We start from the raw sequence: 55,735 nt of genomic DNA, 5'->3' as shown, positions 1-55,735 counted from the left end.
TTGCCACTTGGGAGTGAGCGTAAGCGGAGAAGCCTTTGCCGCCGTATTCCTTGGGAATGATCAGGGCGAAAAAGCCATGTTCCTTGATGTGCGTCCAGGCCTCGGGCGGCAGGTCCATGGACTGGCCGATCTGCCAGTCGCTGACCATCGCGCAGAGTTCTTCGGTCGGGCCATCGATGAAAGCCTGTTCTTCTTCAGTCAGTTGCACCTTGGGATAGGACAGCAGTTTGTCCCAGTCCGGACGGCCGCTGAACAGCTCGCCGTCCCACCACACGGTGCCGGCATCAATCGCGTCGCGTTCGGTCTGCGACATCGGCGGCAGGGTTTTCTGGAACCAGTTGAACAGCGGCGCGGTGAAGTGTTTACGGCGCAGGTCGGGCAGCAACAACGGCGCTGCGACCACCGCCAACAGGACCCAGAAGACAAACAGCAGCCAGCCCGGCGCGTGACTGAAAATCCCCATGGCGACCAGATAGGCCGCAACGATGCCCAACGCGGGCAGCGGGGCGATGCGTCGATGGGCGAGATACGCCACGCCGACGATCAAAACCAGTATCCACAACAACAGCATATTCAGTCCTCCGTGAACCAAGGCAAATCGACCCTCCAGAGCTTAGACGGCATCTGCAAATAAGGGTGGTCAGAGCATAGTGATTGAAATCGTGGGAAACCCCGGATGGTTTTCGTAGGTTCGGTGGGCAACACGTGTGGGAAATCGTTCGTTGCTGCGCAGCTTTGCTTTCAGGTTTGGCCGAAACGTCGTTATCTCTGTGCTCAGGCTGTCGCTAGACTCGTGACTCATCCAGGAGATTGCCGTCATGCACGAGTATCTGAGCCCCGGCCGCTTCATCGATAGTGACCACCCGGCGGTGGTGGAGTTCGCCGAGCAGCATCGCGGTGCCAGTAATGATCCGCGTGAGCAGGCGATCAGTCTGTATTACGCCGTGCGCGAGGCGGTGCGCTACAACCCGTACACCTTCAGCCGTGATCCGCAAACCCTGCGCGGCAGTTACGCACTCGCAGCAGGGGAGAGTTACTGCGTGCCGAAAGCCACGTTGCTCGCCGGTTGTGCGCGGCATTGCGGGATCCCGGCGCGCATCGGTCTGGCCGATGTGCGCAATCACCTGTCGACGCCACGTCTGCTCGAGTTGCTGAAAAGCGATGTGTTTGCCATGCATGGCTACACCGAGCTGTTTCTCGACGGCCGCTGGGTCAAGGCGACGCCAGCGTTCAACCAGCAACTGTGCGAGTTGTTCAACGTCGCAGCGCTGGAGTTCGATGGCATCAATGACAGCGTTTTCCACCCGTTCAACCGTGACGGCGCGCAGTTGATGGAGTATCTGCTCGATCACGGCCAGTTCACCGATGTGCCGGAAACGTTCTTCTTCGAGCACCTGCAAAAGTGCTATCCGCATCTGTTCAGTGAGCAACTGCCGATGCTGTTGGGCGACATGCAGACTGATTTGAGTCGCACCTGATCCGGCGTATGCTGGCCGTCCACTCACTTGCAAAGAGGCGGTCATGCTGAAGATCTGGGGACGGAAAAATTCATCGAACGTCAGAAAGCCCTTGTGGGCTGCCGAAGAGCTGGGCCTGGCGTACGAGGCCATCGATGCCGGCGGCGCGTTCGGTGTGGTCGACACGCCCGAGTACCGCGCGATGAACCCCAATGGCCGGGTGCCGGTGATCGAGGATGACGGTTTCGTGCTGTGGGAATCCAACGCCATCGTGCGCTATCTGCTGGCCAAATATGCCCCGGACAGCGCCTGGTATCCGGCGGATGCGCAAGCCCGCGCCGCAGCGGACAAATGGATGGACTGGACCACGTCGAATTTCGCCGGGCCGTTTCGCACGGTGTTCTGGGGTGTGCTGCGTACGCCTGCGGAGAAGCAGGACTGGAAGGCGATCAACGCCGCGATCAAGGAATGCGATGAATTGCTGAACATGGCCGACCATGCCTTGATCAGCCAGCCTTATCTGTCCGGAAACGAGATTGGCATGGGCGACATCCCGCTGGGCAGCTTCATTTATGCCTGGTTCGAAATGCCCATCGAGCGCGCGCCGCAACCGCATCTGCAAGCTTGGTATGAACGTTTGAAGCAGCGTGCGGCCTATCAGAAAGCGGTCATGACCGCGTTGACTTGATAATTACTATCGACACACTTGACTGTACTTGTGCGGCGGCGGCAAGCACCATTGCGAACTTGCGCCGCGGTTGTTTCCCTCGCCGTCCGCCCTTATTTACTTCTTTCCTTCCTTCTTGGTGCGTAAATCCGATATGAGTTCCGCTCTGTCCATCCGGCAGCTAACCAAAACCTACGGCAACGGGTTCCAGGCCTTGAGTGGTATCGATCTGGACGTCGCCGAAGGTGACTTTTTCGCCTTGCTCGGCCCCAACGGCGCCGGCAAATCCACCACCATCGGCATCCTCTCGACCCTGGTCAACAAGACCAGCGGCACCGTGAATATTTTCGGCCATGACCTGGACAAGAACCCGGCGTCGCTCAAACGCTCGATCGGCGTGGTGCCGCAGGAATTCAACTTCAACCAGTTCGAAAAGACCTTCGACATCGTCGTGACCCAGGCCGGCTACTACGGCATTCCGGCGAAAGTCGCCAAGGAACGCGCCGAGCAGTACCTGACCCAGCTGGGGCTGTGGGACAAGCGTGATGTGCCGTCGCGTTCGCTGTCCGGCGGCATGAAACGGCGTCTGATGATTGCCCGTGCGCTGGTGCATGAACCGCGTCTGCTGATCCTCGATGAGCCGACTGCGGGCGTCGATATCGAACTGCGCCGTTCGATGTGGACCTTCCTCACCGAGCTGAACCAGAAAGGCATCACCATCATCCTGACCACGCATTACCTGGAAGAGGCCGAGCAGCTGTGCCGCAACATCGGCATCATCGACCACGGCACCATCGTCGAAAACACCAGCATGAAACAGTTGCTGGGCCAGTTGCACGTGGAGACCTTTTTGCTTGACCTGAAGAACGACTTGAGCGCGGCGCCGCAATTGCTCGGCTACCCGGCCCGATTGCTCGACGGCCATACCCTGGAAGTGCAGGTCGACAAATCCATGGGCATCACGGCGTTGTTCACCCAGCTGGCGCAGCAGAACATCGAAGTGCTGAGCCTGCGTAACAAAACCAATCGCCTCGAGGAGTTGTTCGTGTCCCTGGTGGAGAAAAATCTGTCGAAGGTGGCGGTATGAGTTCCGAGTTCGGTCCCAACCTCGTCGCCCTGCAAACCATCGTCTACCGCGAGGTCAAACGCTTCATGCGGATCTGGCCGCAGACGTTACTGCCGCCGGCGATCACCATGGTTCTGTACTTCGTGATCTTCGGCAACCTGATCGGCCGGCAGATCGGCGACATGGGTGGCTTCACTTACATGGAGTACATCGTGCCGGGGCTGATCATGATGTCGGTGATCACCAACTCCTACGGCAACGTGGTCTCGAGCTTTTTCGGCAGCAAGTTCCAGCGCTCGATCGAAGAGTTGATGGTCTCGCCGGTGTCACCGCACACGATCCTGATCGGCTTCACCATTGGTGGCGTATTGCGCGGTCTGGCGGTGGGTCTGATCGTGACGATCCTGTCGCTGTTCTTCACAGATTTGCAGGTGCATCACCTCGGCGTGACCATTCTGGTGGTAGTGCTGACCGCGACAATCTTCTCGCTGCTGGGCTTCATCAACGCGGTGTTTGCGCGCAACTTCGATGATATTTCGATTATTCCGACCTTTGTGCTGACTCCGCTGACTTACCTGGGCGGCGTGTTCTACTCGATCACTTTGCTGCCACCGTTCTGGCAGACCGTGTCGCTGGCCAACCCGGTGCTGCACATGGTCAACGCCTTCCGCTACGGCATCCTTGGTGTCTCGGATATCCGTATCGGCATCGCCATCACCTTCATGCTGGTGGCGACCGTGGTGCTGTATCTCGGCTGTGCGCGGTTGCTGGTGAGCGGGCGCGGGATGCGTACCTGATCCCGACCGCGTCGCTTTCTTCGCTAGCAGGCTCGCCCACATTGGAATGATGTTCTCTGTGGGAGCGAGCCTGCTCGCGAAGGGGCCAGCCCAGACACAACAAAAAACGGCCTCCCATAGCGGAGGCCGTTTTGCATTCACTTCTGCCGACTTTTCTTGCGCCGCCGCCATTGCCGCGCTACCCACCAGCGCCAGTACAGCATCACCAGAAAGTACGCGAGGACGCCCAGCACCAGACCGACGACCACCGAGCCCAATAAAAACGGCTGCCACAATGTCGACAGCTCACCGCTGATCCATTCCCAGGTCAGCTCGTCCGGCAGATGCCGCGCCGGCACATCCATCAGGAACGCCCCGGCCTGGTAGGTGCAGAAAAACACCGCCGGCATGGTGATCGGATTGGTCAGCCAGACCAGACTCACCGCGATCGGCATATTGCCGCGCACCATCACTGCCAATGCCGCCGCGACCAGCATCTGCGCGGGTATCGGCAGGAATGCCGCAAACAGGCCGACCGCCATCGCCCGGGCGACCGAGTGGCGGTTGAGATGCCAGAGGTTCGGGTCATGCAGCAACTTGCCGAGAAAGCGTAAGGATTTGTGTTCCCTGATGCTCGTCGGGTCGGGCATGTAACGTTTGAATAAGCGCCGGGGCATAAGGCTTCTCGGTCGGTTAAGGCGGCAAGTATGTCTGGATTCTACGAACCGCCCATTCAGACTTTGTGACAATTGTTGACGACGGTGGTGCCGCACACCCGCTATGCCTAAGGAGGGGACTCTCAAGGACGGGCATATGCGCACAGGGATGATGGCGCTGGCAGTCGGTCTGCTGGCCCCGGTTTTTTTGCCGGCCTTGCCGCCGGTCGGCTTGCTGGTAGTGCTGCCAGTGGTGGCGCTGATGCTGCTGCCGTTTCGCAGCTATCCATTGGCTTTTTTGCTGTTTGGTTTCACGTGGGCTTGTTTCAGTGCGCAGTGGGCGCTGACTGACCGCTTGCCACCGGGCCTGGACGGCGAGACCCGTTGGCTTGAAGGGCGAGTGGTCGGCTTGCCGCAACACAACGATGGCGTGGTCCGTTTCGAGCTGGCTGATGCGCGTTCACGCCACGAAAAATTGCCATCGCTGCTGCGCCTGGCCTGGTACGCCGGGCCGGCGGTGAATAGTGGTGAGCGTTGGCGTCTGGCGGTGAAATTGAAGCGCCCGGGTGGCTTGCTCAACCCGGACGCTTTCGATTACGAGGCCTGGCTGCTGGCGCAACGGATCGGGGCGACCGGCACGATCAAGGATGGCCAGCGCCTGGCTGAGGCCCGGTATGCATGGCGCGACGGCGTTCGCCAGCGCCTGCTGGCGGCCGATGCGCAAGGACGAGAGGGCGCGCTGGCGGCGCTGGTGCTTGGTGACGGTTCAGGCCTCAGTCGCGAGGATTGGCAGGTGCTGCAAGACACCGGCACCGTGCATTTGCTGGTGATCTCCGGCCAGCACATCGGCTTGCTCGCCGCAGTGATGTATCTGCTGGTCGCCGGGCTGGCGCGTTTCGGAATCTGGCCGTTGCGCTGGCCATGGCTGCCGTGGGCGTGCGGCCTGGCCTTCGCGGCGGCGCTGGGTTACGGCTTGCTCGCCGGTTTCGATGTGCCGGTGCAGCGCGCCTGCGTGATGGTGGCGCTGGTGCTGCTGTGGCGCCTGCGTTTTCGTCATCTCGGCGCGTGGTGGCCGTTGCTGCTGGCATTCAATGGCGTGCTGCTGCTTGATCCGCTGGCCAGTTTGCGTCCGGGTTTCTGGCTGTCCTTCGCGGCGGTGGCAGTGTTGATCTTCACCTTCGGCGGGCGGCTGGGGGCCTGGCGGTGGTGGCAGACCTGGACCCGCGCGCAGTGGCTGATCGCGATAGGCTTGTGCCCGGTGTTGCTGGCGCTGAGCTTGCCCATCAGCGTCAGCGGGCCGGTAGCCAATCTGCTGGCGGTACCGTGGGTCAGCCTCGTGGTGTTGCCGCCGGCATTGCTCGGCACGCTATTGCTGCCCGTGCCTTATGTTGGCGAAGGACTGTTGTGGCTGGCCGGTGGTTTGATCGACTGGCTGTTTATCGGGCTGGCGCTGATTGCCGGGCAATGGCCGGCGTGGATACCGGCCGCCATTCCATGGTGGGCGTTGGTCCTGGGCAGCCTTGGCGCGATTTTAGTGCTGTTGCCCCGTGGCGTGCCGATGCGTCCGTTGGGCTGGCCGCTGCTGTTGCTCCTGGCATTGCCGCCTCAAGAGCGAATAGAAGAAGGGCGGGCCGATGTCTGGCAACTTGACGTCGGGCAAGGCCTGGCCATCCTCATCCGCACCCGCCATCACGCGCTTCTCTATGACGCCGGCCCGCGTTTCGGCGAGTTCGATCTCGGCGAGCGGGTGGTGCTGCCAGCGTTACGTAAACTCAATGTGCAAGCGCTCGACCTGATGCTGCTCAGCCACGCTGACGCCGATCACGCTGGCGGCGCTCGGGCGGTAATGCAGGGATTGAAGGTGCACCGCGTGGTCAGCGGCGATGTGCCAAACCTGCCGCCGGAGCTGAACGCCGAAGCCTGCGCAAGTGGCGAACAGTGGCAGTGGGATGGCGTGCAGTTCCAGCTTTGGCAATGGTCGGCGGCCGATGACAGCAACCAGCGCTCCTGTGTATTGCAGATCGTGGCCAACGGTGAACGCCTGCTGCTCACCGGCGATATCGACATTCGCGCCGAGCGCGTTCTGCTCGACAGCCCGCTGGCCGTGCCGACGCAGTGGCTGCAATCGCCACATCACGGCAGCCGCAGTTCATCATCGATGGCCCTGCTCAAAGCCTTGCAGCCCGAAGCGGTGCTGATCTCCCGTGGCCACGGCAACTCCTTCGGTCATCCGCATCCGACCGTGCTGGCGCGCTATCGCAAACAGGGCCTGCGCATCTACGACAGCGCCGAACAAGGTGCCATTCATCTGCAACTGGGCAGCTTCAAACCGCCGTGGACGATGCGTCAACAGCGGCGTTTCTGGCGCGATCCACCGGTGGCTGGCCGTTGATCGGTGCCAGCATGAGTGCCACCTCACGGTCGTCGGGGCGGCGACTCTTAATCGCGGATCGGTATGGTAAAGTGGCGCACTTTTTCGAGGGGACTGTCACTGTGTGGGAATTGGTCAAATCCGGCGGCTGGATGATGTTGCCGATCATTCTGAGTTCCATCGCGGCCATGGCGATCGTCGCCGAGCGCCTGTGGACACTGCGCGCCAGTCGCGTCACCCCCGAGCATCTGCTGGGTCAGGTCTGGGTCTGGATCAAGGACAAGCAGCTCAACAAGGAAAAACTCAAGGAATTGCGCGCCAACTCGCCGCTGGGGGAAATCCTCGCCGCAGGCCTGGCCAATTCCAAGCATGGTCGCGAGATCATGAAAGAGTGCATCGAAGAGGCCGCCGCGCGGGTCATTCATGAACTCGAACGCTACATCAACGCACTCGGCACCATAGCCGCCATGGCGCCGCTGCTCGGCCTGCTCGGCACCGTGTTGGGCATGATCGACATTTTCAGTGCCTTCACCGGTTCCGGCATGACCACCAATGCTTCGGTACTGGCCGGCGGTATTTCCAAAGCGCTGATCACGACCGCAGCAGGCCTGATGGTCGGGATTCCAGCGGTGTTCTTCCACCGGTTTTTGCAGCGCCGCATCGACGAGCTGGTGGTCGGTATGGAGCAGGAAGCGATCAAACTGGTGGAAGTGGTGCAGGGCGACCGTGATGTCGATCTGGCCGAGGGCAAAGCGTGAAATTCCGTCGCAAGCCCCGGGAAACCGTAGACATCAACCTCGCGTCGCTGATCGACGTGGTGTTCATTCTGCTGCTGTTTTTCGTGGTCACTACCACTTTCACTCGGGAAACCCAGTTGCGCGTGGATCTGCCGGAAGCGGTCAGCGGTTCGCCTGCCGAAGATCAGCAGGTCAAACAGCTGGACGTCGCGATCAGTGCCGAAGGCGTGTTCTCGGTGAACAACAAGATTCTGCCGAAGAATGATCTGGCGACGCTGATGGAAGCCATGCAGAAAGAATCCAACGGCGACACCAACATGCCGCTGTCGATCAGTGCCGATGGCAAGGCCCAGCATCAATCGGTGATCACCGCCATGGACGCGGCCGGCAAGCTCGGTTTCAGCCATCTGCGCATGACCACGGTCGAGGCGGCGCCGAAATCCTGATGAGCCTGTCCGATCGCCTGCTCGCCGCGTGGTATCAGGGGCATCCGGCCCTGACGCTGCTGCGGCCACTGGAAATGCTGTATCGCCGTGTGGTGATCAACAAGCGTCAGCGCTTTCTCGACGGTCAAGGCGAGATCTACCAGTCGCCCGTGCCGTTGATCGTGGTCGGCAATATCACCGTTGGCGGTACCGGCAAGACGCCGATGATTCTCTGGCTGATCGAACATTGCCGACGCCGTGGACTGCGCGTTGGTGTGGTCAGTCGCGGTTACGGCGCCAAACCGCCGCAACTGCCGTGGCGGGTTGAGGCCGAGCACAGCGCCGAGATTGCCGGTGACGAGCCGTTGCTGATCGTCCAGCGCACCGGCGTGCCGCTGATGATCGACCCTGATCGCAGCGCCGCCGTCAAAGCCTTGATCGCCAGTGAACCGCTGGATCTGATTCTGTCCGACGATGGCATGCAGCATTATCGTCTGGCGCGGGATCTGGAGCTGGTGCTGATCGATGCCGCACGGGGCCTGGGCAACCAGCGCTGTCTGCCGGCCGGGCCGTTGCGGGAGCCGGTCGAGCGCCTGCAAAGCGTCGATGGCGTGCTGTTCAACGGTGCCCTTGATGATCGCGACGATGGTTTCGCCTTTCGCCTGCAACCCACCGCGCTGGTCAACCTGCGCAGCGGCGAACGTCGGTCACTGGATCATTTTCCGCCCGGGCAAGCGCTGCATGCGGTGGCCGGGATCGGCAACCCGCAACGTTTCTTCAATACCCTCGAAGCGCTAGACTGGCGGCCGATCGCCCATGCATTCGCCGACCACGCCGAGTACAGCGTGCAGGCGTTGAATTTCATCCCGTCATTGCCGTTGGTGATGACCGAAAAGGACGCGGTGAAGTGCCGTGCCTTTGCTGCTGCCGACTGGTGGTACCTGGCGGTCGATGCCGTGCCGTCGCCAGCCTTCGTGGCCTGGTTCGACACTCAAATGATGCGCCTGTTGCCGGATCGTCTGCTGCCTTAACTCTTTTATTTCTGGGAATGTTCATGGACACCAAACTGCTCGACATCCTCGCTTGCCCCGTGTGCAAAGGCCCACTCAAGCTCAGCGCCGACAAGACCGAACTGATCAGCAAGGGCGCCGGCCTGGCCTATCCGATCCGCGACGGCATCCCGGTGATGCTGGAAAGCGAAGCGCGCACCCTGACCACCGACGAGCGTCTGGATAAATGACCACAGCCTTCACCGTTGTCATCCCGTCGCGGTTCGCCTCGACCCGTCTGCCGGGCAAGCCGTTGCTGGATATTGCTGGCAAACCGATGATCCAGCATGTCTGGGAACAGGCGAGCAAAAGCAGCGCGACCCGCGTCGTTGTTGCAACTGACGATGCACGCATCGTCGAGGCATGCAAAAGCTTTGGCGCCGAAGTGGTGCTGACCCGTGAAGATCACAACTCCGGCACTGATCGTCTGGCCGAGGTCGCAGCGAAACTCGGTCTTGCGCCTGATGCGATCGTGGTCAACGTCCAGGGCGATGAGCCGCTGATTCCGCCAAGCGTGATCGACCAGGTCGCCGCCAACCTTGCTGCCCACACCGAAGCGCGCATGGCCACGCTGGCTGAGCCGATCGAAGACGTGGAGACCCTGTTCAACCCCAACGTTGTGAAGGTTTCCAGCGATATCAACGGTCTGGCCCTGACGTTCAGTCGTGCAACTTTGCCGTGGGCTCGCGATGCATTTGCCAAGAGCCGCGAGCACCTGCCGGAAGGCGTGCCCTATCGCCGCCACATCGGTATTTATGCCTATCGCGCCGGGTTCCTCCACGACTTCGTGAGCTGGGGGCCGTGCTGGCTGGAAAATACCGAATCCCTTGAGCAACTGCGTGCCTTGTGGCACGGCGTGCGTATCCATGTTGCCGACGCGCTGATCGCGCCGCCGACCGGTGTCGACACCGTCGAAGACCTTGAGCGGGTTCGTCGCCTGCTGGGGGCCTGATGCGCGTTCTGTTTGTGTGCCTGGGCAACATCTGCCGTTCGCCCACCGCCGAAGGCGTGTTGCGCCACAAGTTGCGTGAAGCCGGGCTGGCCGATGTGGTCGAAGTGGCCTCCGCGGGCACCGGTGACTGGCACGTCGGCAACCCGCCGGACAAGCGCAGCCAGGCCGCGGCGAAAGTGCGCGGTTATGACCTGTCGACGCAACGCGCGCAGCAGGTCAGCCGGGCCGATTTCGCCAGCTACGACCTGATTCTCGCCATGGACAACAGCAATCTGCGCAACCTCAAGGCCTTGCAGCCGTCCACCGGCAGGGCCGAGCTGGATCTGTTTTTGCGTCGTTATGCCGGGCTGCTCGATGAAGTGCCGGATCCGTATTACGACGGTGATCAGGGTTTCGAGCAGGTGCTGGATCTGATCGAAGCGGCCTGCGACCAGTTGCTGATCGAAGTGAAGGGCCGTTTATGAGTTTGCAGGTGCAACCGCAAGTATCTTTGCAGGCCTTCAATACGTTTGGCGTCGATGTGCGCGCGCAGCTGTTTGCCGAAGCCCGCAGTGATGACGATGTCCGCGAAGCGCTGGCCTATGCCGCTTCCCATGACGTGCCGTTGCTGGTGATCGGCGGCGGCAGCAACTTGCTGCTCACGGCGGATATTGCGGCGTTGGTATTGCGCATGGCCACGCGCGGCATCCGCGTGCTCAGCGACGATGGCAGTCGCGTGGTGGTCGAGGCGGAAGCGGGCGAACCGTGGCATCCGTTCGTGCAGCACACGCTGGCCGCGGGTTTTGCCGGGCTGGAAAACCTCAGCCTGATTCCCGGCACCGTCGGCGCCGCGCCGATGCAGAACATCGGCGCCTATGGTGTCGAGATCAAGGACGTGTTTGCCGGCCTGACTGCGCTGGACCGCGAGAGCGGCGAGCTGCGGGATTTCAGCCTGGAGCAGTGCAATTTCGGCTACCGCGACAGTGTGTTCAAGCAGCAGCCGGGACGTTGGCTGATCCTGCGGGTGCGCTTCAAGCTTGATCGCGCCGCGCACCTGCATCTGGAATACGGCCCGGTCCGTCAGCGCCTGAGCGAGCAGGGCATCGAGCAGCCGACGCCCAGCGATGTCAGCCGCGCCATCTGCAGCATCCGCAGTGAAAAACTGCCGGACCCGGCGGTGCTCGGCAATGCCGGCAGCTTTTTCAAGAATCCGCTGGTGCCTGCCGCTGTGGTCACGCAGATCAAAGCGCAGCACCCGGATCTGGTGGCTTACCCGCAAGCGGACGGGCAGATGAAACTGGCCGCTGGCTGGCTGATCGAACGCGCCGGCTGGAAGGGTTTTCGCGATGGCGATGCCGGCGTGCACAAGTTGCAGGCGCTGGTGCTGGTCAACTACGGCACGGCCACCGGCCTGCAACTGCTCGACCTGGCGCAACGTATCCAGAAAGACATCGCCGAACGGTTTCATGTCGAACTGGAAATGGAGCCCAACCGCTATTGAGGCTACGCTTGCCTGACGCCATCAAAAGCCCTGCACTGATGAAAAAGTGCAGGGCTTTTTTGTTAATGCTGGGTTAACTTAGCGAGCTAACGATACCAACCATTTGCTCCACCCAAAGGCCCGGTGCAGACGTTCCCGTCGGCGCGAGAGAGCCTGATTAGCCTGAGTCGATCTGCGCGAACCCACCGCTGATTTTCCGGCGGCAGATTGCTCGACCCCATAACCACTAAAAAATATGCGGGCGTGCCCATGATTACCCTGAAACTCAACGGTCAAGACCACTCCCTCGATGTCACCGAAGACATGCCGCTGTTGTGGGCGATTCGTGACGTCGCCGGATACAACGGCACCAAATTCGGTTGCGGCATGGGCCTGTGCGGCGCCTGCACCATCCATATCGACGGTTTGCCGGCACGCAGTTGCATCACGCCGATCGGCTCGGTAATCGGCCAGAACGTCACCACCATCGACAATCTCCACGCCGACCCGGTAGGCAAGGTCGTGCAGCAAGCCTGGCTCGACAGCGCCGTGGCTCAATGCGGTTATTGCCAAGGCGGGCAGATCATGTCGGCCACCGCTCTGCTGAAAACCAACCCCAACCCGAGCGACGAGCAGATCGAAGAAGCCATGGTCGGCAACATCTGCCGCTGCGGCACCTACAACCGGATCAAAACCGCGATCCGCCAGGCCTCCACCCACCTGAAGGAGGTGAAGGCATGAGCCGCGTCCCGAATGATTTCGCCCTGAGCAACCTCAGCCGCCGTGGTTTTCTCAAAGGCGTCGGCGCCACCAGCGCGCTGGTCCTCGCCGCGAGCTGGGGCTGGCAGGATGCGTTGGCCGATGACGCAGCGAAGAAATTTGGCGCCGACGGCATGCCCAATGGCTGGATCGACGATCCCAAGGTCTACGTGAGCATTGCTGCCGATGGCAGCGTCACCGTGGTGTGCAACCGTTCGGAAATGGGCCAGGGCGTGCGCACCAGCCTGAGCATGGTAGTGGCCGATGAACTCGAGGCCGATTGGGCGCAGGTCAAAGTGCAGCAGGCGCCGGGCGACGAAGTGAGCTTCGGCAACCAGGACACCGATGGTTCGCGCAGCATGCGTCACTGGTACGAGCCGATGCGGCGTTGTGGCGCCGCCGCGCGGACCATGCTCGAACAGGCCGCCGCTGCGCAGTGGAAAGTGCCGGCTGGCGAATGCCATGCGCAACTGCACAAAGTCATTCACAAACCGTCCGGACGTGAACTGGGCTACGGCGAACTCGCCGCTGCCGCCAGTGCGCTGGCAGTACCGGCACGTGACAGCCTGCGACTCAAGCAGCCGTCGGAATTTCGCTACATCGGTAAGGAAGGCACCAAGGCCATCGACGGTGCCGACATCGTCAATGGCCGCGCAGTGTACGGCGCCGACGTGCATTTCGACGGCATGCTCTACGCCACTATCGCTCGCCCGGCAGTGTACGGCGGCAAGGTCAAAAGCCTCGATGACAGCGCCGCGCTGAAAGTCCCTGGCGTGCTAAAAGTCATGCAGATCGAAGGTCGGCCGTTGCCGTCAGAGTTCCAGCCACTGGGCGGCGTTGCGGTTGTGGCCAGCAACACCTGGGCGGCGATCAAGGGCCGCGAGGCGCTGAAGATCGAGTGGGACGACGGCCCGAATGCCAGTTATGACTCGATTGCCTATCGCAAAGAGCTTGAAGCCGCGTCGCTGAAGGCCGGCAAAGTGGTGCGCAATACCGGTGATATCGACAAGGCCTTGAGCGGCGCTGCCAGCACTCTTGAAGCGTCGTATTACCTGCCGCATCTGGCGCAGGCACCGATGGAACCGATGGTTGCCATCGCCCGTTACAAGGACGGCGTCTGCGAAGCCTGGGCGCCGAGTCAGGCACCGCAGGTCACCCGTGAGCGCATCGCCGAACGCCTGGGCGTGCCGTTCGAAAAGGTCACCTTCAATGTGACATTGCTGGGCGGTGGTTTCGGGCGCAAGTCGAAACCGGACTTCGTCGTTGAAGCCGCGATCCTCGCCAAGGAGTTTCCGGGCAAGGCTGTACGGGTGCAGTGGACGCGCGAAGACGACATCCACAATTCGTATTTCCACACCGTGTCGGCGGAATATCTCAAGGCCGGCATCGACAAGAACGGCATGCCGTCCGGGTGGCTGCATCGCACCGTAGCGCCGAGCATCACCGCCTTGTTTGCGCCGGACATGAACCACGAAGCGGCGTTCGAGCTGGGCATGGGCTTTACCAACATGGCCTATGCGATTCCCAACGTGCGCCTGGAAAACCCCGAAGCCAAGGTACACACCCGCGTCGGCTGGTATCGCTCGGTGTCGAACATTCCCCACGGCTTCGCGATTCAGAGCTTCGTCGACGAACTGGCGCACAAGGCCGGGGAAGATCCGCTCAAGTACCAGATCAAACTGCTCGGCCCGGACCGGCAGATCGATCCTCGCACCTTGAGCGAAGAGTGGAACTACGGCGAATCGCCCGAGCGTTACCCGATCGACACCGGGCGCATGCGCACGGTGCTGGAAACTGCCGCCAAGGCCGCCGGTTGGGGGCGCAAACTGCTCAAGGGTCGTGGTCTCGGTCTGGCGGTGCATTACAGCTTCGTCACCTATGTGGCGGCGGTGATTGAAGTCGAGGTCAAGGACGACGGTTCGCTGATCGTGCACAAGGCCGACATCGCCGTGGACTGCGGCCCGCAGATCAACCCTGAGCGCATTCGTTCGCAGTTCGAAGGTGCGTGCGTCATGGGCCTGGGCAACGCCGTGCTCGGTGAGATCAGCTTCAAGGACGGCAAGGTCCAGCAGGACAACTTCCATATGTACGAGGTCGCGCGCATGTCGCTGGCGCCCAAGGAAGTCGCGGTGCATCTGGTCACGCCGCCGGGTGACGTGCCGTTGGGTGGTGTTGGTGAGCCGGGTGTGCCGCCGATTGCCCCGGCGCTGTGCAATGCGATCTTCGCCGCCACCGGCAAGCGCATCCGCAATCTGCCGGTGCGGTATCAGTTGCAAGGCTGGCAGAAGGCGCAAGCGTAATGGACAGCGTCGATCTCAACGTCCTGCGCAACGTCCTCGAGTGGCGCCGCGCCGGACAGCGGGTGGTGCTGTTCAGCGTGGTGCAGACGTGGGGCACCGCGCCGCGCTCGCCCGGCGCCATGCTCGCCTTGCGCGAGGACGGCGTGGTGATCGGTTCGGTGTCAGGTGGCTGTGTCGAAGATGACCTGATCGCGCGGCTGCACGACGGCCGCATTGCCACCGATGGTCCGCCAGTGCAGATGATTACCTACGGCGTGACCCGCGAGGAGGCCGCGCGTTTCGGCCTGCCTTGCGGCGGTACTCTGCGCCTGACCGAAGAGCGCGTCGGTGACCCGGCGTGGGTCGCCGAGCTGCTGCAGCGTTGCGAAAACCATGAAATCGTTGCCCGGGAACTGAACATCGAAACCGGCGAGGTGCGGCTGGCTCCGGCGAGCAAGTCCGATTCGCTGGTGTTCGACGGCAAGACTCTGCGAGCGATTTATGGTCCGCGCTGGCGCTTGTTGCTGATCGGTGCCGGGCAGTTGTCGCGCTACGTCGCCGACATGGCGCGGCTGCTGGATTTCGAAGTGCTGATCTGCGATCCACGCGCCGAGTTCGTTTACGGCTGGGAAGAGCAGCATGGCCGTTTCGTCCCCGGCATGCCGGATGAGGCTGTGCTGAACATCCAGACCGACGAGCGCACGGCGATTGTCGCCTTGACTCACGATCCTCGCCTGGATGACATGGCTTTGCTCACTGCGCTCGACTCGCCGGCGTTCTACGTCGGCGCGCTCGGTTCCCGGGTCAACAGCCAGAAGCGCCGGGAAAATCTGGCTCAGCTAGGCTTGTCGCAAGCGTCGATTGATCGCCTGCACGGACCGATCGGCCTGCACATCGGCAGTCATTCGCCTGCAGAGATCGCCTTGTCCTTGCTGGCGGAAATTGTCGCGATCAAGAACGGTGTGGAGCTGAAACAGAAAAAACCGCTGGAGGGTGCATGAGCCAATCCATCGCGGTGATTGTGCTGGCGGCGGGCGAGGGCAAACGCTTTCGCCAGATCGCCGGCCCCGACAAAGACAAATTGCTCGCTGACTGCACCGGGCGCGACGGCGCGGTTCGTTCGGTAATCGAGCAGGTGCTGGTGAACCTGCCGGCCAGTCTCGCCAAGCGCGTTCTGGTCACCACTGAAGCGCGACCGCAGGCGATGCGCATGGCTCAGGCTTACGGCTGGGACGTGGTGTCGATCGAATCGACCGGCATGGGCGACAGCATTGCCGCAGGTGTTGCTGCTTGCCCGGACGCTGATGGCTGGTTGATTGTGCTCGGCGATATGCCGTTTATCTCGCCTTCGAGTATCGAGAGAGTGGTCGCGGCGATGGCTGATGATGCGGTGAGCGTGCCGGTGCTGGGTGGCGAGTTTGGCCATCCTGTGGGGTTTGGTCGCTCGTTTGGCGCGCAGTTGCAGGCGCTGACCGGCGATCGTGGCGCACGGCCGTTGTTTGCGCAGGGTAGGGTGGTTGAGGTGGCGGTAGATGATCCGGGGGTGTTGTGGGATATCGATGTGCCTGAATCTCTGGTATTTCCTCAGCCCTGAGCCGTGTTGAAATCCCTTGTGGGAGTGAGCCTGCTCGCGAATGCGATGGTTCAGTTACATGAATATTGTCTGACCCAGCGCTTTCGCGAGCAGGCTTGCTCCCACAAAGGTTGTGGATGATGCTGGAATTTCAGGCATAAAAAAGCCCCGCCAGGCTCTCACCAGGCGGGGCTTTTTATTGGCTTCAGGAATTACACGAGTGGTTTAGGCTCGTGCTCTTTTTCCTGGGCTTCTTCGCGCTGTTCAACTGCATCCTGAACGGAGCGTGGTGCTTCAGCGATCACCGATTCTACCGATGCTTCTTCCGCGACCGGGGCAGGAGCTGCCTCGGTCACTTCAGCTGCAGGGGCTGGTTCGGCAGCAACCGGAGTTGCAGCGGCGGCCAGTTCGGCTTCCTTCTGCAGACGCTCGGCTTCACGCTTGCGACGACGCACTTCACGCGGGTCGTTTGGCGCGCGGCCGTTCGGCGTCAGGGCGCTGACCGGAGCCGGCGCTTCAACCACTGGCGCTGGCGCTGGCGCTTCGACTGCGGGTGGTGCTTCTTCAACCTGAGCCTCGGCAACCGGAGCTTCAACCACTGGTGTCGGCGCCGGCTCTGCTGCTGCAACTACTGGCTCGGAAACCATGGCTTGCGGCACTTCGGCTTCAGCGACTGGCGCTGGAGTTTCAGTGACGGCTGGCTCGGCAACCCAGTTGAACGCAGTCTGCTCTTCGCGAACTTCACGCACGGTCTTGGTCACGTTTTCGCTGACGGTTTCTACCGCTGGCTCAGTGATGGCCGTTGGTGCTTCGACGACAGCTTCCGGTTCGGCAGTTGCTTCAGCCTGAGGTTGAGCTTCGCGGACCGGAGCGACTTCGATTTCCGGTGCAGCAGTCGCTTCCACTGGAGTGGTGGCTTCGACAACCGGCGCTTCGACTGGAGCAGTTTCCAGTGTGGCGGCGGTGGCGCGTTCAGCCTGCTCGTGAGCTTCGGCTTCTGCCGGAGCGCTGATGGTGCTGCTGGCAACGGCGGCGGTGACGGCCAGGCCAGCGGCCAGATCGGCAGTGCTTGGCTCGCCAGCGTTTTCAGCGGACTCGGATTCTTCCGAACCTTCGATCACGTTGCCGTTGGCATCACGTTGACGCTCGCGACGGTTGCTGCGACGACGCTGGCCACGGGAGCGACGACGTGGACGATCGCCTTCGGCGTTATCCTGACCGTCTTCCGGCAGTTGCTCTTCGTTGTTGCTGTTCACTTCTTCTTCAGCGACGGCAGCAGCGGCCTGCTCGGCACGCGGTTGACGCTCTTCACGCGGTGGACGCGGAGCGCGTTCTTCGCGTGGCTGACGGGCCGGACGCTCTTCAGCGGTCACGGCAGCAACGGCTGCGGCTGCGGCTGGCGCGGCGTCCAGCGGCTCGCGCAGTTCACGCACGCGTTCTTCACGCTCGCCACGCGGCTTGCGATCTTCACGTGGGGCACGCGGTGCACGTTCTTCACGCGGGGCACGTGGTGCGCGCTCTTCGCGGGCTACCGGCGCTTCGCTGCGGGTTTCACGCGGCTCGCGGGCTTCACGTGGCTGGCGCTCTTCGCGCGGCTCGCGTGGTGCGCGCTCTTCACGTGGAGCACGTTCTTCGCGCGGCTTGCGTTCTTCATCGCGGCGACCGTTACGGTTGCGGCTCTGCTGACGACCGTTGCGGCGCTCTTCGTTGCGGGCAGGACGCTCGGTGGCAGCCGGTTTCGCAACCGCGACCGGTGCGGCTGGCTCTTCCTTGGTGGCGAACAGGCTGACCAGCGACTTCACCAGGCCCTTGAACAGGCTTGGCTCAGGCGCGGCAACCGGTGCAGGAGCAGGTGCGGCAGGGGCAACTTCAGTCGGCACCGGTGCATTGGCACGGGCCGGCGCGGTTTTCACTGCAGCTTCCTGGCGAACCAGAGTGCGAGTCGCAGCGGCTGGCTGGACTTCTTCGACTTCGGCAGCGGCGGCAGCGATTTCGTAGCTGGACTGGTTGGTCGCGGCTTCCGGGCTGTCGTCACGCAGACGCTGAACTTCAAAGTGCGGCGTCTCGAGGTGATCGTTCGGCAGAATGACGATACGGGCACGGGTGCGCAGTTCGATCTTGGTGATCGAGTTGCGTTTTTCGTTGAGCAGGAACGCAGCGACCGGGATCGGCACTTGCGCGCGAACTTCGGCGGTGCGGTCTTTCAGGGCTTCTTCTTCGATCAGGCGCAGAATGGCCAGCGACAGCGATTCAACGTCACGGATGATGCCGGTGCCGTTGCAACGCGGGCAGACGATGCCGCTGCTTTCGCCCAGCGATGGACGCAGGCGCTGACGGGACATTTCCAGCAGGCCGAAACGCGAGATGCGACCGATCTGCACGCGGGCACGGTCAGCTTCCAGGCATTCACGGACTTTTTCTTCCACGGCGCGCTGGTTCTTGGCCGGGGTCATGTCGATGAAGTCGATGACGATCAGGCCGCCGATGTCGCGCAGGCGCAACTGACGGGCGATTTCTTCGGCGGCTTCAAGGTTGGTCTGCAGGGCGGTTTCTTCGATGTCGCTGCCTTTGGTGGCGCGCGCCGAGTTGATGTCGATCGACACCAGGGCTTCGGTCGGATCGATGACGATGGAGCCGCCGGAAGGCAGTTCGACGACGCGCTGGAACGCGGTCTCGATCTGGCTTTCGATCTGGAACCGGTTGAACAGCGGCACGCTGTCTTCGTACAGCTTGATCTTGCTGGCGTACTGCGGCATCACCTGGCGGATGAAGGTCAGGGCTTCGTCCTGGGCTTCAACGCTGTCGATCAGCACTTCGCCGATGTCCTGGCGCAGGTAATCGCGGATGGCGCGGATGATCACGTTGCTTTCCTGGTAGATCAGGAATGGCGCGGAGCGATCCAGCGAGGCTTCTTTGATGGCGGTCCACAGTTGCAGCAGGTAGTCGAGGTCCCACTGCATTTCTTCGCTGCTGCGGCCCAGGCCGGCAGTGCGCACGATCAGACCCATGTCGGCCGGAGCAACCAGGCCGTTCAGCGCTTCACGCAGTTCGTTGCGCTCTTCACCTTCGATGCGACGGGAGATGCCGCCGGCACGCGGGTTGTTCGGCATCAGTACGAGGTAGCGACCGGCCAGGCTGATGAAGGTGGTCAGGGCGGCGCCCTTGTTGCCACGTTCTTCTTTCTCGACCTGAACGATGACTTCCTGGCCTTCGCTCAGGACGTCCTTGATGTTGACGCGGCCTTCTGGGGCTTTCTTGAAGTATTCGCGGGAGATTTCTTTGAGGGGCAGGAAGCCGTGGCGCTCGGAGCCGAAATCGACAAAGGCAGCCTCAAGGCTTGGTTCGATGCGAGTGATACGGCCTTTATAGATGTTGGCCTTCTTCTGCTCGCGTGCACCGGATTCGATGTCCAGGTCGTAGAGGCGCTGGCCATCTACCAGTGCAACACGCAACTCTTCGGGTTGAGTTGCGTTAATCAGCATTCTTTTCATGTAGTACCGTCGGTTTCCGGGCTGCCGGAAACGGCGTTCGGCACACACGACTTCTCACGGTCGGTGTCAGGTGCGTCGGGAGTGGTTGGCCATTCCCGTGTCCAGCGATGTGCGGCCAATTGGGCCGATACCGCGACGTACGCGTCCTGCTTGCTGTGGCTACTTAAGCACTCAGTCAGGAGGAGGAATCAACCAGCGGCTGTGGACGAGATGAAGCGTCTTGATCAAAGCTTGTTGCTACACAGTCCGGCGGTTGTGCATCTCCACCCTACACGTATCCCTGATAATTCGGGTGCTGCCGCGCGCAGAATCCGCAGCGGGTTGGCATTTACCGTGAGCTCCGAAAGGGGAGGTCACGCATCATGGCTAATTCAGGCGATGTTTCCGAAGCAATCGCTCGAGGTCATTCGCAGTCGACTGCACTTTGTGAACTGGCCTTGAATGTTGCCTGCCGGGCGAGTGAGAACTCTGCTCGGCGGTGTAATTCAGGCCTCATGTCACCTGCGCTCGTTACAACCGCAAACTCCACCGTTACGTAGCGAAAGCCCCGTAGGACGGCCTCGCGCCCTGGTGAATTGCGTTGGTCAGGGCCGGTCTTTGACCGTGGTTCCGCTGTCCAGGCCGCTTTTGGCGGCGTTCGCGACTATAGCAGCAATGATTAAGTGCTTCAATTCCATAAAAATTGTTATCATCCGCGGCATGACAACTACTGCCCCTTCGACTCCAGGCGTTCAACTGCTTGAAGTCTCGCCGGAGTATGCCGGCCAACGAATCGACAACTTTCTCCTCGCCCGGCTCAAAGGCGTGCCCAAGACCTTGATCTACCGCATTTTGCGCAAAGGCGAAGTGCGTGTGAACAAAGGTCGGATCAAGCCCGAATACAAGCTGCAGGCCGGCGATATCGTACGCGTGCCGCCGGTTCGCGTGCCTGAGCGCGACGAACCGGTGCCGCTGGCCCAGGGGCTGTTGCAGCGCCTGGAAGCCTCGATTGTCTTCGAAGACAAGGCCCTGATCGTGATCAACAAGCCCGCCGGCATTGCGGTTCATGGCGGCAGCGGGCTGAATTTCGGCGTGATCGAAGCCTTTCGTCAGTTGCGTCCCGACGCCAAGGAGCTGGAGCTGGTTCACCGTCTCGACCGTGACACCTCCGGCCTGCTGATGATCGCCAAAAAACGCAGCATGTTGCGCCATCTGCACGAGCAGCTGCGTGGCGATGGCGTCGACAAGCGCTACATGGCGCTGGTCCGTGGCAACTGGGCAACCTCGACCAAGCAGGTTCGCGCACCGTTGCTCAAGAGCAATCTGCGCTCCGGCGAGCGCATGGTCGAAGTCAATGACGAGGGCAAAGAAGCCCTGACGCTATTCAAGGTGCTGCGCCGCTTCGGCGATTTTGCCACCATGGTCGAGGCGAAACCGGTTACCGGTCGTACCCACCAGATTCGCGTGCACACCTTGCATGCTGGCCATTGCATTGCCGGTGACAGCAAGTATGGCGACGAGGATTTCACCAAGGAAATCCGCGATCTGGGTGGTAAGCGCCTGTTCCTGCACGCCTACATGCTGACCGTGCCGCTGCCCGACGGCGGCAAGCTGAATCTGCAAGCGCCCGTCGATGAAATGTGGGCCAAGACCGTGGAGCGATTGAGTGCGCCCATCTGATTACAAGCTGTTGATTTTCGACTGGGACGGCACCCTTGCCGATTCCATTCATCGGATCGTCGAGGCGATGCACTCGGCGTCCGGGCGTTCCGGTTTCGAGCTGCGCGATGACTTCGCCGTCAAAGGCATCATCGGTCTCGGCTTGCCGGAAGCGATTCGTACGCTGTATCCCGAAATCAGCGATGCAGAAATGCTCGCGTTTCGCGAGTACTACGCCGATCACTACATCGCTGCCGAAGCCGTGCCTTCGCCGCTGTTCGAAGGGGTGGTCGAGTCGATGGCATCGTTTCGCGAGCAGGGTTATCACCTGGCGGTAGCGACCGGCAAGAACCGTCGCGGGCTGGATCGGGTACTCAAGGCCAATGGCTGGGAAGATTATTTCGATATCACCCGCGCTGCCGATGAAACTGCCAGCAAGCCACACCCTCTGATGCTTGAGCAGATTGTCAGCCACTGCGGCGTACGCCCGGAGCAGGCGTTGATGGTCGGTGATTCGTCGTTCGATCTGCTGATGGCGCGCAACGCGGGAATGGATTCGGTGGCGGTCAGTTATGGCGCGCAATCGATCGAGTCCCTGCAACAGTTCGAGCCGCGTCTGTCGATCGACCGTTTTTCTGAATTGCACGCCTGGCTGGGTCAGCGGGCTTAATACGTTTTTGCTGGGGTAGATGGCATGACCGACGAATGGAAAGCACCGGCCAAGGCAAGTGCCGACGACGGTGACGCGAAAAGCTGGAAGCTGTTGGAAAAGACTTTGCTGGCCGGCGTGCAGGAACAACGCCGTTCGCGGCGCTGGGGGATTTTCTTCAAGCTGCTGACGTTTGTTTATCTGTTTGTTGCGCTGCTGCTGTTCACGCCGCTGATGGACATGGAAAAAAGCGCCACCCGCGGCCCGAACTACACGGCGTTGATCGAGATCGATGGTGTAATCGCCGACAAAGAGCCGGCCAGCGCTGACAATATCGTTGGCAGTCTGCGCGCGGCGTTCGAAGACAAGAAGGTCAAGGGCGTGGTCCTGCGCATCAACAGTCCGGGCGGCAGTCCGGTGCAGTCCGGTTATGTCTATGACGAGATCAAGCGTCTGCGTGGCCTGCATCCAGAGATCAAGCTCTACGCAGTGATTTCCGATCTTGGTGCTTCGGGCGCCTATTACATCGCCAGCGCGGCGGATCAGATCTACGCCGACAAGGCCAGTCTGGTCGGCTCAATCGGCGTGACAGCAGCGGGTTACGGTTTTGTCGGCACCATGGAAAAACTCGGGGTTGAGCGCCGCACCTATACCTCGGGCGAGCACAAGGCATTCCTTGATCCGTTCCAGCCGCAAAAGCCTGAAGAAACCGCCTTCTGGCAAAGCGTGCTCGACACCACGCACAAGCAGTTCATCAACAGCGTCAAGCAGGGTCGTGGTGATCGCCTGAAGGACAAAGAGCATCCGGAGCTGTTTTCCGGGCTGGTCTGGTCGGGTGAGCAGGCGCTGCCGCTGGGTCTGATCGATGGCTTGGGCAGTGCCAGTTCGGTGGCGCGTGATGTGATTGGCGAGAAGGAGCTGGTGGACTTCACCGTGCAGGAATCGCCGTTCGATCGCTTCTCGAAAAAGCTCGGCGCCAGCGTGGCCGAGCAGTTGGCGATGTGGATGGGTTTCCACGGGCCTTCGTTGCGGTAAGACGTTTCAAGGTCGAAAGATCGCAGTCGGCGGCAACTCTTGCACGGATCGGTGTAGGAGCTGCCGAAGGCTGCGATCTTTTGCTTTCAAGGGATTTGCACGCCTTCGACCAACAACATATCGATCAGGCGAATCAGCGGCAGGCCGATCAGGCTGGTGGCATCCGGGCCTTCGGTCGATTGAAACAGGCTCACGCCCAGTCCTTCGGCCTTGAAGCTGCCGGCGCAGTCGTACGGTTGCTCGATGCGCAGGTAGCGTTCGATGCGCGCCTGATCCAGCTGACGCATGTGCACGGTAAACGGCACGCAGTCGACCTGGCATTGCCCGGTGTGGCTGTTGAGCAGTGCCAGGCCGGTCAGGAAGGTCACGCTCGCGCCGCTCGCCGCCATCAATTGCTCGCGAGCCTTCTCGAAGGTGTGCGGCTTGCCGATGATCTGTTCGCCGAGGACGGCGACCTGATCCGAGCCAATGATCAGATGAGCAGGGTGGCTGTCCGCCAGAGCGCGGGCTTTTTCCTCGGCGAGGCGTTTGACCAGATCGATCGCGGACTCGCCCGGGCGGTGGCTTTCGTCGATGTCCGGCGAGCTGCAGACGAACGGCAGGTGCAGGCGGGCGAGCAATTCGCGGCGATAAGTCGAGCTTGAAGCGAGTAATAAAGGCAGCATGGACGTCTCCTGAGGCAGGTGCGGATTCTAGCGGAGGCGCGCAAGTGACGGACAGGGCACAATTTCCTTTGACATGGGTGGGTGCATCCCTATAATGCTGCGCCTATGTTGAATGACCCGATTCCACCTCACGTTGACCCGCGCAAATTGGCTGACCGTGGCACCACCCTTCAAGGTGAACTGCTGCTGGCCGATTTGAAGAGACTCTGCGACCCGCTTTCCGACGATGTCGGTACGGTGCAGGCCAAATTCGTTTTTGAACGAGATGAACGTAAGTCTGTGGTCATCCACAGCTTTATCGACACCGAAGTCAAAATGGTTTGCCAGCGTTGTCTTGAGCTGGTCACCCTGCCGATCCACAGCGAATGCAGTTACGCGGTGGTGAAGGAGGGTGCGAATACCCAGTCGTTGCCGAAAGGTTATGACGTGCTGGAACTGGGCGAAGATCCATTGGATCTGCAGTCACTGATCGAGGAGGAGCTTCTGCTCGCCTTGCCCATTGTGCCTGCTCATCATCCGGAAGAATGCCAGCAGCCGGCGGGAGCAGATGAGCCCGAACCGAGCGAGGACGAGGTAACGCGGTCCAACCCGTTCAGTGTATTGGCGCAGTTAAAGCGTGACCCAAACGTTTAGGAGTTAATCAATTATGGCTGTTCAGCAGAACAAAAAATCCCGCTCTGCCCGTGACATGCGCCGTTCGCACGACGCTCTCGAGGCTAGCACCCTGTCTGTAGAAAAAACCACTGGTGAAGTTCACCTGCGTCACCACGTATCGCCAGAAGGCGTATACCGTGGCCGTAAAGTGATCGACAAGGGCGCTGACGAGTAATCACTTGTCTGCTCAAGTCATCGCGATTGACGCAATGGGCGGGGACTTCGGTCCCCGCAGCATTGTTCAGGCCAGTCTCGCTTGCCTGTCTGCTACACCCTCGCTGCACCTGACCCTCGTCGGTCAACCCTCCCTTCTTGAAGAACTGATCCACGGCCAGTCGGCTGCCGATCGCGCGCGCCTCACGATTGTTGCGGCCAGCGAAGTCATCACCATGGACGAAAAACCCGCTCAGGCCCTGCGTGGCAAGCCGGATTCGTCGATGCGTGTAGCCCTTGAACTGCTGCGCGATGGCAAGGTGCAGGCCTGTGTCAGTGCCGGCAATACGGGTGCGTTGATGGCCTTGTCGCGATTCGTGCTGAAGACATTGCCCGGCATTGATCGGCCGGCCATGGTCGCGGCGATTCCGACGCAGACCGGTTATTGCCAACTGCTCGATCTGGGCGCCAACGTCGATTGCAGTGCCGAGCACCTGTTGCAGTTCGCGGTGATGGGCTCGGTCGCTGCGCAGACTCTGGGTATCGCCCGTCCGCGTGTGGCACTGCTGAACATCGGCACCGAGGACATCAAGGGCAATCAGCAGGTCAAACTGGCCGCAACGTTGTTGCAGGCCGCGCGCGGGATCAACTACATCGGTTTTATCGAAGGCGACGGCTTGTATCGCGGTGAGGCCGACGTGGTGGTGTGTGACGGCTTCGTCGGCAACATCCTGCTCAAGTCCAGCGAAGGTCTGGCGACGATGATTGCGGCGCGCATCGAGGCCCTGTTCAAGAAAAACTTGGCCTCGCGCGCTGTCGGCGCTCTCGCGCTGCCGTTGATGAAACGTCTGCAAGCTGATCTGGCCCCGGCGCGACATAATGGCGCAAGCTTTCTCGGCTTGCAGGGCATCGTTGTGAAAAGCCACGGATCGGCCGGGGTACAGGGCTTTCAGAGTGCCATTCAACGGGCGCTGATCGAGATTCAGGAGAACCTGCCCGAGCGTCTCCACGGTCGTCTGGAGGAACTGTTGTCTTAGGCGTTTTCGTCGGACAATGCTTAAATGTGACCGCCCGGTTCAAAGGGCCATCCAAACTGTCAGTTTCTGGCGTCCCCAACGGGGCGTTATTTTCCGACGACAAGATCATTAGGGGCTTGTTACATGTCTGCTTCCCTCGCATTCGTCTTTCCAGGACAGGGTTCGCAGTCCCTCGGCATGCTGGCCGAGCTGGGCGCGCAACATCCGCTGATCCTCGAAACCTTTCAAGAAGCCTCTGCTGCGCTGGGCTACGACCTGTGGGCACTGACCCAACAGGGCCCGGAAGAGCTGCTCAATCAAACCGACAAAACCCAACCGGCCATTCTGACCGCTTCGATCGCCCTGTGGCGTCTGTGGCTGGCCGAAGGCGGCGCGCGTCCGGCGTTTGTCGCCGGCCATAGCCTGGGTGAATATAGCGCGCTGGTCGCTGCCGGCAGCCTGAGCCTGGCTGACGCGGTCAAGCTCGTCGAGCGCCGTGGTCAGTTGATGCAGGAAGCGGTGCCGGCCGGGCAGGGCGGCATGGCCGCGATCCTCGGCCTGGAAGATGCCGACGTGCTGGCTGCCTGCGCCGAAGCGGCGCAAGGCGAAGTCGTCAGCGCGGTGAACTTCAACTCGCCGGGCCAAGTGGTGATCGCCGGTGCCAAGGCGGCTGTCGAGCGCGCCATCGAGGGTTGCAAGGCCCGTGGTGCCAAGCGCGCCATGCCGTTGCCAGTGAGCGTGCCGTCGCACTGCGAGCTGATGCGTCCGGCTGCCGAGCGCTTCGCTGAATCCATCGCCGCCATCGACTGGCAGGCGCCGCAGATCCCCGTGGTGCAGAACGTCAGTGCGCAAGTGCCGGCCGATCTGGAAACCCTCAAGCGCGATCTGCTCGAACAGCTCTACAAGCCAGTGCGCTGGGTTGAGTCGGTTCAGACTTTGGCCGCCAAGGGCGCGACCAATCTGGTCGAATGCGGCCCGGGCAAAGTCCTCGCTGGCCTGAACAAACGTTGCGCCGAAGGCGTTTCGACTTCCAATCTCAATACCCCAGATGCCTTCGCTGCCGCTCGCGCAGCGCAGGCCTGAATCAGGAGAAACTTGCATGAGTCTGCAAGGTAAAGTTGCACTGGTTACCGGTGCAAGCCGCGGTATCGGCCAGGCCATCGCGCTGGAACTGGGTCGTCAGGGCGCCATCGTTGTCGGCACCGCGACCTCCGCGTCGGGCGCCGAGCGCATTGCCGCGACCCTGAAGGAAAACGGTATCCAGGGCGCCGGTTTCGAACTCAATGTCACCAGCGACGAATCGGTCAGCGCCGTGCTGGCAGGCATTCAGGAGCAGTTCGGTGCGCCGGTGGCGATTCTGGTCAATAATGCCGGTATCACCCGCGATAACCTGATGATGCGCATGAAAGACGACGAGTGGTACGACGTGATCGATACCAACCTGAACAGTCTGTATCGCCTGTCCAAGGGCGTTTTGCGTGGCATGACCAAGGCGCGCTGGGGTCGAATTATCAGTATTGGCTCGGTGGTGGGTGCCATGGGCAACGCCGGCCAAGTAAACTATGCAGCCGCCAAGGCCGGTCTGGAAGGTTTCAGCCGGGCGATGGCGCGTGAAGTCGGTTCGCGTTCGATTACGGTCAACTCGGTAACCCCTGGGTTCATCGACACCGATATGACCCGCGAGCTGCCTGAAGCACAGCGTGAAGCCTTGCAGACGCAGATTCCGCTGGGTCGTCTGGGGCAAGCTCAAGAGATCGCGTCCGTGGTCGCTTTTCTTGCATCCGACGGTGCGGCATACGTTACCGGGGCTACAATCCCGGTGAACGGTGGGATGTACATGTAAGTAAAATGTGACGGATTGCTTCAAAAAAATGTCATACGAGCTGTCTAAAATCCGTTATAAAGCTGCAATCTATTTATAGGCAGAGGGCCGCAGGGTTTGAGGAGTGAAGCTTTCAGTTGAAAAACTGAAAAGGCTTTCTATACACTTACCCACTGGCCAGCTGCCTGAATTTGTCCATTAGGAGTGAAAACAAGGTATGAGCACCATCGAAGAGCGCGTCAAGAAAATCGTTGCCGAGCAACTGGGTGTTAAAGAAGAAGAAGTGGTCAACACCGCTTCCTTCGTAGAAGACCTGGGTGCCGACTCCCTTGACACCGTTGAGCTGGTGATGGCTCTGGAAGAGGAATTCGAAACCGAAATCCCTGACGAAGAAGCTGAAAAGATCACTACTGTACAAGCTGCAATCGACTACGTTACCAGCCACCAGGCGTAACAGTTTGTAATCGTTGCTTGCTGTCATGGAAAAACCGCACTGCCATCATGGCGTGCGGTTTTTTCTTTAGGCCTGATGCAAAGTCGTCATTTGAAAAAGGAGAGTGCTGTGTCGCGTAGACGCGTCGTAGTCACCGGTATGGGTATGTTGTCGCCACTGGGCACGGATGTGCCGAGCAGTTGGCAGGGCATTCTGGCTGGCCGCAGTGGCATTGGTCTGATCGAACACACCGACCTTTCTGCCTATTCGACCCGCTTCGGTGGTTCGGTCAAAGGCTTCAATGTCGAGGAATACCTGTCGGTCAAGGAAGCGCGCAAGCTCGACCTGTTCATTCAGTACGGCCTCGCCGCAGGCTTCCAAGCCGTGCGCAACGCCGGTCTGGAAGTCACCGATGCCAACCGTGAACGCATTGGCGTGGCCATGGGTTCGGGGATTGGCGGTCTGACCAACATCGAAGAGACCAGCCGCACCCTGCACGAGACCGGTCCGCGACGGATCTCGCCGTTCTTTGTGCCTGGCTCGATCATCAATATGATTTCCGGTTTCCTGTCGATCCATCTGGGCGCACAGGGACCCAACTACGCCATCGCCACCGCGTGCACCACCGGTACGCACTGCATCGGCATGGCGGCGCGCAACATCATGTACGACGAAGCCGACGTGATGATTGCCGGCGGCGCGGAAATGGCCGCTTGCGGTCTGGGCATGGGCGGCTTCGGCGCGTCCCGTGCGCTGTCGACCCGCAACGACGAGCCGACCCGCGCCAGCCGTCCATGGGACAAGGGTCGGGACGGTTTCGTCCTGTCCGACGGTGCTGGCGCTCTGGTTCTTGAAGAACTGGAACACGCCAAGGCCCGTGGCGCGACGATCTACGCCGAGCTGATCGGTTTCGGCACCAGTGGCGATGCGTTCCACATGACCTCGCCACCCGCCGACGGCGCCGGTGCCGCGCGCTGCATCACCAATGCCCTGCGCGATGCGAAAATCAACGTCGACCAAGTGCAGTACATCAACGCCCACGGCACCTCGACCCCGGCCGGCGACCTTGCCGAAGCCAACGCGATCAAGTCGGTGTTCGGCGATCACGCCTACAAACTGGCCGTCAGCTCGACCAAGTCGATGACTGGCCACCTGTTGGGTGCGGCGGGCGCGGTCGAAGCGATTTTCAGCGTGCTGGCGATCAACAGCCAGGTGGCACCGCCGACCATCAACCTTGATGAGCCGGACGAAGGCTGCGATCTCGATTTCGTTGCGCACACCGCGCGTAACATGGACATCGATGTCGTGCTGTCCAACTCCTTCGGTTTTGGCGGCACCAACGGCACGCTGGCGTTCCGTCGGTTCGCCGGCTGATGGACAGCTGGGTCGACGGTCAACCGGCTGACGCGCTGTCGCTGAAAGATCGCGGCCTGGCTTACGGCGATGGCCTGTTCGAGACCATTGCCGTGCGCAGTGGACAGCCGGTTCTGCTGGATCGACACCTGACGCGCCTGGCCGATGGCTGCGCGCGTCTGGCCATTGCGACCGACCTCGAGCTGGTTCGCCATGAGCTGCTCAGCTATGCCGCTGCGATGGGCGAGGGCGTGCTCAAGCTCATCCTCACGCGTGGCGACGGCTTGCGCGGTTATGCGCCCGATCCTGCGGCGCAGGGCCGACGCATTCTGCAAGGCAATCCGCCGGCGGCTTATCCCGCTGCCCATGCCGAGCACGGCATTCGCCTGTTTCCCTGCAACACGCGTTTATCTACGCAGCCGTTGTTGGCCGGGCTCAAACATCTGAATCGACTGGAACAGGTGCTCGCCCGCGCCGAATGGCAGGACAGCGAGCATGCCGAAGGCTTGATGCTTGATCAGGCCGGGCGCGTCGTCGAAGGTGTGTACAGCAATATTTTCCTGGTGCGCGACGGTGGTCTGATCACGCCCGACTTGAAGCGCTGCGGCGTCGCTGGGGTGATGCGCGCGGAAATTTTGTTTCAGGCCGAGTCGCTGGCCATCCCCACGCAAATCGCCGATATCCGCCTCGAACAGCTGCAATGGGCTGATGAAGTGTTTGTCTGCAACAGCGTTTATGGCGTCTGGCCGGTACGCGCCTGTGCTGCACTGAGCTGGCCGGTTGGCCCGCTCACCCGTAAACTGCAAACCATTGCCCGCGCGCTACTGGATGCTTGATTCGTGAGACGTAAACTTTTGCTGCTGCTGGAAACCGGACTGGTTCTGGCAGGGCTGCTGTTGGGCGCCAGCGCCTGGAAAATTCATTCGGCGCTGGAACAGCCCCTGAACATCCCGCAGGAACAACTGCTGGATGTGCCGAAAGGCTCTACACCGACCCGTACCTTCCTTGAACTCGAAACCGATGGCGTCATCAAGGACGCGTTCTGGCTGCGCGTCTACTGGCGCTTCAATCTTGCCGGCACGCCGATTCACAGCGGCGAATACCGCATGCAGCCGGGCATGACCGTCAACGGTCTGATCGAATCGTGGAAGCGCGGCGACGTGGTTCAGTACAGCCTGACCCTGGTCGAAGGCTGGACTTTCCATCAAGTGCGCGCCGCCCTGGCCAAGGACGACAAGCTCGAGCAGACCCTCACCGGCCTGAGCGACAGCGACGTCATGGCGAAGATCGGCCACAAAGGCTTGTTCCCGGAAGGCCGGTTTTTCCCGGATACCTATCGCTTCGTGCGCGGCATGTCCGATGCCGAGCTGTTGAAAAAAGCCTTTGATCGTCTCGATGAGGTGCTCGCCAAAGAGTGGGCGCAGCGTTCTGCCGACGTGCCTTACAGCGAACCTTATCAAGCGCTGATCATGGCCTCGCTGGTCGAGAAAGAGACCGGCGTTCCGCAGGAGCGCGGGCAGATTGCCGGCGTCTTTGTACGGCGCATGGCGCTGGGCATGCAGTTGCAGACCGATCCGACGGTGATTTATGGCCTCGGTGATCGCTACACCGGCAAACTGACCCGCGCGCATCTGAAAGAACCGACGCCCTATAACACTTACGTGATTCCCGGTTTGCCACCGACGCCGATTGCGATGGTCGGGCGCGAAGCGATTCATGCTGCGCTCAACCCGGTGGAAGGCAGCAGCCTGTATTTCGTCGCCCGTGGCGATGGCAGCCATGTGTTCTCCGATGATCTGGATGCGCACAACAACGCGGTGCGCGAATACCAGCTCAAGCGCCGTGCCGATTACCGTTCCAGCCCGGCACCAGTAACCGCGCCGGCCACCGATGAGGCCATTCCGGCGGCCTCGCCGAACACCGCGCCCGAGGTGCTGCCCGAAGTGCCATCGAAAGCGCCGCCGCAAGATCCGGCGCCAGCCCAAGAACCGGACGCCGCTGCACCACAGAACGCGCAATGACTTTGATGAAGGACTGCCTGTGACTGGCTTGTTTATTACCCTGGAAGGCCCGGAAGGCGCGGGCAAGAGCACCAATCGCGAATACCTCGCCGAGCGCCTGCGCGCCGCCGGTATCGAAGTGCTGCTCACCCGTGAGCCCGGCGGTACACCGCTGGCCGAGCGGATTCGTGACGTGTTGCTGACCCCGGCCGACGAAGTGATGCACCCGGACGCCGAGCTGTTGCTGGTGTTCGCCGCGCGCGCCCAGCACCTGGCCGAGGTGATTCGCCCGGCGCTGGCCCGTGGCGCTGTGGTGCTGTGTGATCGTTTCACCGACTCGACATACGCCTATCAGGGCGGCGGTCGTGGTTTGTCGCTGGAACGCATCGCCACCCTGGAAACTTTCGTGCAGGGTGACTTGCGGCCCGATCTGACACTTATTTTCGATCTGCCCGTAGAGATCGGTCTGGCCCGCGCCAGTGCCCGTGGCCGACTGGATCGTTTCGAACTCGAAGGCCGGGCGTTTTTCGAAAACGTGCGCAATGCGTTCCTGAAACGCGCCGAAGCCGACCCGTCGCGCTACGTGCGCATCGATGCCGGTCAGCCATTGGCCAAGGTCCAGCAATCGCTGGACACCTTGCTACCGAATTTGCTGGAGCTGGCCCGTGGCTGAGGCCTATCCATGGCAGGACAACCTCTGGCAGCAACTGGCCGGACGCAGTCAGCATGCCCACGCGTATCTGCTGCACGGTCCGGCCGGGATCGGCAAGCGTGCGCTGGCCGAACGCTTGATGGCCAGCCTGCTGTGTCAGCGTCCTACGCCTGAGGCGTGCGGCGAATGCAAATCCTGCTTGCTGCTCAAGGCCGGCAGTCATCCGGACAATTACATCCTGGAACCGGAAGAGGCGGACAAGGCGATCAAGGTCGATCAGGTTCGTGATCTGGTCAGTTTCGTCGTGCAGACCGCGCAGCTCGGCGGGCGCAAAGTGGTGTTGATCGAGCCGGTCGAGTCGATGAACATCAACGCTGCCAACGCCTTGCTCAAAAGCCTTGAAGAGCCGTCCGGCGATACTGTTCTGCTGTTGGTCAGCCACCAGCCCAGCCGGTTGTTGCCAACCATCAAGAGCCGTTGCGTGCAGCAGGCCTGCCCGTTGCCGGGCGAGGCGATGAGCCTGCAATGGCTGGCTCAGGCGCTGCCGGATTGCGCGGAAGAAGAGCGCGTCGAACTGCTGACGCTGGCCGCCGGGTCGCCGCTGATGGCGGTCAGCCTGCAGTCGCAAGGTGTGCGTGAACAACGTGCACAAGTGGTCGAAGGCGTAAAGAAGTTGCTCAAGGGCCAGCAATCGCCGACGCAACTGGCGGAAGAGTGGAAAAGCATTCCGATGTTGCGTCTGTTCGACTGGTTCTGCGACTGGTCGAGCCTGATCCTGCGCTATCAACTGACTCAGGACGAAGGCGGCCTCGGCCTGGCCGATATGCGCAAGGTCGTGCAGTACCTGGCGCAGAAAAGCGCGCAGGGCAAAGTGCTGGATATTCAGGACTGGATTCTCGCCCAACGGCAGAAAGTGTTGAGCAAGGCCAACCTCAATCCGGCCCTGTTGCTGGAAGCATTGTTGGTGCAATGGGTGGGATTGCCTGGTCAAAGATAAGAATGTGTACCTAGACTCTGAAGATCAGCAGTGGAGGTGAACATGATTGAACCTGTCAGCCCGGGGCCGCGTAACGGCATCTTGTCCCTGACCATCAAGGACAAGTCGGTGCTTTACGCCGCCTACATGCCGTTCATCAAGAATGGTGGTCTGTTCATCCCGACCAACAAAAGCTACCGGTTGGGCGACGAGGTGTTCATGCTGTTGCACCTGATGGACGAAGCGGAAAAAATCCCCGTCGCCGGCAAAGTCGCCTGGATCACCCCCAAAGGTGCACAAGGCAATCGCGCCGCCGGTGTCGGCGTGCAGTTCAATGACGGCGACGACACTGCGCGCAGTCGCATCGAAACTCATCTGGCCGGAGCGCTGAAATCCGACCGTCCCACTCATACGATGTAAGTTGCAGTCCTTTTTATGCTCGTAGATTCCCATTGCCACCTTGATCGTCTCGACCTCTCCGCCCATGACGGCTCGCTGGATGCCGCACTCGCTGCGGCCCGCGAGCGTGGGGTCGGACACTTTCTGTGCATCGGCGTCAGTGCCGACAACGCCGCCGACGTCAAAGCCCTCGCCGAGCGGTATGCCGATGTTGATTGTTCGGTCGGCGTGCATCCGCTGGATGTTCAGCCGGGCGCGGCTCCTGCGCTGGACTGGCTTCTGCACGAACTCAATCATCCGAAAGTGGTGGCGATCGGCGAAACCGGTCTCGACTATCACTACGAGCCGGAAGCCGCCGAGTTGCAGCAGGAGTCGTTTCGCCTGCACCTGCAAGCGGCGCAGCAGACCGGCAAACCGGTGATCATCCACACCCGTGGCGCCCGTGCCGACACCCTCGAACTGCTGCGCGAAGCGGCGCTGCCCCAGGCGGGCGTGTTGCATTGCTTCACCGAAGACTGGGACATGGCCAAAGCGGCGCTGGACATGGGTTATTACATTTCCCTGTCGGGCATTGTTACGTTCCGCAATGCCGACGCCTTGCGTGACGTGGCGAGCAAAGTGCCGGCCGATCGCCTGCTGGTGGAAACCGACTCGCCGTACCTGGCGCCGATCCCGTATCGCGGCAAGCCGAACCTCCCGCAGTACGTGCGCGAAGTGGCGGAGTTTCTGGCGATGTTGCGTGGTGAGAACTACGAGCGCTTTGCCGAGCAGACCACAGAGAACTTCAAGCGTCTGTTCCCGCTGGCGAGTGTTAAATCTGCCCTGTGACGGCTGGCCAAATCGCAGGCAAAAAAAACCCGGGTTCTGGGGGGTGAATCCGGGTTAAGACCATTAGGAGTAAAACAAAGGCACGCGGTCCGTTGGTACCTTTATCGGCGCGACACTTGGGGGAGATGTCGCCCGACAGTTCAAGTATTGATCAGTCTGGCGTGCAGTCCAGTGAGCCGGTGGGGGTTTTTAAACAAATTTGGAATACGTTTGCTTCAGTTGAGTTCTCATTGCACCCGAATCGTTCTCGAAATGAACAAGAAACACAGATTTGGTCGATGAACCGTGCTTTTTTGCGCAAGTTAGGCATAATACGCGGCTTCGAATTTTGACCCTTCAGACCTTTTTCTTATGCATAAAGAACCTCGTAAGGTCCGTGAATTTCGTCGCCGCGAGCAGGAAATTCTCGATACCGCGCTCAAGCTGTTCCTCGACCAGGGTGAAGACAGTGTCACCGTCGAGATGATTGCTGATGCTGTGGGTATCGGCAAAGGCACGATCTACAAGCACTTCAAATCCAAGGCGGAGATCTACTTGCGCCTGATGCTCGACTACGAGCGCGATCTGAACGAGCTGCTGCATTCGGCGGATGTCGACAAGGACAAGGAAGCGCTGTCGCGCGCCTACTTCGAATTCCGCATGCGCGACCCGCAGCGCTATCGCCTGTTCGACCGCCTCGAAGAGAAAGTGGTCAAGGGCAATCAGGTGCCGGAGATGGTCGAGGAGCTGCACAAGATCCGTGCCTCGAACTTCGAACGCCTGACCCTGCTGATCAAGGGTCGCATCAGCGAAGGCAAGCTCGAAGACGTGCCGCCGTACTTCCACTACTGCGCATCCTGGGCGCTGGTGCACGGCGCGGTGGCGCTGTATCACTCGCCGTTCTGGAGCAATGTGCTGGAAGATCAGGAAGGCTTCTTCCAGTTCCTGATGGACATCGGCGTGCGCATGGGCAACAAGCGCAAGCGCGACCCGGAAACGCCGAGCACATAAGTCATTCAGCGGGCTGATTGCGCCGTGTTTTCGCAACATGGCGCAATAGCGCAGGAATATACTCAGGCATAGGGCTTGCTAAAACCTGATTTCTCAGTCAAGTTTTGCTCGCTCGATTTTCTTTCGCCGGAGTGTTTCATGATCGTTGACCGTCAAGGCAGGCGTTTTCGCAATCTGCGCATCAGCCTGACCTCTGCCTGCAATTACGCCTGTACCTACTGTGTGCCCAACGGCAAGCGGTTGGTCGCTGCGCAGGATGAACTGTCGGCCGAAGCCATGGCGCGCGGCGTCGAATACCTGATCGAAGCGGCCGGCATCGAGCGCCTGCGCATCACCGGCGGCGAGCCACTGGTCAGCCCCAAACTCGAATCGTTCATGACTGCCGTCGGCCAGATGGGCCTCGACGACATCAGTCTGACCACCAACGGTCAACTCCTCGCGAAAAAACTGCCGCTGCTGGTCGACGCCGGTCTGCGCCGGATCAACGTTTCCCTGGATACCCTTGATGCCGCGGCTTTTCGCAGCATCGCCCGTGGCGGCGATCTGGCCAGCGTGCTCGATGGCATGGATCAGGCTGCCGCCGCCGGGATGAAGATCAAGGTCAACATGGTGCCGTTGCGCGGGCAGAACCTCGATCAGGTCATGCCGCTGCTTGATTACTGTCTGGAGCGCGGCTTCGAACTGCGCTTCATCGAGCTGATGCGCATGGGCCACCTGGCCAAGGATTCCAATGCCTTCCTGCAGCAGTTCGTCAGCCTTGAGCAGTTGCTCGGCCTGATTGGCGAACGTTATGAATACGCCCAGACCGACGCACCGGTGGACGCCACGGCTGTGCGCTATGCGATTCCCGGTCGCGGCAATTTCGGGGTGATCGCCAACGAAAGCGTGCCGTTCTGCCGCACTTGTTCGCGCTTGCGGCTGTCGTCGACCGGTTGGCTGCATGGCTGCCTGTCGTCGAGCAACCGCCACTATGTCGGCGATCTGCTCGACAAGCCGCGCCACCAGGCGTTGCCGGCGCTGCAACGTTTGCTGGTGAAGGCGTTGGGTGACAAGCAGGAGGTGGCGTTCTCCGGTGGTGCGACCGTCATGAAGATCATTGGCGGCTGATTAACCGCCTTCGCGAGCAGGCTCGCTCCCACAGGGAACGCCTTTCAAGGAAAATGCCGAGCTGGCGCAAAAGCTGCATCCAACGGCCATTCGCCGGTTTTCCGACACCGGCTTCTGGAGGAATAGGATGCGTAGCCTGGTTTTGCTGCTGGCCGTTTTGGCGCTTGGTGGCTGCATGAATGTCAGCGATATGGCCGAAGGCACTCGGTATCACATGAGCGATGCGGGGCTTCTGGACCACAGCGACAGCCGCCGGGTGAACAATCTCCGCATTCAGCCGGACTCGTTCATCTTCATCGCCCAGGGTGCGTTCGCACCGCCGGGTGGTTCCTATCCGCGGCCGAACGTGGTCGCCGAAGAAGCCTTCAAGGGCTTTGTCGAATATTTCCCGATGGTCCGCCGCGCCCGTGCGCCGGAAGGCCTCGATCAAGCCATGGGCGAAGCCCGTGATGCCGGCGCGCATTATCTGCTCTACACACGTTTCGCCAAGGCTGACGACCGCATCGGCAACTCTGACGAGTGGCTGGATCAGGAGGCGGTGGATCGCCTCGGTATCGACGGCGGCGTGATTCAGATCATGTTGATCGAGACCAGCACCCAGTATTTGATTGATACTGCACGGATCAAGAGTCGTGGCGGTTTACTGACGTTCCATGACTCCAAACCCGAAGACCTCATCGGTCCGCCGCTGGCGCAATACGCACGCAGCCTGCTGGGGATCGGCGACCAGTAATCAAGGAGTACGCCATGAGTGACCCGCAAACAGCCAATGACCTGCTGGGGCAGATCCCCAAGACCAAAGGCCTGCCACCGGTGCATTTGTGGAACCCGGATTTCTGCGGCGACATCGACATGCGCATTGCCCGCGACGGCACCTGGTACTACCTGGGCACGCCGATCGGGCGCAAGCCGATGGTCAAACTGTTCTCCACCATCATCCGCCGCGACGGCGATGATTATTTCCTGATCACCCCGGTGGAGAAGGTCGGGATCAAGGTCGATGATGCGCCGTTCGTAGCGGTTGCCGTGGAAGTGCAAGGCGAGGGCGAGGCGCAGGTTTTGCGCTTTACCAGCAACGTCGAGGAAACCATCGAGGCGGGGGCTGAACATCCGATCCGCGTCGAGATCAATCCTGAGACCCAGGAGCCTGCGCCTTATGTGCATGTGCGCAGCAACCTTGAAGCGTTGATTCACCGCAATGTGTTTTACCAGTTGGTGGAACTGGCGGTGAGCCGCGAGATTGATGGCCAGCGCTGGTTAGGCGTGTGGAGTGGCGGCGAATTCTTTCGCATCGGCCTGGAACCCTGACACAACATCAAAATGTGGGAGCGAGCCTGCTCGCGAAGGCGCTGTATCAGTCGCCAGCAATGTTGACTGACACGACGCTTTCGCGAGCAGGCTCGCTCCCACAAAGGTTTGTGCAAGCTGAAAAAAATCCGATTGACTGTTATTCGTATGATGATTAGCGTAGGCACCCGTCGCGATTCGCCTTGAGGTGTACATGTCCAGCAGCTTTCATGCGTCGACCGTTGACTGGCTGGGCAGTTGGATTGCTGCCGGTCAGGTCAAGCCGGGGCAGACCATCAAGGTCGAGGCGGATCTGGGCGAACAGCTTGGTGTCAGCCGCACGGTGATTCGCGAAGCCATCAAAACCCTCGTCGCCAAAGGCATGCTCGAAGTCGGGCCGAAAGTCGGCACGCGGGTGTTGCCGGTCCGGCGCTGGAATCTGTTCGATCCGCAAGTGGTCGGTTGGCTATCGCGCAATGGGTTGCCGGAAAACTTCGTCGATGACCTGCTGGATTTGCGCCGCACCATTGAACCGATGGCGGTGCGCTGGGCCTGTGAGCGCGCAACGCCGGAGCAGATCGAAGCGGTGCAACTGGCTTTCAATGCACTGGAGCGTGCGGTCGACAGTGGCATCGATTACAACCGTGCCGACCAGGCCTTCCACGAATGCATCCTGGCCGCCAGCCATAATCAGTTCATCGAACAAATGGTCCCGGCCCTCGGCGCGTTGCTGGCGGTGTCGTTCGAAGTCTCCGCCGCCGACCCCGATGAACTGCGCCGCACCTTGCCGATCCATAAAGACATGGCCGATGCCATCGCCGCGCGCGATTCGACCCGTGGCGTGTGGGCGTGCATGACCTTGATCGACAATGCCGACCTGGCGATAAAACGCTTTTACCCGAAAGTCATGGCCAGTAGAAAAGCTAGCTGAAAATGTCGAGACATCCTGTGGGAGCGAGCTTGCTCGCGAATGCGTCAGGTCAGATAAATCATCATTGACTGACACTCCGCCTTTGCGAGCAAGCTCGCTCCCACAGTAAAACAACAACTCAGAAGGACTTGATATGCCGTTCACCGCCCTGACCCAACACCGCGCGCAACTCGGCGAAGGCCCGTTCTGGGATGCGCCGACCCAGGCGTTGTACTGGGTCGATATCGCCGGTAAGCAAGCGTTGCGCCTGATCGGTCAGAACGTGCAGATCTGGCAGATGCCCGAGCACATCTCCGCCTTCATTCCTTGCGCCAGCGGCGATGCGCTGGTGACATTGAGCAGTGGTGTCTACCGGCTCGATCTCGATTCACCCGGGCTTGAGCCTCGGTTGACACTGTTCTGCGTCGCCGACCCGCAACCGGGCAACCGCCCCAACGAAGCCCGTTGCGATGCCTTGGGCCGGTTGTGGTTGGGCACCATGCAAAACAACATCGGCGAGCACGGCGAGGATCTGCCGCTGGTGCGCCGTTCCGGTGGCCTGTTCCGTATCGATCCCGATCAACGCGTGACACCGCTGCTGCTCGGTCTGGGCATCCCCAACACCCTGCTGTGGAGTGACGACGGCACCACGCTGCTGTTTGGTGAAAGCCTCGACAGCACGCTCAATCGATATTTCATCCGCACCGACGGCAGTCTCGATGCGCCGCAGGTGTTTTACTCGTCCGATCAACACGGCGGCCCCGACGGCTCGGCGATGGATGCCGAAGGCTACGTGTGGAATGCACGCTGGGACGGCAGTTGCCTGTTGCGCCTGAAGCCGGACGGGCAGGTGGATCGCAAGATCGATCTGCCGGTCAGTCGCCCGACCAGTTGTGTGTTTGGTGGCGAAGACTTGAAAACCCTGTTTATCACCAGTGCCAGGAGCCCGCTGAATCATCCTTTGGACGGTGCGGTGCTGAGCATGCGCGTTGATGTTGCAGGAAAACTCTGTACGCGTTTTGCTGGCTAGATCCCAAAATATGGGATGCAAAATTATATATTGAGATTATTTGGCGGTCGGGTTTATAGTCGGCTCCAGCAGTAACACGCACTCACACTTAAAAAGAACAAAACAGGTGAAGTGATGCAGCGAATTCTTCTCGCCCGCGCAAGCGGGATCCGCCTTTCGTCACGGCTTGATGCCGTCGGCGACGCTTGCCTGTTTCTTTTCCCGAGCCGTCAGAACCGGAAATCAACCGATGCCCGGTTTTTTTGCGCCTGCGTGCAGGAGGCCTGAGCCATGGCTGAAGCGCTGACATTGCCACCAGTGCCGTCGCCGCCGAAAGGCGAGCGGCTGAAAAACAAGGTCGTGTTGCTGACCGGGGCCGCTCAGGGCATCGGCGAAGCTATCGTTGCCGCGTTCGCCTCGCAGCAAGCCAGATTACTCATCAGCGATATCCAGGCCGACAAGGTCGAGCAGGTCGCCGCTCATTGGCGCGATCAGGGCCATGACGTGCAGGCGCTCAAGGTCGACGTATCGAATCAGCAGGATCTGCATGCCCTGGCCCGACGCGCGGTGGAATTGCATGGCCGCATCGATGTGCTGGTCAACTGCGCCGGGGTCAATGTGTTCCGCGATCCTTTGCAGATGACCGAAGAAGACTGGCGCCGCTGCTTTGCCATCGATCTGGACGGCGCCTGGTATGGTTGCAAAGCCGTGCTGCCGCAGATGATCGAGCAGGGCGTGGGCAGCATCATCAACATCGCCTCGACTCATTCCAGCCACATCATTCCCGGCTGCTTTCCGTACCCGGTAGCCAAGCACGGCTTGCTCGGCCTGACCCGTGCACTCGGCATCGAATACGCGGCCAAAGGCATTCGCGTTAACGCCATCGCGCCGGGCTACATCGAAACGCAGCTGAACGTCGATTACTGGAATGGCTTTGCCGATCCGCATGCCGAGCGTCAACGCGCCTTTGACCTGCACCCGCCCAAGCGCATCGGCCAGCCGATCGAAGTGGCAATGACGGCGGTATTTCTGGCCAGCGATGAGGCACCGTTTATCAACGCTTCGTGCATCACCATCGATGGTGGCCGCTCGGTGATGTACCACGACTGAACAAAACGGATCTCCAGCGCTGAACTACGCTTGAAATCCAATCATCATACGATATGACTATTTTCAACCAGCTTCACTGAGAACACGCTTCAACGCTTTTCAAACCTTGCTCAAAAAAAATAACAAGGAGTCATCTGATGAAACGTCGTTTCGGGATTCGTACCCTGTGCAGCACTGCCCTGGCGGTCACTGCGTTCAGCCTGAGCAGTGCGCTGCTCGCCGCCGACGCGGTGAAGATCGGTTTTCTGGTCAAGCAGGCCGAAGAACCGTGGTTCCAGACCGAATGGGCTTTTGCCGAAAAAGCCGCCAAGGACAAAGGCTTTGAACTGATCAAGATTGCCGTACCGGATGGCGAGAAGACCCTCTCGGCCATCGATAGTCTGGCCGCCAACGGCGCCAAGGGCTTCGTGATCTGCCCGCCGGATGTGTCCCTCGGCCCGGCCATCATGGCCAAAGCCAAGATCAACGACCTGAAAGTAATTGCCGTCGACGACCGTTTTGTCGACGCCAACGGCAAATTCATGGAAGACGTGCCGTACCTGGGCATGGCCGCGTTTGAAGTCGGCCAGAAGCAGGGCGCCGCCATGGCTGCCGAAGCGAAAAAGCGTAACTGGGACTGGAAAGACACCTACGCGGTGGTCAATACCTACAACGAACTCGACACCGGCAAGAAGCGCACCGACGGTTCGGTCGATGCCCTGAAGAAGGCCGGCATGCCGGAGGACCACATCCTCTTCGCCGCGCTGAAAACCCTCGACGTACCGGGCAGCATGGACGCCACCAACTCGGCGCTGGTGAAACTGCCGAGCGCGGCGAAAAACCTGATCATCGGCGGCATGAACGACAACACCGTGCTCGGCGGCGTGCGCGCCACCGAAGCGGCCGGGTTTGCCGCGAGCAACGTAATCGGCATCGGCATCAACGGCACCGACGCCATCGGCGAGTTGAAAAAGCCTAACAGCGGCTTCTTCGGTTCGATGCTGCCAAGCCCGCACATCGAAGGCTACAAGACCGCCGAGATGATGTACGAGTGGATCACCGCTGGCAAAGAGCCGCCGAAGTACACCGCCATGGATGACGTCACCCTGATCACCCGCGACAACTTCAAGCAAGAGCTGGAAAAAATCGGCTTGTGGAACTGAGGCAGCGACGGCCCGGGCAGCCGGGCCGTTTTTCGGTGTGAAGAGGTGGCTTTATGCACGCGCAAGTACAGACACAAGAACAACACGGCGCCAGCGGCAGCCTGCGCTTCAACGGGATCGGCAAGACCTTTCCCGGCGTGAAAGCGCTCGACGGCATCAGCTTCGTCGCCCACCCCGGCCAGGTTCATGCCTTGATGGGCGAGAACGGCGCGGGCAAATCGACCCTGCTGAAAATCCTCGGCGGCGCCTACATTCCGAGCAGCGGAGAGCTGCAGATCGGCGAGCAGGCGATGGCCTTCAAGTCCACCGCTGACAGCATCGGCAGCGGCGTCGCGGTGATTCACCAGGAACTGCATCTGGTCCCGGAAATGACCGTGGCCGAGAACCTGTTTCTCGGGCATCTGCCGGCGAGTTTCGGCCTGATCAATCGCAGTGAGCTACGTCAGAAAGCCTTGAATTGCCTGAAAGGCCTGGCCGACGAAATCGATCCGCAAACCAAGGTCGGACGCTTGTCGCTGGGTCAGCGGCAGTTGGTGGAAATTGCCAAAGCGCTGTCGCGCGGCGCCCACGTTATCGCTTTCGACGAACCGACCAGTAGCCTCTCGGCACGCGAGATCGATCGCTTGATGGCGATCATCGGTCGTCTGCGCGACGAAGGCAAAGTGGTGCTCTACGTGTCCCATCGCATGGAAGAAGTCTTCCGTATCTGCGACGCCGTCACCGTGTTCAAGGACGGTCGCTACGTGCGGACCTTCGATGACATGAGCCAGTTGACCCACGATCAACTGGTGACCTGCATGGTCGGCCGCGACATTCAGGACATCTACGATTACCGCCATCGCCCGCGTGGCGCCGTGGCGTTGAAAGTCGACGGCCTGCTCGGCCCGGGCCTGCGCGAGCCGATCAGTTTCGAAGCGCACAAAGGCGAAATCCTTGGCCTGTTCGGACTGGTCGGGGCAGGGCGCACCGAGCTGTTTCGCCTGCTCAGCGGACTGGAGCGCAACACCGCCGGCCGTCTCGAATTGCGCGGTCATGAGCTGAAGCTGCGCTCGTCCCGTGACGCGATTGCCGCCGGCATTCTGCTCTGCCCGGAAGATCGCAAGAAAGAAGGCATCATCCCCCTGGCCAGCGTCGCCGAGAACATCAACATCAGTGCCCGCGGTGCGCATTCCGGGCTCGGCTGCCTGATTCGCGGCTTGTGGGAAAAGGGCAACGCCGACAAGCAGATCAAGGCCCTGAAAGTGAAAACCCCGCACGCCGGCCAGCAGATCAAGTTCCTTTCCGGCGGCAATCAGCAGAAGGCCATTCTCGGCCGCTGGCTATCGATGCCGATGAAAGTCCTGCTGCTCGACGAACCGACCCGTGGCATCGACATCGGCGCCAAGGCCGAGATCTACCAGATCATTCATAACCTCGCCGCCGACGGTATTTCGGTGATCGTGGTGTCCAGCGATCTGATGGAAGTGATGGGCATTTCCGACCGCATCCTGGTGCTGTGCGAAGGCGCCCTGCGCGGCGAAGTCAGCCGCGACCAGGCCAATGAATCCAACCTGCTGCAACTGGCTTTGCCACGCCACCGCGCTGACGGCGTGGCGAACTGAGAGGTGACTATGATGACTACGCAAAACGAAACCCTGCCGACCGAGCGCAAACCGCTGGACATGCGGCGCTTCCTCGATGACTGGGTCATGCTGCTGGCGGCGATCGGCATCTTTGTCGCCTGCACATTGCTGATCGACAACTTCCTCTCGCCGCTGAACATGCGTGGCCTGGGCCTGGCGATTTCCACCACCGGTATCGCCGCGTGCACCATGCTTTATTGCCTGGCGTCCGGGCACTTCGACCTCTCGGTCGGCTCGGTTATCGCCTGTGCCGGCGTGGTCGCGGCGGTGGTGATGCGTGACACCAACAGTGTATTTCTCGGGGTCAGCGCGGCACTGGTGATGGGCCTGATCGTTGGTCTGATCAACGGCATCGTGATTGCCAAGTTGCGCGTCAATGCCCTGATCACAACGCTGGCGACCATGCAGATCGTGCGCGGTCTGGCCTATATCTTTGCCAACGGCAAAGCGGTCGGTGTTTCGCAGGAATCGTTCTTCGTCTTCGGTAACGGCCAGCTGTTCGGTGTGCCGGTGCCGATCCTGATCACCATTGTCTGCTTCCTGTTCTTCGGCTGGCTGCTGAACTACACCACCTACGGGCGCAACACCATGGCCATCGGTGGCAATCAGGAAGCGGCGTTGCTGGCGGGCGTCAACGTTGACCGGACCAAGATCATCATCTTCGCCGTGCATGGTTTGATCGGTGCGCTGGCGGGGGTGATTCTGGCCTCGCGGATGACTTCCGGGCAGCCGATGATTGGTCAGGGTTTTGAACTGACGGTGATCTCGGCTTGCGTACTGGGCGGGGTTTCGCTGAGTGGCGGCATCGGCATGATTCGCCATGTGATTGCCGGGGTGTTGATTCTGGCGATCATCGAAAACGCGATGAACCTGAAGAACATCGACACGTTTTATCAGTATGTGATTCGTGGTTCGATTCTGCTTTTGGCTGTGGTCATCGACCGCTTGAAACAGCGCTGACACAAGCACTTCCCTGTGGGAGCGAGCCTGCTCGCGAAGGCATTGGCACATCCAGCGTTGATGTGTCAGGGATACCGCCTTCGCGAGCAGGCTCGCTCCCACAGTTGATCGCGCCATTCCTGCCTTCTGTCATCTCCCTTAAATAATTCTTGCTCGTCAGCGACCGTTTCGGTTATCAATTTGTACATGATTAGACAGGTACGATTCGACAAGAAGCAAAGGGTGGTCGACGAGCTCGTCCGACGCATCGAGAGCGGCCTCATGGAGGACGGCTTTCTGTTGCCCGGCGAACATCAGTTGGCTCAAGAATTCCAGGTCAGCCGTGGCACCTTGCGTGAGGCGCTGGCCGAACTGAAGCGGCGTAACTACATCGCCACGCAGAGCGGTGTCGGTTCCATCGTCACTTTCGACGGTGTCGCGCTGGATCAGCGCAGTGGCTGGGCGCAGGCGTTGGCCGACAGCGGGGCGCTGATCAATACCGAAGTGTTGCGCCTCGAAGCCGTGACTCGCCCGGATCTGTTGGTGCGTTTCGGCACCGATCAATTCATCACCCTCGACCGTCGCCGGCGCGCCACCGACGGTACGCTGGTGTCTCTCGAACGATCCTTGATGCCGGCTAACGGCGGCCTGGAAAGCCTGCCTCGCGTCGGTTTGATCGACAATTCCCTGACCATCACCCTGGCCGCCTACGGCTACATCGGCGAGCGCGGCGATCAGTGGATCGGCGCCGAGCCGCTGAATGCCGAAGACGCCGAGCTGCTCGGCCGTCCGGTCGGCACGGTGTTTCTCAAAGCCCTGCGCACCACCTACGACCGGCAGAACCGTTTCATGGAGCAGGTGGAAAGCCTGCTCGACCCGGTGCACTTTCGTCTGCACCTGCAATTCGGAGAATCGAAATGACCGCGCTCAACCGTGCGCTTGGCGCTTTCTATGGTCTGGCCCTGGGTGACGCGCTGGGCATGCCGACGCAGTCGCTCGATCGCGAAACGATCAAGGCGCGCTTCGGCCAGATCACTGATCTGCAAGACGCCGGCCCACTGCAACCGATCGCCGCGAACATGCCCAAAGGCTCCATCACGGACGACACTGAACAGGCGATCCTGGTCGGCGAGTTATTGGTCGAAGGTCACGGCCGTATCGAGCCGGCGGTTCTCGCCCAGCGCTTGATCGAATGGGAAGCCGAGATGCAGGCCAAAGGCTCGCAGGACTTGCTCGGCCCCTCGACCAAACGCGCCATTGAGATGATCCTCGCCGGGCATTCCCCGGAAGAAGCCGGGCGCTACGGCACCACCAACGGCGCGGCGATGCGTATCACCCCGGTGGGCATTGCAGCGAACGTGGCCGATCCGCAGCGCTTCATTGCGGCGGTCGTGCAGGCGTGCCAGGTGACGCATAACACCACGCTGGGAATTTCCAGTGCGGCGGCGGTGGCGGCGGTGGTCTCCGCTGGCATCAATGACGTCGATCTCGGCGAGGCGCTGAACCTCGGCCAGCAGATCGCCCAGCAGGCCGAAGCCCACGGACATTGGGTGGCTGGCGGGCGCATCGCCTCGCGCATCAGTTGGGCGCGCAGCATCAGTGTCGACAGCGACAAAGCATTGCTTGCCGATCTGCTCTACGACGTAATCGGCACATCGGTGGCGTCGCAGGAGTCGGTGGTGGTTTCATTCGCCCTGGCCCAGCAAGTGGCCATCGGCGAGATGACGGCATTCGAAGCGCTGTGCATGGCGGCCAGCCTGGGCGGCGACACGGATACCATCGCGGCGATTCTTGGCGCTATGCTCGGGGCTTGCCTGGGGCTTGAGTGCTGGCCGCAGCCGATGATCGAGACGGTGAAAGCTGTTAATCAGCTGGAGCTTGAGCCTTTGGTGCGGGGGCTGTTGGCCTTGCGTTGACTGGCTGGCCTCTTCGCGAGCAGGCTCGCTCCCACAATTGGAATGCATTTCCTTGTGGGAGCGAGCCTGCTCGCGAAAGGGGCCGCGCATTTCTAATGAATTCACACAGCAATGGATCGCACAGACAGGCCTCGGAAGGCCGGTTGTCTTGTCGTTTTGCATCATTGCCACAACCACAAAAAAGGCAAACAGGAGCATCTTCATGAGTTCATCAACCGCCGGGCAAAGCGTCGGGCAATTGGAAACCCGGGGCATCGAGCCGGTGCCGGAGGCGGAGTGCAACGGTCATCCGCTGCAACTGTTCTGGGTCTGGTTTGCGGCGAATATTTCCATCCTCGGCCTGCCGCTTGGCGCGACACTGGTGGCGTTTCGCGGATTGGCGATCTGGCAGGCGATCATCGTCGCGATTCTTGGTGCCGCCGGTTCGTTTGCCGTGGTCGGGATCATTTCGATTGCCGGGCGTCGTGGCCGCGCGCCGAGCCTGACGCTCTCCCGGGCAATTTTCGGCGTGCGCGGCAACATCGGCCCGACGCTGGTTTCGCTGATGTCGCGTCTGGGTTGGGAAACCGTCAACACCACCACCGCCGCGTTCGTGTTGTTGTCGCTGTGCTCGATCCTGTTCGGCTCGCCGGTCGAGGCGAAAAGTGCGCCGATACTGACGCTGATCTTTATCGCCATCTTTGTCCTGCTGACCTTGTCGGTGTCCGGCCTCGGCCACGCGACTTTGCTGGTGATCCAGAAGTGGGCGACGTACGTGTTCGGTGCGCTGAACATTCTCGTCGGTGGTTTTCTCTGCGCGACCATCGACTGGAGCGCGGTGTTCAACGCCACGCCAGCACCGCTGAGCGCAATGATCATCGGCATCGGCACCATGGCCGCCGGCACTGGTATCGGTTGGGCCAACGCCGGTGCGGACATGTCGCGCTATCAGCATCGCAGCGTCAAGGCTGTGCGCCTGGTGGCGTCGGCGGCGTTCGGCGCGGGCATTCCGCTGGTGCTGCTGATCACTCTCGGCGGCTTGTTGTCGGTGGGCAACAATGATCTGGCGTCGGCGACTGACCCGATCGTGGCGATCCGCGACATGCTGCCGACGTGGATGGCCGTGCCGTACCTGATCACCGCATTCGGTGGCCTGCTGCTGTCGAACAACCTGTCGGTGTACTCCGCCGGCCTGACCACGCTGACCCTGGGCCTGAAGGTCAAGCGGGTCTACGCGGTGGTGGTGGATATCGTCGCGATCTTCGCCGGCTCGATCTACTTCATGCTGATCGCCGACAGTTTCTACGGTCCGTTCATTACCTTCATTTCCCTGCTGGCAGTGCCGATAACTGCCTGGGTCGGGATCTTCGTGGTCGACCTGATTCACCGTCACTACTACAGCCCCAAAGACCTGCTCGACGTCAGCCCGAGCAGCGCCTACTGGTATCGCGGCGGCATCGAGTGGCGCGCGTTTGGCGCCTGGGCGATCGCCATCGTCCTTGGTTTCAGCTTCACCACCATTGGCACCACGGCAGAAAACGTCTGGTTCAAGGGTTTTCTGTCCGACTCCTGGCTGGGCCACAACGGCCTCGGCTGGATCGTGACCTTCGTCGTCGCCGGTGGCATTTACCTGATACTTGGCGGTGCGAAAGATCGCCGCGCCGCGCAACCTGAGAATGCTCATGCCTAAGATGTTGCACACTGGCCAAGTCATCATCGACCTGGTCATGGCCGTGGATAAACTGCCGCAGATTGGCGGCGACGTGCTGGCGCAGTCGGCGGGGTTCGAAGCCGGCGGCGGTTTCAACGTGATGGCCGCTGCGGTGCGCAACGGCCTGCCGGTGGTTTACCTCGGTCGCCATGGCACGGGGCGTTTTGGTGACCTGGCGCGCCAAGCGATGCAGGCGGAAGGTATCGGCATCGGCATGCGCGAACCGGCCGAGCGCGACACCGGTTTGTGTGTGGCGCTGACCGATGCCTCGGCTGAACGCAGTTTCATTTCCTACATCGGCGCCGAAGGCGAGGTGACCGGGGAGGACCTTAACAGCGTGGCTGCCGAGCCCGGCGATTACGTTTATCTCAGCGGTTACAGTCTGCTGCACGAGGGCAAGGCGCAGGCGTTGCTCGACTGGACGCTGGCGCTGCCGGCGTCGGTCAATGTGGTGTTCGACCCGGGGCCGTTGGTGGAGTCACCTGACGCGCCGATGATGCAGGCATTGCTGCCGCGCATCGATGTGTGGACCAGCAACAGTGTCGAGGCGCTGCGGTTTACCGGAGCTGATGAGATTGATATCGCGATGGATCGCCTCGCGGAACTGCTGCCGGAAAATGTACTGATGGTGGTGCGTGACGGGCCGCAGGGGTGCTGGATTCAGCAGCGTGGCGAGCGTCGACAGGTGCCGGGGTTTGCTGTCAAAGCAGTGGACAGCAATGGCGCCGGTGATGCGCATGCCGGGGTGTTTGTTGCCGGATTGGCGCAGGGGTTGGAGGCACCGGAAGCGGCGCGGCGGGCGAATGCGGCGGCGGCACTGGCGGTGACTCGCTGGGGGCCGGCGACATCGCCGGGGGCGGGTGAGGTGGATGCGTTTATCCGCGAATCCAGCGGCGACTGACCCGACGCCTTCGCGAGCAAGCTCGCTCCCACTTTAGATCTACGTCGTACACAAATCTTCAGTAGGAGCTGCCGAAGGCTGCGATCTTTTGATCTTGAAAAGCAAAAGATCGCAGTCTTCGGCAGCTCCTACAGTGGGCGTCGTTCTAGCTCGCCTTGCGCAACGCCTCAATCAACTCCTGCTTGCGCATCGAAGACCGTCCCGGAATGTTCTTTGCCCGGGCCTCTTTCATCAGGCTATCGACAGTCTGCGTATCCTTCGAAGTCTCGCTGTTGCGTGAATGGCCCTTGCGGCTGGCCACCGCGCGGCGCGATGATTCTTTGCGATCTTCCGACTTGGCACTGGCGGGCTTCTTGCGACCCGAACCGCCGGACTTTTCGCCGCCACCGGATTGTTTGTTTACCGTCGCCCAGGCACGCGCCTCAGCTTCATCTTTCGACACGCCTTTTTTCTCGTAGCTGTCTTCGATGTGCTCGGCTTTGCGCTTCTGTTCGCTGGTGTATTTGTCTTTGCTTCCACGAGGCATGGGATTTCTCCTCAAGTTGCGGATCCGGCCGCTCGCCGCTTCGACGGCGAGCGGCTTGGCACTACTGCAGATCCAGTTTGCGCGCCGCTTCGACGCCGGCAGAACTCAGCTTGATCGGCAGGTTCAGCGAGTGTTCACCCGCTTCGCTCAAGGTCACGTGACCATGATGAATCAGCCCGCGATCCTGCAGGGCGGCGAGGGCGCTGGCCACGACTTTCTCGCCCCGGTAATTGTCCAGCACCTCCTTGCCCAAGCCGTTGGGATGCGCGTGCAGCAGGCGGGTGAGAACTTCTTTTTCCAGGTCTTTGTCGACGTTCATGGTTACCTCTTCATGGGAGTGAATAGGGCGCTCGCGTCGGCGAACTACTGACCGGCACCTTCGGAACCGGAGCCACCGGTGGTGGTCTTCGAGCCGACACCGGGGCCGGCATTGTCAGGCGCAGTGGCAGGAGAGTCAGGCGTGTTCATGCCACCCTGACGCCCCGGATCGCTGCCTTGAGTGCGCGGGTCGGTGCCGGTGGCGGGTGGCTGATTGATCAGCGGCACGCCGGAGCCATCGGTATTCATACCGGGAGCACTGTTAATGGCAGGCGCGCGTGGCGGGGTCGGATCGGTAGGGCCAGTGCCCGCTGCCGTGGACGAGGCGGCGAACACCGCAGGGCAAAGCAGGGCGCTGAAGACTAAAGCGGTCAACCTTGACGGGATCATAGGGCTTCTCCAGTGATTGGAATCCTTACACTTGGTTGGTCAGCCCTGATGACGGGTTGGTGCCTGAGGATCGACGAACGGTCTATGCCGGGCGCGCGTGTCTGCTGTTCAGACGATACCGATCGCTAGTGTTTCCGGCGGCGCAAAACAGTTAACGGTCATAAGCATCCTTTCAGAATTTGCGATATCAACTGTGGGAGCGAGCCTGCTCGCGAAAGCGTCATATCAGTCAGACGTTGATTCAACTGACAGAATGCTTTCGCGAGCAGGCTCGCTCCCACAAGGGCAACAGTGTTCAGCAAATTGGACAGATCAGTATGTTTGCCATGTGACGAGTGCCGCTGCGCGCCTTAGTATGGCGCTTTAATTTGCATACAAGGCCCGTCCATGACGATCGAAATCCGCCCGGCGACCCCCAGCGATGCGCCGCAAATCCTCACCTTCATCACCGAACTGGCAGATTTCGAGAAGGCCCGTCACGAAGTCATCGCCAGCGTCGCTGACATCGAACGCAGCCTGTTCGGCGAAGGCGCCACCGCCCACGGCCTGATCTGCCTGCGCGACGGCTCGCCGATCGGCTTCGCGGTGTTCTTCTTCAGTTATTCAACGTGGCTGGGCAGCAATTGCCTGTACCTCGAAGACCTCTACATCACCCCCGAACAGCGCGGCGGCGGCGCCGGCAAAACCCTGCTGCGCCACCTGGCGAAAATCGCCTGCGCCAACGACTGCGGCCGCTTCGAATGGAGCGTGCTGGAATGGAACACCCCAGCCATCGAATTCTACAAATCCCTCGGCGCACAACCGCAGGAGGAATGGGTGCGGTATCGCATGGATGGCAAGGTGTTGCGCGAATTTGCCGAGGGCTGAGCACAATGATGGCAATCTACTGCTGATTCAGTTGTCGCCACCGCTCTAGTCCGGCATTCTGTGCGCCATTTTTGCGCGCTCACGGACGACACCTGCAATGCATCTGGCAAAATTTCTCCGCGCCTGTGGAGCCCTCGCTGCGTCAATGAGTGACCAGCTATGAGCGGACTGCAGGCGTCCATGCGTCTGTATGGTCTGGTGAAAACTACCGGCTCTTCTGACGACCCGAATCGACAGGCTGTGGAAATTCTCTGCATGGCCCAGCGCACTGGCGGCGTGGCTATACGGGCTTTCGTGTCGCGGCTTGATGCCGAGTTGATGACGCGCAGTGCCGACCTTGGCGACTACGGCGTGGTAGCGCTGAGAACCTTTGATCCCACAGCGATTATCGACGCCCATCAAGGCTGGCTGATGCTGCACGTCTGTTGCGGCTTCGTCGCTCTCGCCGGCCATTCTCTGTTGAAAAACGGTGCGTTGATCCCGATGGGCTGGCACGTCTACTCCGAAGTGGGGCGCTGGACCTCCAGGCATCATCTGGACCTTGGCGTGGAAATGGGCGACTTGCTGCAATCGGCTTTCGAGCGCAATCACCTGCGCAACTACAACGCCTGGCTCAACGAACTTGATGATGCAACGCCTGCCGAGTTGAGTTGGCAAGCCAACGAAGCCTGGCGTGCCATACAAACCGCGACATCACCTGAAAGCCGTGAGCATTGTCATGCTTTGTTCGACCCGGTCGACAATCGCTGGCGCTTTGCCGCGACCGACATCGACATCTATCAGCCATCCCCGGCACCCCTTAAGCAAGGAGCTTTGAATTGAGTGGTAAACCCGCAGCACGCGTCACCGACCCAACCGCCTGCCCACTGCCAGGTCACGGCACCAACCCGATTGTCTCCGGCTCGCCGGACGTATTCTTCGACGGCCTCGCTGCTGCACGCATGACCGATAAATCAGCGTGTGGCAGCCCTATCACCGGAGCGGTTTCCGGCACTGTTTTCATCAACGGCCTGAATGCCGCGATGCTCGATAGCACTGGTGGGCATGGCAATGTCGTGATCGGTGGCTCGGGCACGGTGATCATCGGCCAAAGTGGGGGAGGGGCAGCATTTAGTGGGCTGTTGCCGATGCCGGTGCATTTCACTGACAGGTTGCAAGTAGTCAATCAGGACACCGGAGAGCCGGTCTCTTATCACCCTTACATCATTCAGCGGGGTAACGGCAGTGAAGAGTCTGGCGTGACGGATGCGGCGGGATTTACCCATACCGTCAGTTCGCACCTGGCTGAGACGATTAAATTATTTGTGGAGTAATTAGAGATGGCAAATGGAAGTGCAACAGCGGAGGCTCCACCACCGGCAATGGCGAAAAGGGATCCCGTGAGTCATACACTTACTTGCAAGACAGATCAATCGGTCAAGCAAGTAACAGTAAGCATCCGCGATGCAATGGTTTTTCTTGTTGGTGGAGCTGGCGATCAGGAACGGTATTACGTTGATGGTCCCAATCACAATGTCGACTATGTGCGAGACATGGTCGACGCGGACATCGAAGCGCTGGAGATACAGAAATCTTGTACGACGTTGCCCCTTGGTTATAACTCATTTATGAGTGAGGAGGATCTGGAGCGTAACGTTATTCGAAAAATTCCAAGTTGCAATACTGCGATTTATATCATCGGCCACAGTTTGGGTGGCTGGAACGGTGCTCATTTGTCTGCCGTTTTAACCGAGCGCGGTTTCAAAATAAAAATTTTGGTGACGCTGGATCCCGTAGGACACGGCAAAATCGTATATGGTATTTCGAAAATATATCGTCAGGTTCCCAAGCCTAAAGCGCAGTATTGGGTAAATATCAGGGCCGCTGCGGTCGATTGGAACCTGTCAGATCTGGTTGCAGACTTCGGTGAGCAATGGGAGATCTCCGAAGGGCCGAATGTCATGGGGCGGCTCGATATCAATCACGCAGATGCCAACTTTATGTATGCTCATGCCTTGCCCGGTGGAAAGTCAGCGCGACAGATTGTAGCGGAGTCAATATTCAAATGGATCAAGGGGTAACCGCCTATGAAGGTTTTGATCTTGGCAATATGTATATCGGTGCTCTCGGCTTGTTCTTTGAATCATGGCCGGCCCATTGCTAACCTTAAATACGAAAAGACAGAGCGGCTTCGTACTACCGGAATTTATCAAGTTTATTTCAAGTCCGACGTGGAACTTCTCGGCCTGTTCAAGTCGTCTATAGGGCGTGGGCTGGTCTGCTCGTTGACAAGTGATCTTGATTTTTCTCAGGCACACCGAATTAAACAGTCCGGCTTCGGGTTTATCGAGAGGGTTTCACCTGACTCGTTAATTTATAGGGCAGATGTCATTTTTGACGAGTCGGTAGACGATGAGGGGGGAGAAAGGCGCCTGAAAGGGGAAACACTGGATCCCTTTTTAAAAGCCAGAGATTCCTTTTCCTGTGTGTATAGAGTCCATTCCACTACATACAAGACGTATTTTTCCAAGATTATGCAGATACCTAGCGCGGATTTGCTGACAACTGGCCATGCAAAATGAAAGATATCCCGTCCGGCCTTGCCTCTTTCGAGGGCCGCTCTCCCTGAATATTTCCCGACCGCAGCGGCATGGCGAACCTTGCATTTTTGTCCGTGCAAGCCTGACTCGGCCTTTCGCGGCATTCGATCGCCATCCTTGCAGCCGGGGGGCGTTTTGAGCGAGGTGATACCGTTACTGTCGACGCTTCCCATAATATGGGATCAATATTTATATATTGAGATTTACAATCCCCCGGGTTTATAGTCCGTCGCACTCACTGCCAAAAACAAAACAGGTGAAGCGATGCAGGCGCAATTGATCGCGCTCGATTGGGGGACGACCTCATTACGTGCTTACAAACTCGCGGCGGACGGTGTGGTGCTGGAGCAGCGTGCGCTGTCGTCCGGGATCATGCAGCTGCCCAAGACCCCGCGAATCATCCACGGCCGTGAATGCGCCGATGGTTTTGAACTGGCCTTCGACGAAGCCTGTGGTGACTGGCTCGATGCGCAGCCGGATCTGCCGGTAATCGCTTGCGGCATGGTCGGCAGTGCACAGGGCTGGCGCGAAGCGGCTTACTGCGAGACGCCGGCCGACGTCGCCCATCTCGGAAATTCCCTGCAAACCGTGGTCAGCTTGCGCGGTACGCCGGTGCATATCGTCCCGGGCGTGATTCAGCGTTCGCGACTGCCGAATGTAATGCGTGGCGAAGAAACCCAAGTCCTCGGCGTGCTGCAAAGTCTGCCGGCCGAGGCGGGTAGCGACCTGCTGATCGGCCTGCCCGGCAGCCACTCGAAATGGGTGGAAGTGGTCGATGGCCGCATCACCCATTTCGACACGTTCATGACCGGCGAAGTCTTCGCCGTACTCAGCGAGCACAGCATTCTTGGCCGTACCCAGCAGCCGAGCGCGACGTTCGATGCGCAAGCGTTCGACCGCGGCGTGCAAATCGCGCTGTCGGCGGATGCCGAGCTCGGTGTGCTCTCGACCTTGTTCAGCGCCCGCACCCTCGGCCTGACCGGTGAACTGAGCCCGACCGCTCAGGCGGATTATCTCTCCGGCCTGATGATCGGCCATGAGCTGGCAGCGCTTGCCAATGTGCAGCGGCGCCGGCGCAATCAATCGAACCTTCCAGCGATCGTGCTCATCGGTAATGCGCAACTGTGCACGCGTTATCACCGCGCCCTCAACGCCTGCGGCTTTGCTCAGGTGACGCTGGCCGAGCAGGCGACCGAGCGTGGCCTGTGGCACCTGGCGCGCGCCGCCGGACTGATCGATTCCTCATCCCGTTAACCCTGACTGGAGGCCTGACATGCTCAAGCAAGCACTGGCACAAAACGGTCTGATCGCGATTCTGCGTGGCCTGCAACCGCAGGAAGCGGCGGCTGTCGGAGAAGTCCTGTATTCCGCCGGATTTCGCGTCATCGAAGTACCGCTCAATTCCCCATCGCCGTACGAAAGTATCCGCATCCTGCGTGATGCGCTGCCCGCCGATTGCCTGATCGGTGCCGGCACGGTGCTCAGCCCCGAGCAGGTCGAGCAGGTCAAAGCTGCTGGCGGACAGGTGATCGTCATGCCGCACAGCGATGCCAAGGTTCTGCGCGCGGCGAAAGCGGCGGGCCTGTACCTGTCGCCGGGCGTGGCCACGCCGACCGAAGCCTTCGCCGCATTGGCCGAGGGCGCGGACATTCTCAAGCTGTTTCCGGCCGAGCAAATGAGCCCGGCGGTCGTCAAGGCCTGGCTCGCGGTGTTGCCAGCCGGCACGGTGCTGGCGCCGGTCGGCGGCATTACGCCGGACAACATGCAGGCCTTTATCGACGCCGGTGTGAAAGGTTTCGGTCTCGGTTCCGGCCTGTTCAAACCGGGCATGACGCCCGAGCAGGTGGCGGTCAATGCCAAGGCCTACGTGGCTGCCTGGAAAGCCCTGCGTTAAGAATTTTTGGGCGCTGTGTGCGCTGCATCTAATAAAAGCTGCATTTACAAAAGAGAGCAGAGATGAAAATCACCAAACTCACGACCTTCATCGTTCCGCCGCGCTGGTGCTTCCTCAAGGTCGAAACCGACGAGGGCGTGACCGGTTGGGGCGAGCCTGTGGTTGAAGGGCGCGCGCATACCGTAGCGGCTGCGGTGGAAGAATTGTCCGACTACCTGATCGGCAAAGACCCACGCAATATCGAAGACATCTGGACCGTGCTCTATCGCGGCGGCTTCTACCGTGGCGGTGCGATCCACATGAGCGCGCTGGCCGGTATCGATCAGGCGCTGTGGGACATCAAGGGCAAGGCCCTTGGTGTGTCGGTCAGCGATCTGCTCGGTGGCCAGGTGCGCGACAAGATTCGTGTCTATTCGTGGATCGGCGGCGACCGTCCGGCCGACACCGCGCGTGCGGCGAAAGAAGCAGTGAGCCGTGGTTTCACGGCGGTGAAAATGAACGGCACCGAAGAACTGCAGTTCCTCGACACTTTCGAGAAAGTCGACCTT

At 60.6% G+C, this 55,735-nt stretch carries 61 protein-coding genes (2 of these 61 cut by a window edge); 54 read left to right on the top strand and 7 right to left on the bottom strand.

Going from position 1 to position 55,735, the window contains the following annotated elements:
* Positions 1-571 carry the 5' end (the start) of an acyl-CoA dehydrogenase gene (locus ACYSTU_RS23580; RefSeq protein WP_110601722.1) on the bottom strand. It extends 1,877 nt beyond the left edge of the window, so only the first 571 of its 2,448 coding nucleotides appear in the window; the start codon lies at positions 569-571; the stop codon falls past the left edge of the window.
* Positions 572-818: 247 nt separating this feature from the next.
* Here ACYSTU_RS23580 and ACYSTU_RS23575 point away from each other — a divergent pair, with 247 nt between their 5' ends.
* The 4 genes from ACYSTU_RS23575 (at position 819) to ACYSTU_RS23560 (ending at position 3,987) form a co-directional block, all read left to right on the top strand.
* On the top strand, positions 819-1,478 hold the full coding sequence (locus ACYSTU_RS23575; RefSeq protein WP_206421730.1) for a transglutaminase-like domain-containing protein: 660 nt from the start codon (positions 819-821) through the stop codon (positions 1,476-1,478).
* A gap of 43 nt (positions 1,479-1,521) precedes the next feature.
* A complete protein-coding gene (locus tag ACYSTU_RS23570) occupies positions 1,522-2,145 on the top strand; it encodes a glutathione S-transferase family protein (RefSeq protein ID WP_499001898.1) in 624 nt (207 codons plus the stop codon).
* 133 nt (positions 2,146-2,278) lie between these two features.
* Positions 2,279-3,211: an ABC transporter ATP-binding protein gene (locus ACYSTU_RS23565; RefSeq protein ID WP_217878667.1), complete on the top strand. Its 933-nt coding sequence runs from the start codon at positions 2,279-2,281 to the stop codon at positions 3,209-3,211.
* The gene (locus tag ACYSTU_RS23560) at positions 3,208-3,987 is read left to right on the top strand and encodes an ABC transporter permease (protein WP_039760202.1); all 780 of its coding nucleotides are present in this window, start codon (positions 3,208-3,210) and stop codon (positions 3,985-3,987) included. Before ACYSTU_RS23565 ends, ACYSTU_RS23560 begins: the two co-directional genes overlap by 4 nt.
* 137 nt (positions 3,988-4,124) lie before the next feature.
* Here ACYSTU_RS23560 and ACYSTU_RS23555 read toward each other — a convergent pair whose 3' ends face one another.
* Positions 4,125-4,643, bottom strand: a complete 519-nt coding sequence (locus ACYSTU_RS23555; RefSeq protein WP_499001896.1) for a DUF2062 domain-containing protein — start codon at positions 4,641-4,643, stop codon at positions 4,125-4,127.
* 136 nt (positions 4,644-4,779) lie between these two features.
* Between ACYSTU_RS23555 and ACYSTU_RS23550 the strand changes: the two genes are divergently transcribed.
* The 12 genes from ACYSTU_RS23550 to ACYSTU_RS23495 all read left to right on the top strand — a co-directional run bounded on the left by ACYSTU_RS23550 (position 4,780) and on the right by ACYSTU_RS23495 (position 16,247).
* Positions 4,780-7,014 (top strand): DNA internalization-related competence protein ComEC/Rec2, encoded by a 2,235-nt coding sequence (locus ACYSTU_RS23550; RefSeq protein ID WP_499001893.1) that lies wholly within the window; start codon positions 4,780-4,782, stop codon positions 7,012-7,014.
* A 101-nt stretch (positions 7,015-7,115) separates the two neighbouring features.
* Positions 7,116-7,751 carry a flagellar polar localization protein PocA gene (locus ACYSTU_RS23545; protein ID WP_016771007.1) on the top strand — a complete coding sequence of 212 codons (636 nt, stop codon included), beginning with the start codon at positions 7,116-7,118 and terminating at the stop codon, positions 7,749-7,751.
* A complete protein-coding gene (locus tag ACYSTU_RS23540) occupies positions 7,748-8,176 on the top strand; it encodes a flagellar polar localization protein PocB (protein WP_016771006.1) in 429 nt (142 codons plus the stop codon). The genes ACYSTU_RS23545 and ACYSTU_RS23540 overlap by 4 nt, the downstream gene beginning before the upstream one ends.
* Positions 8,176-9,186 carry a tetraacyldisaccharide 4'-kinase gene (lpxK, locus tag ACYSTU_RS23535; RefSeq protein WP_499001889.1) on the top strand — a complete coding sequence of 337 codons (1,011 nt, stop codon included), beginning with the start codon at positions 8,176-8,178 and terminating at the stop codon, positions 9,184-9,186. Before ACYSTU_RS23540 ends, lpxK begins: the two co-directional genes overlap by 1 nt.
* A gap of 23 nt (positions 9,187-9,209) precedes the next feature.
* Positions 9,210-9,395, top strand: coding sequence for a Trm112 family protein (locus tag ACYSTU_RS23530; protein ID WP_003179363.1), 186 nt, complete (start codon positions 9,210-9,212; stop codon positions 9,393-9,395).
* Entirely contained in the window at positions 9,392-10,156 is a 765-nt protein-coding gene (kdsB, locus tag ACYSTU_RS23525; protein ID WP_206421732.1) for a 3-deoxy-manno-octulosonate cytidylyltransferase, read from the top strand. The genes ACYSTU_RS23530 and kdsB overlap by 4 nt, the downstream gene beginning before the upstream one ends.
* A complete protein-coding gene (locus ACYSTU_RS23520; RefSeq protein ID WP_130888444.1) occupies positions 10,156-10,620 on the top strand; it encodes a low molecular weight protein-tyrosine-phosphatase in 465 nt (154 codons plus the stop codon). The genes kdsB and ACYSTU_RS23520 overlap by 1 nt, the downstream gene beginning before the upstream one ends.
* Positions 10,617-11,636, top strand: coding sequence for a UDP-N-acetylmuramate dehydrogenase (gene murB, locus ACYSTU_RS23515; RefSeq protein WP_136492924.1), 1,020 nt, complete (start codon positions 10,617-10,619; stop codon positions 11,634-11,636). The genes ACYSTU_RS23520 and murB overlap by 4 nt, the downstream gene beginning before the upstream one ends.
* Positions 11,637-11,885: 249 nt before the next feature.
* A complete protein-coding gene (locus tag ACYSTU_RS23510; protein WP_016771000.1) occupies positions 11,886-12,356 on the top strand; it encodes a (2Fe-2S)-binding protein in 471 nt (156 codons plus the stop codon).
* Complete coding sequence (locus ACYSTU_RS23505; protein ID WP_499001883.1) at positions 12,353-14,674, top strand: xanthine dehydrogenase family protein molybdopterin-binding subunit; 2,322 nt, start codon at positions 12,353-12,355, stop codon at positions 14,672-14,674. Before ACYSTU_RS23510 ends, ACYSTU_RS23505 begins: the two co-directional genes overlap by 4 nt.
* Positions 14,674-15,654 (top strand): XdhC family protein, encoded by a 981-nt coding sequence (locus ACYSTU_RS23500; protein WP_217878661.1) that lies wholly within the window; start codon positions 14,674-14,676, stop codon positions 15,652-15,654. Before ACYSTU_RS23505 ends, ACYSTU_RS23500 begins: the two co-directional genes overlap by 1 nt.
* On the top strand, positions 15,651-16,247 hold the full coding sequence (locus ACYSTU_RS23495; protein ID WP_217878660.1) for a nucleotidyltransferase family protein: 597 nt from the start codon (positions 15,651-15,653) through the stop codon (positions 16,245-16,247). Before ACYSTU_RS23500 ends, ACYSTU_RS23495 begins: the two co-directional genes overlap by 4 nt.
* A 191-nt stretch (positions 16,248-16,438) precedes the next feature.
* Here the strand turns inward: ACYSTU_RS23495 and rne are convergent, their stop codons facing one another.
* Entirely contained in the window at positions 16,439-19,717 is a 3,279-nt protein-coding gene (gene rne, locus ACYSTU_RS23490) for a ribonuclease E (protein WP_217878659.1), read from the bottom strand.
* A 699-nt stretch (positions 19,718-20,416) separates the two neighbouring features.
* On the opposite strand from rne, the gene rluC reads away from it, so the two are divergent.
* Genes rluC through sppA form a run of 3 tightly spaced genes read left to right on the top strand, consistent with a single transcriptional unit; the run spans position 20,417 to position 23,039 of the window.
* Positions 20,417-21,376 (top strand): 23S rRNA pseudouridine(955/2504/2580) synthase RluC, encoded by a 960-nt coding sequence (gene rluC / locus ACYSTU_RS23485; RefSeq protein WP_499001879.1) that lies wholly within the window; start codon positions 20,417-20,419, stop codon positions 21,374-21,376.
* Entirely contained in the window at positions 21,363-22,025 is a 663-nt protein-coding gene (locus ACYSTU_RS23480) for an HAD-IA family hydrolase (protein WP_016770993.1), read from the top strand. Before rluC ends, ACYSTU_RS23480 begins: the two co-directional genes overlap by 14 nt.
* A gap of 24 nt (positions 22,026-22,049) precedes the next feature.
* Complete coding sequence (gene sppA / locus ACYSTU_RS23475) at positions 22,050-23,039, top strand: signal peptide peptidase SppA (protein WP_071173216.1); 990 nt, start codon at positions 22,050-22,052, stop codon at positions 23,037-23,039.
* An 86-nt stretch (positions 23,040-23,125) separates the two neighbouring features.
* Here sppA and ACYSTU_RS23470 read toward each other — a convergent pair whose 3' ends face one another.
* Positions 23,126-23,704 carry a Maf family protein gene (locus tag ACYSTU_RS23470; protein WP_016770991.1) on the bottom strand — a complete coding sequence of 193 codons (579 nt, stop codon included), beginning with the start codon at positions 23,702-23,704 and terminating at the stop codon, positions 23,126-23,128.
* A gap of 105 nt (positions 23,705-23,809) precedes the next feature.
* Here ACYSTU_RS23470 and ACYSTU_RS23465 point away from each other — a divergent pair, with 105 nt between their 5' ends.
* The 27 genes from ACYSTU_RS23465 to ACYSTU_RS23335 all read left to right on the top strand — a co-directional run bounded on the left by ACYSTU_RS23465 (position 23,810) and on the right by ACYSTU_RS23335 (position 48,613).
* Positions 23,810-24,337 carry a YceD family protein gene (locus ACYSTU_RS23465; RefSeq protein WP_003204262.1) on the top strand — a complete coding sequence of 176 codons (528 nt, stop codon included), beginning with the start codon at positions 23,810-23,812 and terminating at the stop codon, positions 24,335-24,337.
* A gap of 13 nt (positions 24,338-24,350) precedes the next feature.
* Positions 24,351-24,533: a 50S ribosomal protein L32 gene (rpmF, locus tag ACYSTU_RS23460; protein ID WP_003179396.1), complete on the top strand. Its 183-nt coding sequence runs from the start codon at positions 24,351-24,353 to the stop codon at positions 24,531-24,533.
* A 4-nt stretch (positions 24,534-24,537) separates the two neighbouring features.
* Positions 24,538-25,548, top strand: a complete 1,011-nt coding sequence (gene plsX, locus ACYSTU_RS23455; protein ID WP_083387041.1) for a phosphate acyltransferase PlsX — start codon at positions 24,538-24,540, stop codon at positions 25,546-25,548.
* Positions 25,549-25,671: 123 nt separating this feature from the next.
* Positions 25,672-26,610 (top strand): ACP S-malonyltransferase, encoded by a 939-nt coding sequence (fabD, locus tag ACYSTU_RS23450; RefSeq protein WP_024013921.1) that lies wholly within the window; start codon positions 25,672-25,674, stop codon positions 26,608-26,610.
* 16 nt (positions 26,611-26,626) lie between these two features.
* The gene (fabG, locus tag ACYSTU_RS23445) at positions 26,627-27,370 is read left to right on the top strand and encodes a 3-oxoacyl-ACP reductase FabG (RefSeq protein ID WP_016770989.1); all 744 of its coding nucleotides are present in this window, start codon (positions 26,627-26,629) and stop codon (positions 27,368-27,370) included.
* 196 nt (positions 27,371-27,566) lie between these two features.
* Positions 27,567-27,803, top strand: a complete 237-nt coding sequence (gene acpP, locus ACYSTU_RS23440) for an acyl carrier protein (protein ID WP_003175607.1) — start codon at positions 27,567-27,569, stop codon at positions 27,801-27,803.
* A 108-nt stretch (positions 27,804-27,911) separates the two neighbouring features.
* Positions 27,912-29,156 carry a beta-ketoacyl-ACP synthase II gene (gene fabF / locus ACYSTU_RS23435; RefSeq protein ID WP_038860467.1) on the top strand — a complete coding sequence of 415 codons (1,245 nt, stop codon included), beginning with the start codon at positions 27,912-27,914 and terminating at the stop codon, positions 29,154-29,156.
* Positions 29,156-29,971, top strand: a complete 816-nt coding sequence (pabC, locus tag ACYSTU_RS23430) for an aminodeoxychorismate lyase (protein WP_476312811.1) — start codon at positions 29,156-29,158, stop codon at positions 29,969-29,971. The genes fabF and pabC overlap by 1 nt, the downstream gene beginning before the upstream one ends.
* 3 nt (positions 29,972-29,974) lie before the next feature.
* Positions 29,975-31,156 carry an endolytic transglycosylase MltG gene (mltG, locus tag ACYSTU_RS23425; RefSeq protein ID WP_125917280.1) on the top strand — a complete coding sequence of 394 codons (1,182 nt, stop codon included), beginning with the start codon at positions 29,975-29,977 and terminating at the stop codon, positions 31,154-31,156.
* A 19-nt stretch (positions 31,157-31,175) separates the two neighbouring features.
* A complete protein-coding gene (gene tmk, locus ACYSTU_RS23420; protein ID WP_016770985.1) occupies positions 31,176-31,808 on the top strand; it encodes a dTMP kinase in 633 nt (210 codons plus the stop codon).
* Complete coding sequence (locus tag ACYSTU_RS23415; RefSeq protein WP_499001872.1) at positions 31,801-32,784, top strand: DNA polymerase III subunit delta'; 984 nt, start codon at positions 31,801-31,803, stop codon at positions 32,782-32,784. The genes tmk and ACYSTU_RS23415 overlap by 8 nt, the downstream gene beginning before the upstream one ends.
* Positions 32,785-32,826: 42 nt before the next feature.
* A complete protein-coding gene (locus ACYSTU_RS23410) occupies positions 32,827-33,183 on the top strand; it encodes a PilZ domain-containing protein (RefSeq protein WP_016770983.1) in 357 nt (118 codons plus the stop codon).
* Positions 33,184-33,198: 15 nt separating this feature from the next.
* Positions 33,199-33,990, top strand: coding sequence for a TatD family hydrolase (locus ACYSTU_RS23405; RefSeq protein ID WP_499001869.1), 792 nt, complete (start codon positions 33,199-33,201; stop codon positions 33,988-33,990).
* Positions 33,991-34,341: 351 nt separating this feature from the next.
* Positions 34,342-34,980 carry a TetR/AcrR family transcriptional regulator gene (locus ACYSTU_RS23400; protein WP_016770981.1) on the top strand — a complete coding sequence of 213 codons (639 nt, stop codon included), beginning with the start codon at positions 34,342-34,344 and terminating at the stop codon, positions 34,978-34,980.
* Between the two features lie 138 nt (positions 34,981-35,118).
* A complete protein-coding gene (locus ACYSTU_RS23395) occupies positions 35,119-36,087 on the top strand; it encodes a GTP 3',8-cyclase MoaA (RefSeq protein WP_076563802.1) in 969 nt (322 codons plus the stop codon).
* 127 nt (positions 36,088-36,214) lie between these two features.
* Positions 36,215-36,820, top strand: coding sequence for a DUF4823 domain-containing protein (locus ACYSTU_RS23390; protein WP_016770979.1), 606 nt, complete (start codon positions 36,215-36,217; stop codon positions 36,818-36,820).
* 14 nt (positions 36,821-36,834) lie between these two features.
* Positions 36,835-37,395, top strand: a complete 561-nt coding sequence (locus tag ACYSTU_RS23385) for a DUF1285 domain-containing protein (RefSeq protein WP_122602287.1) — start codon at positions 36,835-36,837, stop codon at positions 37,393-37,395.
* Between the two features lie 193 nt (positions 37,396-37,588).
* Positions 37,589-38,305: a FadR/GntR family transcriptional regulator gene (locus tag ACYSTU_RS23380; RefSeq protein WP_016770977.1), complete on the top strand. Its 717-nt coding sequence runs from the start codon at positions 37,589-37,591 to the stop codon at positions 38,303-38,305.
* 133 nt (positions 38,306-38,438) lie between these two features.
* Positions 38,439-39,314: an SMP-30/gluconolactonase/LRE family protein gene (locus ACYSTU_RS23375; RefSeq protein ID WP_499001864.1), complete on the top strand. Its 876-nt coding sequence runs from the start codon at positions 38,439-38,441 to the stop codon at positions 39,312-39,314.
* Between the two features lie 270 nt (positions 39,315-39,584).
* Complete coding sequence (locus ACYSTU_RS23370; RefSeq protein ID WP_499001862.1) at positions 39,585-40,403, top strand: SDR family oxidoreductase; 819 nt, start codon at positions 39,585-39,587, stop codon at positions 40,401-40,403.
* 137 nt (positions 40,404-40,540) lie between these two features.
* Entirely contained in the window at positions 40,541-41,545 is a 1,005-nt protein-coding gene (locus tag ACYSTU_RS23365) for a substrate-binding domain-containing protein (protein WP_110601693.1), read from the top strand.
* Between the two features lie 53 nt (positions 41,546-41,598).
* Complete coding sequence (araG, locus tag ACYSTU_RS23360) at positions 41,599-43,146, top strand: L-arabinose ABC transporter ATP-binding protein AraG (protein ID WP_499001857.1); 1,548 nt, start codon at positions 41,599-41,601, stop codon at positions 43,144-43,146.
* A gap of 12 nt (positions 43,147-43,158) precedes the next feature.
* On the top strand, positions 43,159-44,127 hold the full coding sequence (gene araH / locus ACYSTU_RS23355) for an L-arabinose ABC transporter permease AraH (RefSeq protein ID WP_122507882.1): 969 nt from the start codon (positions 43,159-43,161) through the stop codon (positions 44,125-44,127).
* Positions 44,128-44,313: 186 nt separating this feature from the next.
* On the top strand, positions 44,314-45,027 hold the full coding sequence (locus ACYSTU_RS23350; RefSeq protein ID WP_016770970.1) for a GntR family transcriptional regulator: 714 nt from the start codon (positions 44,314-44,316) through the stop codon (positions 45,025-45,027).
* The gene (locus tag ACYSTU_RS23345; RefSeq protein ID WP_263217603.1) at positions 45,024-46,022 is read left to right on the top strand and encodes an ADP-ribosylglycohydrolase family protein; all 999 of its coding nucleotides are present in this window, start codon (positions 45,024-45,026) and stop codon (positions 46,020-46,022) included. The genes ACYSTU_RS23350 and ACYSTU_RS23345 overlap by 4 nt, the downstream gene beginning before the upstream one ends.
* Before the next feature lie 202 nt (positions 46,023-46,224).
* Entirely contained in the window at positions 46,225-47,691 is a 1,467-nt protein-coding gene (locus tag ACYSTU_RS23340) for a purine-cytosine permease family protein (protein ID WP_150742570.1), read from the top strand.
* Positions 47,684-48,613, top strand: a complete 930-nt coding sequence (locus ACYSTU_RS23335) for a PfkB family carbohydrate kinase (protein ID WP_499001852.1) — start codon at positions 47,684-47,686, stop codon at positions 48,611-48,613. The genes ACYSTU_RS23340 and ACYSTU_RS23335 overlap by 8 nt, the downstream gene beginning before the upstream one ends.
* Before the next feature lie 145 nt (positions 48,614-48,758).
* On the opposite strand, the gene ACYSTU_RS23330 is transcribed toward ACYSTU_RS23335, so the two are convergent.
* The 3 genes from ACYSTU_RS23330 to ACYSTU_RS23320 all read right to left on the bottom strand — a co-directional run bounded on the left by ACYSTU_RS23330 (position 48,759) and on the right by ACYSTU_RS23320 (position 49,847).
* A complete protein-coding gene (locus tag ACYSTU_RS23330; protein ID WP_071173202.1) occupies positions 48,759-49,139 on the bottom strand; it encodes a Rho termination factor N-terminal domain-containing protein in 381 nt (126 codons plus the stop codon).
* A 61-nt stretch (positions 49,140-49,200) separates the two neighbouring features.
* On the bottom strand, positions 49,201-49,458 hold the full coding sequence (locus ACYSTU_RS23325) for a hypothetical protein (protein ID WP_024013907.1): 258 nt from the start codon (positions 49,456-49,458) through the stop codon (positions 49,201-49,203).
* Between the two features lie 44 nt (positions 49,459-49,502).
* Positions 49,503-49,847, bottom strand: coding sequence for a hypothetical protein (locus ACYSTU_RS23320; protein ID WP_071173201.1), 345 nt, complete (start codon positions 49,845-49,847; stop codon positions 49,503-49,505).
* 387 nt (positions 49,848-50,234) lie between these two features.
* On the opposite strand from ACYSTU_RS23320, the gene ACYSTU_RS23315 reads away from it, so the two are divergent.
* The 8 genes from ACYSTU_RS23315 to dgoD form a co-directional block, all read left to right on the top strand.
* Entirely contained in the window at positions 50,235-50,714 is a 480-nt protein-coding gene (locus tag ACYSTU_RS23315; RefSeq protein ID WP_024013904.1) for a GNAT family N-acetyltransferase, read from the top strand.
* A 159-nt stretch (positions 50,715-50,873) separates the two neighbouring features.
* Positions 50,874-51,536, top strand: a complete 663-nt coding sequence (locus ACYSTU_RS23310; RefSeq protein WP_476312770.1) for a hypothetical protein — start codon at positions 50,874-50,876, stop codon at positions 51,534-51,536.
* Complete coding sequence (locus ACYSTU_RS23305; RefSeq protein WP_323164916.1) at positions 51,533-52,027, top strand: PAAR domain-containing protein; 495 nt, start codon at positions 51,533-51,535, stop codon at positions 52,025-52,027. Before ACYSTU_RS23310 ends, ACYSTU_RS23305 begins: the two co-directional genes overlap by 4 nt.
* A gap of 6 nt (positions 52,028-52,033) precedes the next feature.
* Complete coding sequence (locus tag ACYSTU_RS23300; protein ID WP_223631177.1) at positions 52,034-52,774, top strand: alpha/beta hydrolase; 741 nt, start codon at positions 52,034-52,036, stop codon at positions 52,772-52,774.
* A gap of 6 nt (positions 52,775-52,780) precedes the next feature.
* On the top strand, positions 52,781-53,275 hold the full coding sequence (locus tag ACYSTU_RS23295) for a hypothetical protein (protein WP_016770963.1): 495 nt from the start codon (positions 52,781-52,783) through the stop codon (positions 53,273-53,275).
* Between the two features lie 282 nt (positions 53,276-53,557).
* Entirely contained in the window at positions 53,558-54,547 is a 990-nt protein-coding gene (locus tag ACYSTU_RS23290; RefSeq protein WP_016770962.1) for a 2-dehydro-3-deoxygalactonokinase, read from the top strand.
* Positions 54,548-54,566: 19 nt separating this feature from the next.
* The gene (locus ACYSTU_RS23285; protein WP_073472308.1) at positions 54,567-55,187 is read left to right on the top strand and encodes a 2-dehydro-3-deoxy-6-phosphogalactonate aldolase; all 621 of its coding nucleotides are present in this window, start codon (positions 54,567-54,569) and stop codon (positions 55,185-55,187) included.
* A gap of 62 nt (positions 55,188-55,249) precedes the next feature.
* A protein-coding gene (dgoD, locus tag ACYSTU_RS23280) for a galactonate dehydratase (RefSeq protein ID WP_016770960.1) crosses the window boundary here: on the top strand, positions 55,250-55,735 show its 5' end (the start). 663 nt of this gene lie beyond the right edge of the window; 486 of the gene's 1,149 nt are visible here — the first part of the coding sequence; it begins with the start codon at positions 55,250-55,252; the stop codon falls past the right edge of the window.

The sequence above is a fragment of the Pseudomonas glycinis genome, from assembly GCF_054871425.1.
This window is presented reverse-complemented; position numbering and strand designations above follow the sequence as displayed.

Coding starts and splice junctions, on each gene's coding strand:
- ACYSTU_RS23575 (WP_206421730.1), top strand. CDS start 819: ATGCACGAGTATCTGAGCCCCGGCCGCTTCATCGATAGTGACCACCCG.
- ACYSTU_RS23570 (WP_499001898.1), top strand. CDS start 1,522: ATGCTGAAGATCTGGGGACGGAAAAATTCATCGAACGTCAGAAAGCCC.
- ACYSTU_RS23565 (WP_217878667.1), top strand. CDS start 2,279: ATGAGTTCCGCTCTGTCCATCCGGCAGCTAACCAAAACCTACGGCAAC.
- ACYSTU_RS23560 (WP_039760202.1), top strand. CDS start 3,208: ATGAGTTCCGAGTTCGGTCCCAACCTCGTCGCCCTGCAAACCATCGTC.
- ACYSTU_RS23555 (WP_499001896.1), bottom strand. CDS start 4,643: ATGCCCCGGCGCTTATTCAAACGTTACATGCCCGACCCGACGAGCATC.
- ACYSTU_RS23550 (WP_499001893.1), top strand. CDS start 4,780: ATGCGCACAGGGATGATGGCGCTGGCAGTCGGTCTGCTGGCCCCGGTT.
- lpxK (WP_499001889.1), top strand. CDS start 8,176: ATGAGCCTGTCCGATCGCCTGCTCGCCGCGTGGTATCAGGGGCATCCG.
- ACYSTU_RS23530 (WP_003179363.1), top strand. CDS start 9,210: ATGGACACCAAACTGCTCGACATCCTCGCTTGCCCCGTGTGCAAAGGC.
- kdsB (WP_206421732.1), top strand. CDS start 9,392: ATGACCACAGCCTTCACCGTTGTCATCCCGTCGCGGTTCGCCTCGACC.
- ACYSTU_RS23520 (WP_130888444.1), top strand. CDS start 10,156: ATGCGCGTTCTGTTTGTGTGCCTGGGCAACATCTGCCGTTCGCCCACC.
- murB (WP_136492924.1), top strand. CDS start 10,617: ATGAGTTTGCAGGTGCAACCGCAAGTATCTTTGCAGGCCTTCAATACG.
- ACYSTU_RS23510 (WP_016771000.1), top strand. CDS start 11,886: ATGATTACCCTGAAACTCAACGGTCAAGACCACTCCCTCGATGTCACC.
- ACYSTU_RS23505 (WP_499001883.1), top strand. CDS start 12,353: ATGAGCCGCGTCCCGAATGATTTCGCCCTGAGCAACCTCAGCCGCCGT.
- ACYSTU_RS23500 (WP_217878661.1), top strand. CDS start 14,674: ATGGACAGCGTCGATCTCAACGTCCTGCGCAACGTCCTCGAGTGGCGC.
- ACYSTU_RS23495 (WP_217878660.1), top strand. CDS start 15,651: ATGAGCCAATCCATCGCGGTGATTGTGCTGGCGGCGGGCGAGGGCAAA.
- rne (WP_217878659.1), bottom strand. CDS start 19,717: ATGAAAAGAATGCTGATTAACGCAACTCAACCCGAAGAGTTGCGTGTT.
- rluC (WP_499001879.1), top strand. CDS start 20,417: ATGACAACTACTGCCCCTTCGACTCCAGGCGTTCAACTGCTTGAAGTC.
- sppA (WP_071173216.1), top strand. CDS start 22,050: ATGACCGACGAATGGAAAGCACCGGCCAAGGCAAGTGCCGACGACGGT.
- ACYSTU_RS23470 (WP_016770991.1), bottom strand. CDS start 23,704: ATGCTGCCTTTATTACTCGCTTCAAGCTCGACTTATCGCCGCGAATTG.
- ACYSTU_RS23465 (WP_003204262.1), top strand. CDS start 23,810: ATGTTGAATGACCCGATTCCACCTCACGTTGACCCGCGCAAATTGGCT.
- rpmF (WP_003179396.1), top strand. CDS start 24,351: ATGGCTGTTCAGCAGAACAAAAAATCCCGCTCTGCCCGTGACATGCGC.
- fabD (WP_024013921.1), top strand. CDS start 25,672: ATGTCTGCTTCCCTCGCATTCGTCTTTCCAGGACAGGGTTCGCAGTCC.
- fabG (WP_016770989.1), top strand. CDS start 26,627: ATGAGTCTGCAAGGTAAAGTTGCACTGGTTACCGGTGCAAGCCGCGGT.
- acpP (WP_003175607.1), top strand. CDS start 27,567: ATGAGCACCATCGAAGAGCGCGTCAAGAAAATCGTTGCCGAGCAACTG.
- pabC (WP_476312811.1), top strand. CDS start 29,156: ATGGACAGCTGGGTCGACGGTCAACCGGCTGACGCGCTGTCGCTGAAA.
- ACYSTU_RS23410 (WP_016770983.1), top strand. CDS start 32,827: ATGATTGAACCTGTCAGCCCGGGGCCGCGTAACGGCATCTTGTCCCTG.
- ACYSTU_RS23405 (WP_499001869.1), top strand. CDS start 33,199: ATGCTCGTAGATTCCCATTGCCACCTTGATCGTCTCGACCTCTCCGCC.
- ACYSTU_RS23400 (WP_016770981.1), top strand. CDS start 34,342: ATGCATAAAGAACCTCGTAAGGTCCGTGAATTTCGTCGCCGCGAGCAG.
- ACYSTU_RS23395 (WP_076563802.1), top strand. CDS start 35,119: ATGATCGTTGACCGTCAAGGCAGGCGTTTTCGCAATCTGCGCATCAGC.
- ACYSTU_RS23390 (WP_016770979.1), top strand. CDS start 36,215: ATGCGTAGCCTGGTTTTGCTGCTGGCCGTTTTGGCGCTTGGTGGCTGC.
- ACYSTU_RS23385 (WP_122602287.1), top strand. CDS start 36,835: ATGAGTGACCCGCAAACAGCCAATGACCTGCTGGGGCAGATCCCCAAG.
- ACYSTU_RS23380 (WP_016770977.1), top strand. CDS start 37,589: ATGTCCAGCAGCTTTCATGCGTCGACCGTTGACTGGCTGGGCAGTTGG.
- ACYSTU_RS23375 (WP_499001864.1), top strand. CDS start 38,439: ATGCCGTTCACCGCCCTGACCCAACACCGCGCGCAACTCGGCGAAGGC.
- ACYSTU_RS23370 (WP_499001862.1), top strand. CDS start 39,585: ATGGCTGAAGCGCTGACATTGCCACCAGTGCCGTCGCCGCCGAAAGGC.
- ACYSTU_RS23365 (WP_110601693.1), top strand. CDS start 40,541: ATGAAACGTCGTTTCGGGATTCGTACCCTGTGCAGCACTGCCCTGGCG.
- araG (WP_499001857.1), top strand. CDS start 41,599: ATGCACGCGCAAGTACAGACACAAGAACAACACGGCGCCAGCGGCAGC.
- araH (WP_122507882.1), top strand. CDS start 43,159: ATGACTACGCAAAACGAAACCCTGCCGACCGAGCGCAAACCGCTGGAC.
- ACYSTU_RS23350 (WP_016770970.1), top strand. CDS start 44,314: ATGATTAGACAGGTACGATTCGACAAGAAGCAAAGGGTGGTCGACGAG.
- ACYSTU_RS23345 (WP_263217603.1), top strand. CDS start 45,024: ATGACCGCGCTCAACCGTGCGCTTGGCGCTTTCTATGGTCTGGCCCTG.
- ACYSTU_RS23340 (WP_150742570.1), top strand. CDS start 46,225: ATGAGTTCATCAACCGCCGGGCAAAGCGTCGGGCAATTGGAAACCCGG.
- ACYSTU_RS23335 (WP_499001852.1), top strand. CDS start 47,684: ATGCCTAAGATGTTGCACACTGGCCAAGTCATCATCGACCTGGTCATG.
- ACYSTU_RS23330 (WP_071173202.1), bottom strand. CDS start 49,139: ATGCCTCGTGGAAGCAAAGACAAATACACCAGCGAACAGAAGCGCAAA.
- ACYSTU_RS23325 (WP_024013907.1), bottom strand. CDS start 49,458: ATGAACGTCGACAAAGACCTGGAAAAAGAAGTTCTCACCCGCCTGCTG.
- ACYSTU_RS23320 (WP_071173201.1), bottom strand. CDS start 49,847: ATGATCCCGTCAAGGTTGACCGCTTTAGTCTTCAGCGCCCTGCTTTGC.
- ACYSTU_RS23315 (WP_024013904.1), top strand. CDS start 50,235: ATGACGATCGAAATCCGCCCGGCGACCCCCAGCGATGCGCCGCAAATC.
- ACYSTU_RS23310 (WP_476312770.1), top strand. CDS start 50,874: ATGAGCGGACTGCAGGCGTCCATGCGTCTGTATGGTCTGGTGAAAACT.
- ACYSTU_RS23300 (WP_223631177.1), top strand. CDS start 52,034: ATGGCAAATGGAAGTGCAACAGCGGAGGCTCCACCACCGGCAATGGCG.
- ACYSTU_RS23295 (WP_016770963.1), top strand. CDS start 52,781: ATGAAGGTTTTGATCTTGGCAATATGTATATCGGTGCTCTCGGCTTGT.
- ACYSTU_RS23290 (WP_016770962.1), top strand. CDS start 53,558: ATGCAGGCGCAATTGATCGCGCTCGATTGGGGGACGACCTCATTACGT.
- ACYSTU_RS23285 (WP_073472308.1), top strand. CDS start 54,567: ATGCTCAAGCAAGCACTGGCACAAAACGGTCTGATCGCGATTCTGCGT.